The sequence below is a fragment of the Vibrio sp. V12_P9A6T4 genome (genome assembly GCF_963874835.1).
Lineage (GTDB): Bacteria > Pseudomonadota > Gammaproteobacteria > Enterobacterales > Vibrionaceae > Vibrio > Vibrio anguillarum.
The window spans coordinates 1-45,174 of record NZ_CAWNJO010000048.1; the positions used below are offsets into that span (position 1 = coordinate 1).

Genomic DNA, 45,174 nt, shown 5'->3' on the forward strand with positions numbered 1-45,174 from the left:
GTGCTGCGAAGATAGCTTCATTTGCTGAACAAGATTTATCTGAAGCAAGCGCATTACTGAGAATTCCTTCAGTGTGAGATTTCACGCTGAATCATGTTTATTTCTTTTTGAGGATTATTGTTGTGACACGAATTATCGTAGTCGGTGGTGGCGCGGGTGGTTTAGAGCTCGCGACTAAACTTGGTCGCACTCTTGGCCGTAAAAATCGCGCAGAAATCACATTAGTGGATCGTAAAGCAAGCCACTTATGGAAACCGTTATTGCATGAAGTGGCAACGGGTTCATTAGATGAAGGAGTGGATGCGCTAAGCTATCGCGCTCACGCAAAAAATCATCGTTTTGATTTCCAAATGGGTAGTCTTGCTGATATCGATCGTGAACGCAAAGTGATTGTTCTTAGTGAATTGCAAGATGAGCATGGTGAATTGTTAATGCCAAGTCGTGAGCTTGAATATGACATTTTGGTGTTGGCAATCGGTTCAACGTCTAACGACTTCAATACTCCAGGAGTTCGTGAGCATTGTATCTTCCTTGATAGCCCTGAACAGGCAAATCGTTTTCGTACTGAAATGAATAATGAGTTTCTAAAACTTCATGCGAAAAATGGTAACGGTACAGTTGATATTGCGATTGTTGGCGCAGGTGCAACGGGTGTTGAATTATCTGCAGAGCTACATAATGCAGTAAAAGAGCTGCGGACTTATGGTTTTGGCGATCTTGATTCAAGCAAACTGAATGTCAACCTTGTGGAAGCGGGTGAGCGTATTCTACCCGCTCTTCCACCTCGCATTTCTAGTGCTGCGCATAGCGAATTAACGAAATTAGGTGTCAACGTTCGTACTGCGACTATGGTCACGCGAGCGGATAAGGATGGCCTAACAACTAAAGATGGCGAAAAGATTCCCGCTCAGATCATGGTGTGGGCTGCTGGCATCAAAGCTCCGGATTTTATGAAAGAGATTGCTGGTTTGGAAACAAACCGCATTAATCAGTTAGTGGTAAAAAACACCTTACAAACCACAAGAGATGACGATATTTTTGTGATCGGTGATTTAGCACAATGTACACAAGCCGATGGTTCATTTGTGCCACCTCGTGCACAAGCAGCGCACCAAATGGCAAGCCAAGCGTTCAAGAATATTGTTGCTAAGCTTAACGGGCGTGAGCTCAAACCGTATGTTTATAAAGATCACGGTTCGTTGGTTTCATTAAGTCGTTTTTCTACCGTTGGTAGCTTAATGGGTAATTTAACCAAAGGCTCGATGATGGTTGAAGGTCGTATTGCGCGAGTCGTGTACATTTCTTTGTATCGCATGCACCAAATGGCGCTGCACGGTATGTTCAAAACAGGGTTGATGATGTTAGTTGGCCGTATTAATCGTGTGTTGCGTCCAAACTTAAAGCTTCACTAATATTCCCAGCGTACTGGCCATAAAAAAGCCTCGCCTTTGTTAAAAGGCGAGGCTTTTTTTGTCATCCCACCACCACCGCCTTGGGCGATAGTGGTGGTTATATCAAATTCAAGTTATTTAATGGTACTTGAGCGATAAGTGTTATGTGTTAGCCAACTAGGCTGAGCATTGGTTGGTATTGAGCCATCTTGGTTAATGTTTGAGAAATGGAACGAATGTTGGTTCCAAATTCTCGTTGCATTTTCCCATGGTTTATCAGCATCGGCTGATTCATAAACGTAGACGCCGTGGTTGATTGCGCTTTCTTTTGCATAATCATTTGCGACCACAATAAGCGATGCATTGTTGTTGCCTTCGAGATCCGCCACAACAGGATATTCCCACAAGGTGTTCGACGAGTTAGCAATCGTTGCTAATACTGCTCCTGTGCGCCCATCAAGAATACGGACTCTCAGAAGATCTTGTACGATAACTTCATCAATGCCATCACCAGTGAAATCGTAAGCCGAGACACCAATTTTACCGCTGTTATAGTCATCATTTGCTACAGACCAAACTTTGCTACCTTGTGCATTATACATATCAACAGCATGATAACCTGCATAGACAATACCAGTGTTTAGGTAATTATCATTAATGCTTTCCCCAACAACAAACTGAACTGCATTAACGTGTTTTTTGAAGGTAAAGATAGGTTTTGGTTTGCTCCAAACATTTAAGCCTACCAGTTGGGTATTGCTTGGGACTGTGTATCGTTCAGTGGTTGCTTTGCTCTTCATGACAGGAACAGCATAAGGAATCGTTTTAGTTTTCCAAACAGGAGCTAGGTAAGAAACTGTTTTGGTATGCCAGCCAAAGAACCAGTAAGAAACTTGTTTTGTTCTCCACTCCAATCCAAGATATGGAACTTCTTTGGTTCGCCACTCTAATGCTGGGTATTTAAAGGCTGAGTCTTTTGAACCTAACGTTATTTTCGAACCATCATTGAGAGTGAATTCCATCTCGAGTACGCCATATGTCCACCACGTTTTATATTTGCCGTAGGTTACATCGACAGAGCGGACTTTGCTTGCATCAATAGTATGCAGTGAACCGCCTTGACCACCCACCATATTACTTGCTGTTGATCCAATAGCGTCAATCAGATCTCCTGAGCGGATTTTAAGTTGGTTGTCATCTGCTATTTTAACTGGATGGCTGTGATGTAAATGGGTATATCCATAAACAGGGGACTTAGCTATTTCATTGGTAGAGTTAGTTGCTGCATTACCAAGGAAATTAGAGATAGCTTGTACACCACCGCCTGGGTTTTCAAGGTTATTAACCTCCCATTTTACTGAGCCGTCATGCTCTAATACGGCAAAGCTACTATTTTGTGCAGAGCCTTTCGAGGCCGGAACTGATACCACAATTTCTGGTTTATTGTCGCTATCTAAGTTGGCAACGGAAGAAAACCAAACCGTATCATTCGCTTGATATTGCCAAGTAAATGAGCCATCGCTTTTATAAAGAGCGCCGTTTGAAAATACTTCTTGGATACCATCGCCATCCGCATCAAAGCTGATCGGTGATGGAGCCCACTCTAAACTAAATAGCAAACCAGTATCGTAATTATAAACACCATCGGCAGAGAGAATATCAATTGAACCATCATTGTTTAAATCAGATAGTGAAATTGCGCCAACCGAGCGCCATCCTGAAGCACTCTTCAGGATTTGTTTTTTTATCTGACCTTCATTATCTAATATATTGATGTAAGGGCTGATTGTGCTCGTTGTCACAATTTCAACTACACCATTACCATCAAGATCTGCAACAGCAGGAGAGTAGCGAGCATCGGCTATAATGCCACCATTATCGTACGACCAAAGCTCAGAACCATCGATACCACTTAGTGCCCTAACTAATCCACCTTGCGTATATTTATTACCTTCAAAAGTAATAACGATAATATCAGCGATATCATTCTCGTCGATTTTTCCATCACCATTATCATCATTTAACTGAGCAACGATAGGTGCCGCCATAACTTGGTTAGACTCAGGTTTAAATGAACTGCCTTGCCAAGACCATTTTAATTGGGTGTTTATCTCACTAGGGCTTGATGCGATTGCAATGTTACTTGCTGTGATACTGCCTATTGACAGTAGCCCGACCGCACATAACGAAAATTTAGAAGTCATTAGGTAACATCTCTCTCAGTATGTTTGTGTAAATTCCGATTTAAATTGATGTTGTTAACCTGTGCTCTACTTCAACGATAGGTATTACGGTAAATGAGTCGAACATGGCACAACACGAGATGGGGAGATTATCAAGACTTAATAAGAGGGATTCAATCTTACATGGCTCTCATAAATGAGAGGTCTTAAAAATGAAACACTCACTAATGAAATACATTGTCAGTTTAACTTTTAGAAGATCACGTACCCAAACCATTGGAACGGTCTGTAGGAGGGTTGTGTTATTGGTTTTAATAAGAATAGTTAACAACAGAATAGCTCTAACCGGTAAGGATATTAAATCAGTGAGCTAAGCTATATGAGAGATGAATAAAAGAAAAAACGCCCAGGCAGGGCGCTTTGTTAGGCTTTATTCTGCAACGCGGCGAACTTGAATGATCATTCCCATTAATGGATGGTCTAGATAGTGGGTTTCGTTGCTGCGCATACGGCGTTTTTGGTCCATCCGATAGCTCTTTAAAAACTCTTCCTTTTCCACTGTTGGGGAGATAGCTTCTAGGTTCCCCAGTTGAACCTCGGCATTTTGCTCTTCAGGTGTAATATCTAACTCCAATGGTTTACTTTGGAGCATGATTTCTCGCACACTCGGGGCTTTAAGGTCGAGCGTAGTTTCAGCATAAAGATAGTGCTGCACATAGATTTGTAATTTACCGTCGAGTTCGTAAAGGGGACTCGCGATGTTTTGTTCTAGCACACCGTTTACTGGCGATTCTTCTAGTACGGCTACTTTTTCACTGCCGTCAGTATTGAATTTAGCGGAGTAATCTTTACCCGCCTGAATATGGAAAATCGGCGCGGAAGCTCTGCCTTGATCGCCTTGACGCCAAGCCGTATGCAATAGCACTTCAAAGCCGGCGTGGTTTTTCAGTTTTTGTGCTTGGTCGTTAAGTTGGTAGTCGGAAAAAGGCAGCATTTTCACGCCTTTTTCTTGGCGATAGTTTAAGTCACTAAAACTGCCCGCGCGTTGAATATTGATTTCAGGCAATGAGTTAGGCCACGACTCACTGACCTTCTCTGCATCAATTGCACGCTTAAAAATGATCACTTCTATGTCAAATTGCCGTTGTGCCAGACTTGGCATCGAAATAAGCAAAAGTAGGAGTGGGATCAGTTTTTTCATTATGGCTCCATCATTTTTTGTGCGTAATTTATGCTCTAGGCATCAGGTTTTGTTGGAATTCGCTGAGCATACTCGACACAAATTGAATTCGTTCACGTCTATCAGCTAATGGTACAGCAAACTTAAACTTAGTTGGCCCTTCCATTGCAAATTTTTTCGGTTGTGATTGCAGAAGTCTAACCAAAAAGACGGGATTAATGTCAGCATCTGGATAGAACTCAATGTAGCCGCCTTTTTCATGCGCTTCGATTTTCTTCACTTTTATACGTGCAGCATCAATTTTGACTTCAGCAACGCCGAGTAAGTTATTTGCAGCATCAGGTAATTTACCAAAGCGATCAATCAACTCGACTTTGAGCTCGGCGAGCTCATCTCGGCTAGCGACACTCGCTATCTGTTTATACATGGAGAGGCGAGTATTTACATCAGGAATGTAATCATCGGGTAATAGCGCAGGCAAACGCATTTCTACTTCGGTTTGTTCACGAAGCAAATCGTCAAGAGAAGGTTCTCTGCCATTTTTTAATGCTTCAACCGCTTGCTCTAGCATCTCCATATAGAGAGTAAAACCAATCGATTGGATCTGACCGCTCTGTTCATCGCCCAATAATTCACCTGCTCCACGGATTTCTAAATCGTGCGTTGCTAGAGTAAAACCGGCTCCAAGATCTTCAAGAGATGCAATCGCTTCTAAACGTTTCACGGCATCTTTAGTGATGGCTTTAGGATGTGGAGTGAGTAAGTAAGCATAAGCTTGATGGTGAGAACGTCCTACTCGGCCACGAAGTTGGTGTAGCTGCGCTAAGCCAAGGTTATCTGCTCGGTCCATAATGATGGTGTTCGCGGTTGGGACATCAATCCCGGTTTCAATGATGGTTGTGCAAACCAATACATTGAATCGTTGGTGATAAAAGTCGTTCATCACTTTTTCCAGCTCACGTTCACGCATTTGTCCATGGGCGACGGTAATTCGAGCTTCAGGGACCAGCTTTTCTAAATCGGCGGCCACTTTGTCGATAGTTTCTACTTGGTTATGTAGAAAATAAACCTGTCCACCGCGCATGATTTCACGTAATACGGCCTCTCGAATCGTATTGTCATCATGTTGGCGTACAAAGGTTTTGATGGCTAATCGTCGTGCGGGTGGTGTGGCGATAATCGATAGATCGCGCATTCCGCTCATCGCCATGTTTAACGTGCGCGGAATCGGCGTTGCCGTTAGCGTGAGGATATCCACATCAGCACGCATCGCTTTCACTTTTTCTTTTTGGCGAACGCCAAAACGGTGTTCTTCATCAACGATCAAAAGACCAAGATCGCTAAATTTTAGCTCGCTGGAAAGCAGTTTATGCGTGCCAACCAAAATGTCGACTTTGCCGTCGGCGACATCTTGTAGAATCTGCTTTTGCTCTTTCGCTGATTTGAAGCGTGATAAAACTTCGACACGGATCGGCAGGTTAGCAAATCGGTCTCGAAAGTTTTCAAAATGCTGCTGCGCGAGTAAGGTTGTCGGCACTAATACGGCCACTTGTTTATTGTTGTCGGTACACACAAAGGCGGCGCGCATGGCGACTTCTGTTTTGCCAAATCCAACGTCACCACACACTAATCGGTCCATCGCTTTTTTCTGACACATGTCCGATAGCACGGCGTTGATAGCTGTATTTTGATCATCGGTTTCTTCAAATGGGAAACCTGCTTTAAAAGTCGCATATTGGCCACGATCCAGAGCGAACTTATAGCCTGGTTTGAGCTCTCGTTTGGCGTAGACATCCAGCAGTTCCGCAGCAACATCACGGACTTTTTCGGCCGCTTTTCGTCGTGCCTTGGTCCATGCTTCACCCCCGAGTTTATGCAATGGTGCGCTTTCTTCTGCGCCGCCAGAGTAACGACTAATGAGATTCAATGAAGCGACAGGGACATAAAGTTTGGCTTCGTTTTGATACTCAAGGGTGACGTATTCGGTCATCATGCCACCCGCTTCAAGCGTCTGTAACCCGAGATAACGGCCGATACCATGATCAATATGAACAACGGGTTGCCCTGGTTTGAGTTCAGCTAAGTTACGAATGACAGCGTCACTATTGGTGACTTTACGGTCTTTCTTACGGCGAAGAATGACACGGTCACCGAGTAAATCACTTTCGCAGATGAACGCTAAGTTAGCATTGTTATCAATAAAGCCGTGCTCAGATGCCCCTAATACGAGACATTGTTTTTCTTTTGCTTGGCACGCTTGCTGGAAGGTTTCTTTTTCGATAGGGCGCAGTTTTACGCGTTGCAATAGCTCTAGTAATGCTTCGCGACGGCCTTCTGATTCGACGGAAAAAATGATTTTCCCAGTGAAACTTTCACTAAATTGCCGAATGGCGGCTAAAGGCTCTTTATTTTGATGCATGACCGCCAAGTCGGGTAATGCACTGACCGCTAAATTGATCCGCCCTTGCTTTTCTGAAATCGGTTCTACACTGAGTTGTATCTGAGCCACGTTTTTGAAAAGACTGAAAAGCTCATCTTTTTTAAGCCACAATTCATGAGGTGGCAGCAACGGGCGAAGAGGGTCAACTTTACGCTGCTGGTAACGATATTCGACGTCGGTTAAAAACTGGTCAATCGCTGTTTCGATATTTCCTACGACAATTAGTTGGCTTTCTGGCGCGATATAATCGAACAAGGTTTCGGTGTGTTCAAAAAATAGTGGTTGCCAGTATTCAATACCGGCGGGCCAAATCCCCTTTGAGACTTGCATATAGACAGATTCTGGTTCGCGACGCGCTTCAAATCGTTGACGCCAGCGGGTGCGAAAATCTTCAATGGCACTTTCTGTGGTGGGAAATTCATGAGCAGGCAGTAAGCGTATCTCGCTGATCTCTTCAATTGAGCGTTGATTCTCAGGATCGAAGGTGCGTATGGTGTCGATTTCATCATCAAAAAAATCAATGCGATAAGGATCGCTGCTGCCCATTGGAAATAAATCAAGAATCGAACCTCGGCTGGCGTACTCGCCTGGGCCAAACACTTGATCAACATGACGATAGCCCGATTTTTCCAGCTGAAGACGCAGTTTATCTAAGGAAAACTGGTCGCCAGTTTTAACCATCAGGGTATGCTGTAGCAGAAATTCTCGCGGCGTCTGACGCTGCAATATGGTGCTCACAGGCACAATGGTAATGCCTGCTTTCAAGCTCGGTAATTGATACAGGCGCGCGATGCGATCAGAAATGATCTCTTGATGAGGCGAAAAACTATCATAAGGCAAAGTTTCCCAATCAGGAAACAGCGCCACTTCGGCGTCACTAAACTGCTCAATTTCGTGCTGCAGCTTTAAGGCGGTTTGAGGATCAGGTACAGCCAGTAAAGTGTGGCTATTATGCTGGTTGGCCAGCTCTGCAATTGCCAACGCAAGGCTTGCACCACGTAGGTTACCAATGTGTTTTTTGTCGCCCGCGCCAGCAGGTTTAATCAGAGTCAGTAAAGAGTGTGTAGTCATGAGAACGCTTATGGTTTATTTCGGTCTAAAGAGCGTTGACGCAGCAATTTTTGCTGCTGGTACAGTGCGGCTTTAATCAAGAGATCTTGGTCAGTATCTCGCAGTAAATCGTATTTCATCGTGATGAGATAGTGTTGCTCGTCCGCTTGGCAATCAATCACCGAACTATAGCAATAAATAGCGGCTGCAGGGTGGTCCAAAAACAGTTTACAGCGGGCTTGGGTACCAATCTCTAGTGCATTTGGATAACGAAGAGAGAAGCGACTGGCACCAAATGTGCTGGTGATGAAGCGTGAATGTGGCTCATCTTGCTGTGACAGCATAAAGGTTAGCAACAAATTCAATTTCGAATTTTGAGTATCAAGTAACTGAACGACGTGCTTGAAATCACTATTTTTCAGTTCTAGTCGTGCACTTTCGGTGAGTGCATCCAACTGGCTAAACTCACTGGCCACAATAAATGGGGCAGGAATCTCCGCTTCAAATATTGATTGGGAAGGTAGCATAAATGTGTTGTCTAAAAGTTCAATATTGGTTGTCAGTCCATAGTGAACCGTAAAAAATTCTTGCTCGGTCATAAAGGCATCCTTCTCATCGCTTTGTTGATTATCGTCATACCGGCGAACTAATCAAGGTATGTCCTTGTTATCGAGTCTATTTAACCGATTTTTGGCAAATTAAAGCTACAACCTTCCACCGTTTCTCGTTACAGTACTGAGCATCACTTTTAGGCGGTTTTTCTTATGTTTCATCCTATTTCGGCGTTCATTGGCTTGCGTTATTTACGTGGGCGATCCGGTGATAGATTCAGTCGATTTGTCTCTTATATGTCTACGGCGGGGATAACCATTGGCGTGATGTCACTGGTGACGGTGCTTTCGGTCATGAATGGTTTTGAATCCCAGCTCAAAAATAGAATCTTAGGTGTGTTGCCTCAGGCTGTAGTTTCGCAAAACGGCGATCGCACTTTGCTCACGCAAGATGTGCCTCAATTCATTAGCCAGCTCTCTAGCGCCAGAGCGGCTGAACCGATTGTACGCAGTGAAGCGGTTGTTCAAAGCTCATCGCAACTGGCCGCAGGCTTGTTGGTGGGAATTGAACCTAATCAAAATGATCCGATTGCGGCGCACTTGATTGCGGGTCAAGTGAGTGCGCTCAAGCCGGGCGAATATCAACTCTTCCTTGGCCATTCACTGGCGCGGGCGCTCAACGTGACCATTGGCGATAAAGTGCGTTTGATGGTCACTTCAGCTAGCCAATTTACCCCCTTAGGTCGTATTCCTGCGCAGCGTAATTTTACAGTCGCAGGCATCTTCAATACGGGGTCTGATGTGGATGGACAGCTGATGCTGACGCACATCAAAGATGCAGCGCGATTGCTTCGTTTACCATCAAATACTGTGTCGGGATGGCGGCTCTTTTTTGATGATCCTTTTGTGGTCGCAGACCTAGCTAGCGCACCTTTGCCTGGGGGGTGGCAATGGAGTGACTGGCGAGATCAGCGTGGCGAGTTGTTCCAAGCTGTTCGCATGGAAAAAAATATGATGGGTTTGATGCTTGGGTTGATTGTGGGCGTGGCGGCTTTCAATATCATTTCCGCGTTGATCATGGTGGTGATGGAAAAACAAGCTGAGGTCGCGATTTTGAAAACGCAAGGCATGACAGATCAACAAGTACTGTCCATTTTTATGGTTCAAGGCGCGAGTAGTGGAGTGATTGGTTCGCTTGTCGGTGGTGTGTTAGGCGTATTGCTGGCGGATAACCTCAATGGATTATTAGAAAGCATGGGTGTAGCGCTGTTCTCTGTGGGGGGAACGCTGCCTGTAGTGATTAACCCTATGCAAATTATGTTGGTGGTGATAGCAGCCATCACGCTCAGCTTATTCGCGACACTGTTTCCTTCCTACCGCGCGTCATCCGTAAAACCTGCCGAGGCTTTAAGATATGAATAACCTTTTACAATGCCATAACGTATGCAAAACCTACCAAGAAGGGGAGCTACGGACTCAAGTGCTAAAAGGCGTCAGTTTTGGCATTCAAGCGGGGGAGTTAGTCTCAATTATTGGGACTTCTGGATCTGGGAAAAGTACGTTATTACACATTCTGGGTGCACTAGATGAGGCAACCGAAGGTTCAGTGTCGTTTTTAGGTCAGGATTTATCGAGCTTAAGCTCCAATAAACAAGCGAACATTCGCAATCAACATTTGGGTTTTGTGTACCAGTTCCACCATTTATTAGCCGATTTCACCGCTCTTGAGAATGTTGCCATGCCGTTGCTTATTGGTGGCCAAAAAGCATCGCGTGCTAAACAGGCCGCGCAAGCATTGTTAGAAAAAGTGGGGTTGGGACATCGTTTATCTCATCGACCCTCTGAGCTCTCTGGTGGAGAGCGGCAGCGGGTAGCGATTGCGCGAGCGCTTGTCAATCAACCCGATTTGGTGTTAGCCGATGAGCCTACGGGCAACCTTGATCACAAAACGGCGCTGGCGATTTATGATTTGATGCGTCAAATGAATCAAGAGTTTGGCACGGCATTTTTAGTGGTAACGCATGATAGCGAACTTGCTGCAAAAATGGACAGACAGATGCACATGCAAGATGGTTTGCTGACTAATGTGGAGGCACCGTAGATGTTCACCTCGCTCTCTTTAGTGATTGGTCGGCGTTTTAGCCTGGCAAAGCAGCGTAATAAAATGGTGTCGTTTATCTCGCTCTCTTCCATTATCGGTATCGCCGTGGGCGTTGCGGTGATCATCGTGGGCCTGTCGGCGATGAATGGTTTTGAGAGAGAGCTGCAGAATCGAGTGTTATCTGTCATTGCACACGGAGAGTTTGAAGGGGTTCAACAACCCATCGCAAACTGGTCGTCATTAGTCAAGCAAGCCGTGCAGCATCCAAAAGTGGAAGCGGCCGCTCCTTATGTAAAATTGACGGCATTAGCGGAGAAAGGCGCGCAACTGAAAGCGATTGAGGTGCGTGGAATTGATCCGCAAATGGAGCGCGCCGTGTCGCGTTTATCTCAATTTGTCTCTTCCGATGCATGGCAAGGTTTTGTCGCAGGTCAGCAACAGGTCATTTTAGGCAAAGGAGTGGCGGATAAATTGGGCGCGGCAGTCGGTGACTATGTCACTTTGATGATCCCCTCTGCGAATGAGAGCGCTAAAGTTCAAGCGCCAAAGCGCGTGCGCGTCAAGGTCTCAGGGCTTTTGGAACTCAATGGCCAAATTGACCACAGCCTTGCATTAGTGCCATTGGCAGATGCACAAGCTTACGCCAAATTAGGAGAGCGAGTGACGGGCGTTGCTATCAAGGTCTCAGAGGTATTAAATGCAACTCAAATTGTAAGAGAGGTCGGCAATACGCTTGATCAATACGTCTATCTACGCAGTTGGCAGCAAAAATTTGGCTTTTTGTACCGTGATATTCAACTGGTCAGAACCATTATGTATTTGGTGATGGTGCTGGTGATTGGTGTGGCGAGCTTCAACATCGTTTCAACACTTATGATGGCGGTAAAAGATCGTGCGTCTGAAATCGCCATTTTGCGCACTATGGGCGCGACCGATGGATTAGTGAAACGAATTTTTGTCTGGCAGGGTGTTTTCTCTGGTGTATTAGGCAGTGTGATAGGTGGCGTGTTAGGTGTGTTGATTGCGTGGAATTTAACAGCGTTAATCAAAGGATTAGAACGATTAGTCGGCCATCAGTTTTTGTCTGGTGATATCTATTTTGTCGACTTTTTGCCATCACAAGTGAACCTATCGGATGTGGTGCTTGTCTCTTCGACGGCGATTGTGTTGAGCTTATTAGCTACTTGGTATCCGGCCTCTAGGGCCAGTCAACTGAATCCGGCGTCTGTGCTTAGCGCTAAATAATCTCAACTCGGATTCTTTTCGTTCATCAGCATTGAGCTATTTTTAGCAAACAAAAAGGACCATTTGGTCCTTTTTCAACATCATGCGACATCGTTTTACATGCTCAGTTGTATAGCCAGTCTCAATCTCTTGAAGCTTTTATCTCGCTTGGCGCTTTTGCCAGCTTCTTACGACAGAATAGCGCCATAAACCGTGAATGCCGAAGTAGCCGATTATGGCGGAGATCACTCCGCACATCATGCAACCCAAAAGGAATGGCGGACCAATGGTACTCATTTGTTGCATGATAAAATGCCAAGAGAGTTCAAAGTGAAATGGTTGTGGTGGTGTTTGCATTACCCATGCGCCAAGCTTGTAGGCGAAGTAGAACAGCACTGGCATGGTGATGGGGTTGCTAATCCAGACCAAGGCTACAGAAAGCGGTAAATTGACGCCGCACATAATGGCAAGGCCAGCGGACATGATCATTTGACTCGGAAGTGGAACAAAAGCCATGAACAAACCTACGGCGAAGGCGCCCGCTGCTGAGCGGCGGTTCAAACACCATAAATTGGGGTTGTACAGCACATTGCCAAAAATTTTTAATGCCTTCTGACGCTTAATCACTTCATGGTTAGGCATAAAACGTTTGATGAACTTTCTTGGCATCGTGACATGACTCTCTTATCTAATTACTGGACCCTAGCTTCGTTTTCGCTAACCGCCATTTCTGCTTCTTATTGGCCTTGGATGCCAGATTGGAAATGGAGTATGCCTCTATTCGCCATTCTTATACTCTCTGTCGGTTATAGAAAACTGCGCTTTCTCTCAGGAGTAACAATGGCTTTAATGGTCATTGTGATCAGCGGGAACTTATTACGTGAGCAGTCCAACACTATTTTTCAGACAGGTTCGGATATTACCATAAACGGGCAGGTTAACAGCTTTTTTAGACAAATTACTCATGGTTATGAAGGAACAATTTCGATTCGATCAATCAATGGTCAAACCTTAGGCATTTTTTTGCGGCCCAAGGTGCGATTAATTGCTCCTTTACCGTTGAAGTATGGTGACGTGGCTGAATTCTCCATCACAGTAAAACCTATCTTTGGTCGGTTAAATGAGACCGGGTTTGATGCAGAGGCGTACTCTTTGAGCCAAGGTATTGTGGCTCGTGCAACGGTTAATAATGGACAGTCTTATCGCATTGAATCATTACCAGAATGGCGAGCACAATGCTACCAGAAGATCAAAACCTGGCTCGCTGATGATCCCAATCTTGGTATTTTAATGGCGCTTACGTTTGGTGAGCGCAGTGATATTTCAACGGCACAGTGGAAAGCATTACGAGACAGTGGGCTGATTCATTTGGTTGCCATTTCTGGTCTGCACATTGGCATCGCGTTTGGTTTTGGTTATAGCCTTGGGCTCGTATTGATGCGTTTGCATCATCGCATGGGGTGGTCGCCATTCGTCGTAGGAAGCTTGTGCGCACTAGGCTATGCTTGGTTGGCTGGCTTTACCTTGCCCACTCAACGCGCGCTCATCATGTGTTTGCTCAATGTGGCGATGATTGTCCTCAATGTCCGTATCAATACTTTGCAGCGACTGCTTATGACGTTATCGGCGGTGCTGCTTATCGATCCTTTTGCTGCGTTATCCAGTAGCTTTTGGATGTCCTTTATTGCTGTCTCGGTTGTGTTCTACCAACTTTCTCTACCTCAAACTCAGCGATTTTTTTTATGGCGTTTATTGACGATGCAGATTGGGTTAGTGCTGTGTATGCTTCCGGTAACCGCTTATTTTTTCGGTGGGGTCAGTACCAGTGCGGCGCTCTATAACTTAGTGTTTATTCCTTGGTTCAGTTTTGTGGTGGTTCCGGCGATCTTTGTTGCTTTAGTGTGTACGGTTTTGACTTTTGATGGCGCACCTATGGTGTGGCATTGGGTGGCCAAATTACTCATTCCAGTTGATTGGTCAATACATTATTCAAGCCTCAGTTGGTTTCCTATTTCTGGGGCTGTTTTGGCTCTGTTGAGCAGTGCTCTGTTGCTGTTTGTGTTTTCACCGTTGATCTCGCGTTTTGCACTGGCGGTTTACAGCATCATTGTGATGGTTTCTTGGCTCACCATTCCGATAAAAACAGGTTGGCGGATTGATGTGTTAGATGTTGGGCATGGGTTGGCAGTGTTGATCGAAAAAGAAGGACGCTACGTGCTTTATGATACTGGTGCAAGTTGGCAAGGTGGTGATCACATCCAAGCAACAGTTGCCCCCGTGTTAAACAAACGGGGAGCTACGCAATTAGACGGGTTGATTTTGAGTCACTTGGATAACGACCATGCAGGTGGAAGAGCGGAAGTTGAGCGTGTTTGGCAGCCCAAATGGAAACGTGCTAGTCAAACGATAGCGGGTTACCAACCTTGTATTGCTGGCGAACAATGGCAGTGGCAACAACTCTCTTTTGATGTTATCTGGCCACCAAAAACTGTAGCGCGGGCTTACAATCCTCACTCTTGTGTGATTCGAATCTTTGACCCAAATACCGGTTTTTCAGTGCTTTTACCCGGGGATGTGGATGCTATGAGTGAGTGGTTACTTGCGCGAACAGAGCAATCCTTACAAAGTCATATCCTGCTTGTACCACACCACGGTAGTAGGACATCTTCTACTGTTGCTTTGATTCGTAAGGTGAATCCTGAGGTCGCTATTGCCTCGCTCGCCAAAGGCGGACGCTGGCAATTACCTTCCGCACAGGTTGTTCAACGCTACCAACAACATGGAGCAAACTGGTTGGATACGGGTGAAGCAGGGCAAATTAGCGTTATTTTTGGCATGCAGAATTATCAAGTTAGCAGCTTGCGTATCTCTCGCTCTCAGGCTTGGTATAGGCAGATGCTCCGTAACGAGGTAGAATGAGCGCAATATTTTCTTAAAAACAAAGCATTTCTATGTCACTCAATACTGACGAAACCACTTGGCAAACCTTCAAACGCCTGTGGACCTATATCCGCCTATATAAATCTGGCCTAGCAGTTGCGGTTGTCGCATTGATTATCAATGCGGTCTCTGACACCTATATGGTGTCGTTACTTAAGCCTCTTCTAGATGAAGGATTTGGTAATGCGGAATCCGATTTTTTGCGAGTGCTGCCTTTTATTATTTTGGGGATGATGGCGCTACGTGGTTTAAGTGGCTTTGTCTCCTCGTACTGCTTGAGCTGGGTTTCTGGCAATGTTGTGATGTTGATGCGTCGAAAAATCTTCAATCAATTCATGCACATGCCTGTCAGTTTTTTTGATAGAGAATCAACGGGTGGTCTGTTATCACGTATCACCTATGATTCAGAGCAAGTGGCTGGGGCGACCAGTCGTGCATTGGTCAGCATTGTTCGCGAAGGTGCGAGTATCATCGGCCTATTGACCTTGATGTTTTGGAATAGCTGGCAGTTATCTTTGGTATTAATCGTGGTTGCGCCAGTGGTTGCGATGGGGATTGGTATTGTCTCTAAACGTTTTCGCAAGATCTCAAAAGGGATGCAGACCACCATGGGTGATGTGACCTCTTCAGCAGAGCAGATGCTAAAAGGGCACAAAGTCGTACTGAGCTATGGTGGACAAGACGTAGAGCGTAAACGTTTTGACCATGTCAGCAATCAAATGCGTCAACAAACAATGAAGCTGGTTGCGGCGCAGTCCACTGCTGACCCTATTATTCAAATGATTGCTTCTTTAGCACTTGTCACTGTGCTGTTTTTAGCCAGCGTTGATTCTATTCGTGCCGAATTAACACCAGGTACTTTTACGGTGGTGTTCTCGGCAATGTTTGGCTTGATGCGACCACTGAAAGCGTTAACGAGTGTTACCTCCGATTTCCAACGTGGTATGGCGGCCAGCCAAACATTATTTGAGCTGATTGATTTAGAAACCGAGCGCGACACTGGCCAGTTTGAAGCCGAAAAAGTACGTGGTGACGTTAGAGTTCAGGATGTGACCTTTACTTATCAAGGTAAAGAAAAACCAGCGCTGTCTCATGTGAGCTTTGAGATTCCTCAAGGTAAAACGGTCGCGCTTGTTGGGCGTTCCGGCTCAGGGAAAAGTACTATCGCGAGCCTCTTGACTCGTTTTTATGATGTCGATTCAGGTGCTATCTATCTAGATGATCATGATATTCGCGATTATAAACTGAAGAACTTGCGCACCCACTTTGCGCTGGTTTCGCAAAATGTTCACCTCTTCAACGATACCATTGCCAATAATATTGCTTACGCGGCAGAAAATGAGTATACGCGTGAGCAAATTGAGCACGCGGCTAGGCTTGCTCATGCCATGGAGTTTATCAATAACATGCCTGATGGCTTGGATACCATGATTGGTGAGAATGGAGCCAGTTTATCGGGTGGTCAACGTCAACGAGTAGCGATTGCTCGAGCGTTATTACGTGATGCACCCGTACTTATCCTAGATGAGGCGACTTCTGCGTTGGATACAGAATCTGAGAGAGCGATTCAATCAGCACTTGAAGAGCTACAAAAGAATAAAACGGTATTGGTCATTGCGCACCGCTTGTCGACGATTGAAGAAGCCGATGAAATTCTAGTGGTCGATGAGGGTGAAATTATCGAACGTGGTCATCATGCTCAGTTAATTGCACAGGATGGGGCGTATGCCCAACTACATCGAATTCAATTTGGTGACTAATCAGTGATTGAAAAAATCTGGTTCGGACATCACCCAGCGTGTTTTTTGTTGTGGCCACTGTTGTGGCCACTGAGTGTCTTGTTTCGGTTGGTCAGTCAAGCACGTAAGCGAGCATTCCAAGCGAACAAAAAAGAGCGCTATAAGGCTCCCGTTCCTGTGGTGGTGGTGGGTAATATTACTGCGGGTGGTAATGGTAAAACACCGTTGGTTGTATGGTTAGTGGAAGCTTTACAAGAACAAGGCTTCAAACCAGGAGTTGTTTCGCGTGGGTATGGTGGTAAGGCTCCGGTTTATCCATTAGTGCTGCAAAGTGATACGCCAACCGCTCACTGCGGTGACGAACCTAAATTGATTCACCAGCGCACGGGGGCTCCGGTTGCTGTTGCACCAAAGCGCTCACAAGCAGTGCAAGCCCTGCTTCCGTTGGGTGTTGATGTGATCATCACTGACGATGGCCTTCAGCACTATGCATTGGAGCGTGATCTCGAATTTGCAGTCGTGGACGGCGTTCGTCGCTTCGGTAATGAGCAGTTCATGCCTTTAGGTCCGTTAAGAGAGCCACTCTCTCGGTTATCGGAAGTTGATTTTATTGTGACTAATGGCGGTCAAGCTCAATATGGCGAATTGGCTATGCACCTTTCACCTAGCTTAGCCGTTAACTTAGTGACAGGTCAGCAAGCGCCAGTGAGCCAGTTAGCTGCATTAGTGGCTTTTGCTGGCATTGGTTATCCCACGCGCTTTTTCAATACATTAGAAGCTTTAGGTGCAAAGACGGTATTGACCCAAGGTTTTGCGGATCACCGAGAGTATCAATATTCAGAATTAGAGGCGCTTGCGCAACATGGAGCAAACGTCATCATGACAGAAAAAGACGCAGTGAAATGTGCGGCCTTTGCACAAGAAAACTGGTGGTATCTTCCCGTTTCTGCGCAATTTAGTTCGCCAGATGAAAGGCGTATTTTGGACAAAATAAAAGAGGTAATGGAGTCATATGGATCACCGTCTGCTTGAAATTGTAGCTTGCCCTGTATGTAAAAGTAAGTTGACTTATGATAAAGAAAATCAAGAGCTTATTTGTAAGTTAGATCGTTTGGCCTACCCAATAAAAGAAGGGATTCCTGTGTTGCTTGAGCCAGAAGCGCGCAGCATGACGATGGATGAGGGGCGATAATGGCTTTCACCGTTGTTATCCCTGCTCGTTATCAGTCAACTCGCTTACCTGGCAAACCTTTGGCTGATATCGGCGGTAAACCCATGATTCAGTGGGTTTATGAGCAAGCGTTACAATCGGGAGCTGAGCAGGTCGTTATTGCTACTGATGATGCTCGTGTTGAAGCGGCTGTCCATGCGTTTGGTGGCAATGTTTGTATGACATCATCACATCACGAGTCCGGTACTGAGCGTTTAGCCGAAGTGGTGAAATTAATGGGCATTGCCGATCACCACATTATTGTTAACGTACAAGGTGATGAGCCACTCATTCCACCGAGCATCATCAAGCAGGTCGCTAACAATTTAGCCAACAGTAGCGCGCCGATGGCGACTTTAGCGGTTGAAATTACTGATCAAGCTGAAGTGTTTAACCCTAACGCGGTTAAAGTGGTAACAGATCAAGAGGGTTACGCGCTGTATTTCAGCCGTGCGACAATTCCTTGGGATAGAGACAATTTTGCAGCTGGTGGTCAAACGGTGATTCAGCCATTGCTACGTCATATTGGTATTTACGCTTATCGGGCTGGTTTCATCAATACTTATATCAACTGGCAACCCAGTGTACTTGAGAAAATTGAGTGTTTAGAGCAGCTTCGAGTACTGTGGTATGGTGAAAAAATTCACGTTGCCGTTGCTAAAGAAGCACCACCTGCAGGGGTAGATACACCAGAAGATTTAGAGTTAGTGAGAGCGATAGTAAGCCAACGTTAGCTAAAAAAGGAGCAATTATGCTCCTTTTTATCACCGAGTTAATTACGGTTTTATGCGTGCCATGACCTGATCTTTTACGATGAAGTGATGATAAAGAGCCGCTGCGATATGACCACCGATAACAGTCAATACAATCACCTGCATTACTTCACCGTGTAAAGCTTTCCCTATGTTATAAAGCCAATCACTCTTACCTATCAATGAGGGAATAGCATCGCCTGCCAGAGTTAATGTCCGACCTTTTCCTGCAAAACGAAGATAACCACTGATTGGAACAAGCAATGTAAGGAGGTAAAGGGCAGCATGCGCTCCATATAGCAGTTTCTGCATGAGGTCACTTTCATACACTGGCGCTGGTGCTGTTGTGCTTAGTTTTACGGCTAAACGAATCATCGATAATCCAAAAACAGCGACTCCAAACCATGCATGTAAGTTCAGCCATAACACTCGCATTTCGCTACCTTTATCGGAGAATGAACGAAATGAATCGCTTAAAAACAGCAATACGAACAGTAATGCTATAACCCAGTGTATAGCGATGATGATTTTGTTGTGCTTCATTAGTTAAATACCCTTATAAATATTGGTGATTTTATTTAAGCAAATATTTAATGAATGAAATGTGAACAAAGCTGTAAGGATGTATTACAAATATTTTTTTAATAAAAAATGCGCAACGAATGAGGTCGCGCATTATGACGTCGATATTTAAGGTAACGACTTGTTCTTATGTGTCACGTTCGCCGTGTGGTGGGCAAGTCGCTAAAATTTCACGTCGGCCACTCTCTTTGACTTCCTCTAAAATGACATCAAACCCCCATAAGCGGTAAAGGTGTTTTAGTACCTCATGGCTGCTTTGATCTAAAGGAATTCTGTCGTGTGGAACGTGTTGAAGCGTCAGTGAACGATCACCACGAACATCCACGTTATAAACTTGAATATTCGGTTCTAAATTACTGAGATTGTACTGTGCCGCAAGCTTTTCACGGATGGCGTGATAGCCAATATCATCGTGAATGGCACTAACTTCAATGAAATTTTTGCGATCGTCATCCACAATGGCAAACAGCTTGAAATCGCGCATTACTTTAGGTGAAAGATACTGGCTAATGAAGCTCTCGTCCTTAAAGTTGTGCATAGCAAAATGAAGCGCATCTAACCATTCTGTGCCAGCAAGCTCAGGAAACCATTCCCTGTCTTCATCGGTTGGCTCTTCACAAATACGTTTAATATCTCGGAACATAGCAAAGCCAAGTGCATATGGATTGATGCCACTAAAATAGGGGCTGTTGTAAGAAGGTTGTGCGACGACACTGGTGTGGCTGTGTAGAAACTCAAGAATGAATTTCTCAGAAACAAAACCTTCATCATAAAGGTGATTCAAGATAGTGTAGTGCCAGAATGTGGCCCAGCCTTCATTCATCACTTGTGTCTGTTTTTGTGGGTAAAAATATTGGCTTATTTTCCTCACAATACGAACGATCTCCCGTTGCCATGGCTCAAGCAGTGGCGCATGTTTCTCAATGAAATAAAGAATGTTTTCTTGTGGCTCACTTGGAAAACGAACTTTAAGATCTTCTTCTTTGGTTTTTGCTTTGGGCACGGTGCGCCACAGTTCATTAACTTGTGATTGTAGATAGGCTTCGCGCTCTTCTTGACGTGCTTTTTCTTCTGCTATCGATATTTTTTCAGGTCGTTTATAGCGGTCAACACCATAATTCATTAACGCGTGGCATGAGTCGAGCAGCGATTCGACTTCGGGTACGCCATATTTTTCTTCGCATTCTGAAATGTAGTTTTTGGCAAACAAGAGATAGTCAATGATAGAACTCGCATCCGTCCAAGTTTGGAAAAGGTAGTTGCCTTTGAAAAACGAGTTGTGACCATAGCAAGCGTGCGCCATCACTAAGGCTTGCATAGTGACGGTGTTTTCTTCCATTAAATAGGCAATGCATGGGTCTGAGTTAATAACGATCTCATACGCGAGCCCCATTTGGCCATGTTTGTAACCTTGTTCCGTTTGAATAAATTTTTTGCCAAATGACCAGTGGCTGTAATTAATCGGCATGCCAATGCTGGAGTAGGCATCCATCATCTGCTCGGAGGTAATAACTTCAATTTGATTAGGGTAAGTATCGAGACGATAAAACTCAGCTACCCGGCGTATTTCAGTATGGTATTTCTCCAAAAGCTCAAACGTCCAGTCAGGTCCGTCTGGTAACAATTTGCTCTTGCGTTTTGAAGTACCTTTCGCTTTTGTTGTCATTAGTATGCCTCCCTAAGCTGTTTCCTTTTGGAATAGCTCCCTAAATACAGGGAATATGTCATCCACGGTGCGAATGTTTTTAATCGCAAAATTGCCAAATGAGGGTTGTAATTTTTCGTACTCGTGCCACAAGGTTTGGTGTGAGCGACGAGTGATTTCAATATAAGCGTAATACTGGCAATATGGCAGAAGCTTATTGGTGAGGAGTTCTTTACAACGAGGCGAATCATCAGCCCAGTTATCACCATCGGATGCTTGAGCTGCGTAGATATTCCATTCGCCGAGAGGGTAGCGTTGTTCAATGATTTCATGCATTAATTTCAGTGCGCTAGAAACAATCGTGCCGCCGGTCTCTTGAGAGTAGAAGAACTCGTGCTCATCCACCTCTTTGGCTTGCGTATGGTGACGAATAAACACCACTTCGACATTTTCATAAGTGCGAGTTAAAAATAGATACAGCAACACGTAAAAACGTTTGGCAATATCTTTAGTCGCTTGATCCATTGAACCCGACACATCCATTAAGCAGAACATAACAGCTTGGCTCGATGGAATGGGGCGTTTTTCAAAGTTTTTGAAACGTAGGTCAAACGTATCAATAAACGGCACACTTTCAATTTTTTTACGCAACGCTTCGATTTCTTGCTTAAGTCGCTTCTCTTCTAATACTTGAGCGGGCTCTCTATTTTGAATGCGCAGTAACTCTTCTTCTAATTCCCCCATTAAACGACGTTTTCCCGCTGTCATTGCGGTGCGGCGAGCTAGTGATTGTTGCAAAGAGCGAACTACAGCGATGTTCGACGGTACACCTGCCGTTTTGAAACCCGCGCGATGAGTTTTCCATTCTGTAATCTTATTGATTTGATTTTTTTCTAGATTAGGCAATTCCAGATCTTCAAACAGTAGATCAAGATATTCATCTTTAGAGATTTGGAAAATAAATTCATCTTGGCCTTCGCCATCAGCACTCGCATCACCTTGTCCTGAACCATTGCCTTGTCCGCCACCTTTAGGTCTCTCAATTTTATCACCAGTAATAAACTGGTCATTACCTGGGTGAACCCGTTCTTTCAGGCCGCCTTTTCCTTGATGAAACACGGGTTCTTTGATGTCGTGATTTGGGATCGACACATCTTCGCCAGACTCGGTGTTGGTGATGGAGCGACGATTCACTGCGTCTGCAACAGATTCTTTGATCTGCTCTTTATGACGGCGTAAAAAGCGTTGTCTATTGACCGCGCTTTTGTTTTTACCGTTCAATCTTCTATCGATAAATTGCGCCATGAGTATCCCCTTGAAAACGTCACCTTTACGTTAGCCATTGTTGGTATGGCTAACGCATGTACAGGTTTTGGTTTGCTTGAAGTTAAGAAGATTTACGGACGCGTAAATACCACTCAGACAACAGCCTTACTTGTTTTTCTGTATAACCTTTCTCCATCATACGAGCGACAAAATCGTCGTGTTTTTTCTGATCATCAGATGAGGTTTTGGCATTAAAAGAGATAACAGGAAGTAGCTCTTCGGTATTTGAGAACATTTTTTTCTCAATGACGGTACGCAGTTTTTCGTAACTGGTCCAAACCGGATTTTGTCCATTGTTGTGCGCTTTCGCACGCAGTACAAAATTGACGATTTCATTTCGGAAATCTTTCGGGTTACTAATGCCTGCTGTTTTCTCGATTTTTTCTAACTCGTTATTGAGCGATGAACGATCGAAAAGTTGGCCAGTTTCAGGATCACGATACTCTTGGTCTTGGATCCAGAAATCAGCATAAGTAACGTAGCGGTCAAAAATATTTTGACCGTATTCAGAATAAGATTCCAAATAAGCAGTTTGAATCTCTTTACCAATGAACTCGACATAACGAGGCACTAAGTAGCCTTTTAAAAACTCCATATATCGTTCAGCGATTTCTTGAGGGAACTGCTCGCGTTCAACTTGCTGTTCGATGACATAGAACAGATGAACGGGGTTAGCCGCAACTTCCGTTTGGTCAAAGTTGAATACGCGCGACAGTATTTTAAAGGCAAAGCGAGTCGATAAACCGGACATACCTTCGTCAACACCTGCGTAGTCACGATACTCTTGATAGCTTTTTGCTTTTGGATCGGTATCTTTTAGCGTTTCACCATCGTAGACGCGCATTTTGGAGAATAGTGACGAGTTTTCCGGCACTTTTAGGCGCGAGAGGATACTAAATTGACCAAGTAATTCTAGTGTGCTTGGTGAGCATGGCGCTTTGGATAGTTCACTGTGTTCAAGCAGTTTTTGGTAAATTTTCACTTCTTCCGAGACGCGTAAACAGTAAGGGACTTTAACGATATAAACCCGGTCCAAAAACGCTTCGTTGTTTTTGTTGTTACGGAATGTCTGCCACTCTGATTCGTTTGAGTGCGCTAAAATCATGCCATCAAAGGGTAGGGCGGATAACCCTTCTGTTCCGTTGAAGTTTCCTTCTTGCGTGGCGGTTAAGAGTGGGTGAAGCACCTTAATTGGCGCTTTGAACATCTCAACAAACTCCATTAACCCTTGGTTGGCTTTACAGAGTGCACCGGAATAGCTATATGCATCGGGGTCATCTTGCGAGAAATGCTCGAGTTTTCGAATATCCACTTTCCCAACCAGTGACGAAATGTCTTGGTTGTTTTCATCACCGGGCTCTGTTTTTGCGACGGCAATTTGATCGAGAATTGAAGGTCGTACTTTGACCACTTTGAATTTGGAAATATCGCCACCAAACTCGTGTAAGCGTTTGGCCGCCCAAGGTGATGTAATTGAGCGTAAATAGCGTTTTTCTATCCCATATTCCTGCTTGAGGATTTCGCCATCTTCAACCACATCAAACAGACAAAATGGGTGGTCATTGACTGGGCTACGAACGCCATTTGCAGACAAAACATAAATAGGCATTTGTTGCATTAAAGCTTTGAGTTTCTCCGCCAGTGAAGATTTACCGCCACCAACTGGACCGAGTAGATAGAGAATTTGTTTTCTTTCTTCTAAACCTTGGGCAGCGTGTTTGAGGTAGGAAACAATCTGTTCTATGGCTTCTTCCATGCCATAGAAATCCTCAAAAGTTTTATAACGAGAAATCACCCGGTTAGAGAAAATGCGACTCAATCGGGGGTGTTTTGCTGTGTCTATCAGCTCAGGCTCACCAATCGCCATTAACAGCCGCTCTGCTGCATTGGCATAAGCACTTTTATCTTCTTTACACAGAGCTAAAAACTCTTGCAGTGATAGCTCTTCATCCTTGGCGGCTTCATAGCGTGCCTGAAAGTGGTCAAAAATACTCATAGTGAATTCCCCTCTGAAAACTGTCTAACTGACAACACCGCTTAAAAACACAAATTAATAACAATTTAAGACTAGTCCGAGTTTGACAATTTTGCTTAACAATTATGTGTTTATTTAAATTTCGTGACAGTAATAACGTCGAGCAGGTTGAACTATTTAGTGTGTGAATATCAAGAGTTCGAGGGATAAGTTGGTGTTGGAGTTAATAACTGCGAGGGGGAATGTAAAAAAGACGCAGTGTCTGCGTCTTTTCATCTTTCGTCAGCCTACCTTGCTAGGTATTAAAATTTAGGCATTAAAAATTTGTGTAAATTCTGCGGTTGACAAATGGTATTGGCGAGGACAATTACGCCAAGCCGTTAACATGCGACGATATTTATCTGACATTGGCATTTGGCTGTTGAAGTGGTGATCAGCTTTATCAAATTGTGGGTAAAGCCCTTCAGACTCAACCAAGAAACGCACGTAATGAACGCGTTGTGACTCTTTAGCGATATCAAACCCTAAAAAGTGCAGGCGGCGCTGATCCACATTTTTGCTTTCTGCATCGGAGAGCATTTTGTGTGATTCTTGCATAGCGTGATACATCTCCATGATGTCGATCACTTCGCGGCACTCCGCTTCGGTCAAGCAGCCAAATTCTTTGTTGAGTTCTCGCATTTGCAGTTCATAACCACGTTCTACAATGGTTTGTAACCGCTTGTATTTTTTGGCGTTGTTGGGATCCATCTGTGACATCAAAAAATACTGATTAGATAGAATCAGTCGTTGAGCGTTGGTCATTTCCATGAAGGTAGCCTCACTAAATTTTATGTTCTATTTGATGGCATAAGGTTAACAGCAATTATCGACAATGAAACATGATCTCAACACGGATTTAATATGGAAAGCATAAAATGTGTGCAATTCTTGTTACTTTTTGTGTAAGTGGTTATAGATATAATCTTTGTCGGAAAAGACACGCAACCATTCTGGCTTAAATACGGATAGTATCGCTAACGCCATACCATTGAGCAGCCCTTCTGGGAAAGCGAGTAAAGGAACAAAAATTAGGTAATTATCGCGGATGACTTGCCAGCCATGTTGCCCAAGAAGTAATTGATAAGCGGTGTTAATGGCCAAATGCAGGCTACCCGTCAGGCCGCCATTTAAAAAACCAGCCACAAAAATAAACACAAAAATATTGCGCGGTAGATAATGATAACTCAAAGCAAACAAAGCATAACTAACTAGGATTGGCAGTAGCGATGATAGTAGTAAGTATTCGGGGATGTTAAAGAAGGCCAGTTTACCGACCACCGCCAGTGCGAATGTAACAGGAATAGTTATAACAAATGCGCAGCGCCAGCCAAACATCATCGTGAGGGTTGTTAAACCGAGAAAATGGATAGGCAATCCTTCTGTTACTCCGGCTTGAGCTAACCACAAAAGAAAAAGTGCAAAAGAGGCAAAATAGGTGAGATGCTGAAAGGATTTCTCGGCCTTAAACTTTGTCCAAAATGAGTATTTAAAATCGCGAAGGGTCGTTAACCCAACAAGTAGCAGGAGCAATAGCACCGCAAGTTGTTCCAGCTGCATGGCTAGCCTCTCTATAAAAATACCAGCATTATGCTGGCATTTTTATGGTTATTAAATCAAGCAATCAATATTTTATGTTTGAGTGATACTGAGCTAAGATCCCAACGATTTTGTCCATGGTCTCTTTTGACGGCGGATTCACACCTTCTAATGGGTATTCTAGCCCCATTGCTTCCCATTTATGAGCGCCCAATTTGTGATAAGGCAGCAGCTCTACTTTCTCGATGTTATCCATATCTTTAATAAAATCACCAAGCATATGAGCCGCTTCTTCGTCATCAGTGTAGCCAGGAACAATCACATAACGGATCCACGTTTTTTTACCTATGGTGTGTAAGTAGCGCGCGAAATCTAAGGTTCGCTTATTCGACACACCAATAAAATCATGGTGGATCTCATCTTTCATGTGTTTGATGTCTAACATCACTAAATCAGTGGCATCGAGTACTTCATCAATCACGTCTGTGTGTTTGCGAATATAACCGTTGGTATCTAAGCAGGTGTGAATGCCCTCAGCTTGCGCTGCGCGGAATAAATCACGAACAAATTCAGGTTGAAGCATAGCTTCACCGCCTGAGCAGGTAATTCCGCCGCCAGAGGCTTTCATAAAATGGCGATAAGATTTTGCTTCGGTAATGATTTCTTCAACAGTCACTTCCTTGCCTTCATGGGTGTCCCATGTGTCACGATTATGACAATACATACAACGCATTAGGCAGCCTTGCATAAAAACAATGAAGCGAATTCCAGGGCCATCTACCGTGCCACAAGACTCAAAAGAATGAATACGACCAGTTGTTGACATCAGTTCATCTCGAATAGGTTATTTGCCCGTTATTTTATTACAAATGGTAGGGATTAAGTAGGGTTAATGTGCAATTGCCGCCGCATATCCTAAACCATATGTTGTGGCTCAAAATGAATGTCATGAAATTCTGCACATTGACTACACTGTATAGAAATAAGAACTCGTTGAATGCGATAGGGTTTAAATAAGGAATAGTTCATGGATGTACAGTTTTCTCAAAAGCAAAAAATCAGTCTATTTTTAGTTATCCTTTGTGTTGGTTTTTTAGGTTTAGGGATTTATACCGCAAAGAGCTTGATGGGAATGGATGAACAGTATCGCTCCAGTGGCGAAGTGGCATCCGGTTCTGTGGCGATATTTACTACTCAAGCAAATTTGTTGTCGCTTGCATCAGAGCTAAACAACATGCAAGGCAATCAGGTCAACTCGATTTTGAATAAATTGGATCAGTTGATGGGAGAGGTGAATGCTAATGTTGCTTTCCTGCAAAAGACCAATTTTGCTCAAGAAGGGGAAGTATTGCTCAAGGCGGCCAAACAATTTGACCAATTTTTGCGTCCTTGGTTGCAAGTGAAATCAGAAGTGGGTTTCAACGTTAACGAAGGTAAGCTGGGTGAGCTGAAAACGTTGGCCACCACGATAGAGAAAAAGATAGATGAGACGGGGATGGTTACAATCAACTCGGATTTTCAAGCCATGGTTAAGGCGCAGCAAAATTATTTATTAGAACCCACTGAGCAAAACTTAAAACTGTTTAATCGTGCTATGGCCAGTTTCGTCAATATGTCTGATTCTTATTCGATGTTGGATCTGTATGAAAAAGAGATACAACAATTTAAACAGGCTTTTTTACGTGTCAGTGAACTGTCTCAGCAATTGCAAGTGATGGAGAAACAAAGAGGCGATACAGAGGCGCAAGTTAAGTTGGTGATTCAAGATATTTCAACCAAGCTTTCCGCGTTGAGTGAGCAATATCAGTTGGCCGCAAAAACGACCGCATCGCAAACACAGTGGTCTGTATTGGCGGCCTGTGCGTTACTTGCCATATTGACCATTGCTATTTTCCTTACCTTTAGTTTTTCTCTTTCTCGTTCTTTGTCGCAAACAATTCACGTGTTGAACAATATCTCGCGTGGCGATTTGTCACGCCGTATGCCGATGACGAATAACGAAAAGGACGAATTCAATCAACTGGCATTGGCCATTAACCAAAGCTGTGAAAATTTAGGGAAATTGGTGAGTGGTGTGCAGAAAAGCAGTGAAGCCTTGTCTGGTGATGCCGCGTCACTGAATGTTGGATTAGACACTTTGGTGACAAATCAATCTGACGTTTTGGGACAAACGCAATTATTGGCATCGGCCACAGAAGAGGTCAGCGTGACGACCCAAGAAGTCTCCAACTCATTGGAGTTTGTTGCGGAACTCAGTAAATCTTCTATGCAAAGCGCAGAAGAGGGAGGAAAAGTGATTTCCGTTGCTATTACGTCACTGGTTGAGGTTGGTAAAATCCTAAGCTCGGCCGCAGGCCACATTCATCAACTTGAACAAGCTTCTGCAAAAGTAGACTCGGTGATGGACATCATTAATGGTATTGCCGAGCAGACTAACTTATTGGCACTCAATGCCGCAATTGAAGCGGCGAGAGCGGGAGAGCAAGGTCGTGGTTTTGCTGTTGTCGCTGATGAAGTTCGAAGTTTAGCAGTAAGAACGGTCAATGCCGTGGCCGAAATTTCCGGCACTATTGATACTATGCAAAAGGAAAGTGCGGAAGTAATCACTTATATTGCGCAATCTGAGCAGTCTATGCAGAGTGGGCAAGAGAAAGGTAATGAGGCAATACAGGCCATCGCGCAAATTATCAAAAAAGCAGATGAAGCGGCGAATAAAACAGAAGCCATTTTTGCATCGATCCGAGATTTGGCGACGACTAGCCATTCAATGGCAGATAATATGATACAAATATCTCGAGCCATGAAAGCCTTGGAAGAGAACAATGAACAGTTAAGAGCAACCAGCCAGATTGTGGATAAACGCTCTAGCAGCCTAAGTGTAGACTGCCAAAGTTTCACCATATAATTTCAGTTTGCTAAACGTTAGAAAAAAGCAAAAAGAGAAATATTACCGACACCGTGAATGGAGCTTTTGTCTTCCTTATACTCAGGTGTGTTTGCGGTGAACGTTAAACTCGCACCGACTTGTTGAATATACCAAGCCGCACCAACTACGGCGGTCGCCTGAAGATTTTCCAAGTTAACTTGGTAATATTCAGATGGGTGATCCAATCCGTTTAAAGGCCTATCTCCTTCGATGGTAATGTCATTGAAGCGATAGCGTCCTTCTACACCTCCGAATAGAAACCATCCAGTATCCGAGGCACCAATCATCCCTGCCGAGAAAGGGTTTTCTGCACTGATTTGAGCACTGCCAAAGTTACCCGCAAGATCGGTCCCCCAACGCATCATAAAACCTGTGGAGAGATCACTGCGAAAGTTACCTACATTGACCTCTGAAACGTTGGAAAGCTCAACGTCAGTTCCTGCATAGCTGCGGTATCGTGTCAGATTAAAGTGAGATAGATAACCTACGCTGCCGACGATTTTTTCCTCTACTTGGTAGGCCCAACCATTGGGTTCGTCAGATTTAGTTATGCTGTGCACTAACTTTTGCGCTTTCTCAGAAAGCGCAGCATCTCCGGTGGTTCCAATGGTTAAATTTGCCCGCGTGGCTTGTTGGGGATGCAAACTAATATAGTTAAGCTCGGTGTGTAAATACCCAGCGTAAGGTCGTTCATTCGGCTCTGGTTTGGTAAGAGAAATCTCCGAAGGAGTCCACATTTTGTGGCCAATGCTGATTTCCCATTTGTCCAATGGGGCCGCTCCCCAAACCGAAAGGCTAAGTGGTTTAGCCCACCAATATGGAGCAATCGCCCCTGAGGTGTAGCTTAAAAATAAACCATTGGTGTAGTCGCGATCTACGCCAAATACGCCATCGTTATCGAGGTTAAAAGCAACCGTTGCGTGTTGAGAGGCCAGCGCAGAAGCACTGAGTAACGTCAATGGAAGAATGTGAAATAGCTTCATACGAACACTGCAGAGTATAGACAAACCCTAATCATATAGGAAAGATGCGCTATTCAGTTGATAAATAGGCAATTGAATCAAAATAAATGTGGTAAGCGTAACATTTGTGGTCGATGCATTACGCATTTTTGATTTCTGAGTATAAAAAAGCCCCACTCATCGAGCAGGGCTTAACTATTTTGCTAGTAATTTAACTGAAATTATAGAGATTCAGTGAAAGTACGTGCAATAACGTCAGCTTGTTGTTCAGCAGTCAGTGAGTTAAAACGCACAGCATAGCCAGATACACGAATGGTCAGCTGAGGGTATTTCTCAGGGTGTTTAACCGCATCTTCTAAAGTTTCGCGATTAAGCACGTTCACGTTTAGGTGTTGGCCACCCTCAATGCCTGCTTCATGGTGGAAGTAACCATCCATCAGGCCAGCAAGGTTGGCACGTTGACTTGCTTCTTCTTTGCCTAACGCATTTGGAACGATAGAGAAAGTATAAGAAATACCATCTTGTGCATCAGCAAACGGTAGTTTCGCTACTGAAGTCAATGATGCTACTGCACCTTTTTCGTCACGGCCATGCATTGGGTTTGCACCCGGTGCGAAAGGCATACCAGCACGACGACCATCAGGTGTGTTACCTGTTTTCTTACCATATACCACGTTTGAAGTGATAGTCAGGATAGACTGAGTTGGAATTGCATCACGGTACATCTTAAGTTTACGGATTTTGCCCATAAACGTAGAAACAAGTTGGCATGCGATGTCATCAACGCGGGCGTCATTGTTACCAAATTTAGGATAATCACCTTCGATTTCGAAATCGATCGCTAGGCCATCTTCGTCACGAATTGGCTTAACTTTTGCGTATTTGATTGCTGATAGAGAGTCAGCAGCAACAGACAGGCCAGCAATACCACATGCCATCGTACGTTTAACGTCACGATCATGCAGTGCCATTAGCGCGGCTTCATAGCTGTATTTGTCGTGCATGTAGTGAATGCTGTTTAGTGCGGTCACATATTGCTTCGCCAACCAATCCATGAAGTGGTCCATTTTTGCCCATAGTTCGTCATAGTCAAGATACTCACCTGCGATCTTGTCCATTTTAGGACCAACTTGGATTTTCAACTTCTCATCAATACCACCATTGATGGTGTAAAGCATGGTTTTAGCAAGGTTTGCACGCGCTCCGAAGAACTGCATTTGTTTGCCTACAACCATTGGCGATACACAACATGCGATAGCATAGTCGTCAGAGTTCATGTCTGGACGCATTAAATCATCGTTTTCGTACTGGATAGATGAAGTATCGATAGATACTTTTGCACAGAAACGTTTAAAGCCGTCAGGTAGCTGCTCAGACCAAAGTACAGTGATGTTTGGCTCTGGAGAAGGACCCATAGTGTATAGGCTGTTTAGGAAACGGAAGTTAGAACGCGTAACGAGTGTACGACCATCAAGACCCATACCACCCATTGATTCTGTTGCCCAAATTGGGTCGCCAGAGAATAGTTCATCGTATTCAGGAGTACGTAAGAAACGAACCATACGCAGCTTCATTACGAAGTGGTCGATCATTTCTTGAGCTTGTACTTCAGTGATTTTACCCGCTTCTAGATCACGTTGGATGAAGATATCTAGGAAAGTCGAAGTACGACCTAGCGACATTGCCGCACCGTTTTGTGATTTAACAGCAGCTAGATAGCCGAAGTAAGTCCACTGGATAGCTTCTTGTGCAGTTTCTGCTGGGCGAGAGATGTCAAAACCGTATTTTTCAGCCATTTTTTTCATTTGGCCAAGTGCGCGGTGTTGTTCTGCAATTTCTTCACGAAGTTGCATCGTTGCCGTTAAATCTTCGCCGTTCTCAAAACGCTCTTGTAGAGAAGTGAATTGAGCAAGCTTATCCTTCATTAGGAAATCAATACCGTAAAGTGCTACGCGACGGTAGTCACCAATGATACGGCCACGACCATAAGCATCAGGAAGGCCCGTCAGAACACCAGACTTACGACACGCTAGGATATCAGGAGTGTAGATATCGAAAACGCCAGCGTTGTGAGTTTTACGGTATTCTGAGTAGATTTTTGAAATCATAGGGTCAAGAGTTCTACCGTATGCTTTGCAAGAACCTTCAACCATACGCACACCACCGTTAGGGATGATAGCGCGCTTAAGTGGTTTCTCAGTTTGTAGACCCACGATAGTTTCAAGATCTTTTTCGATGTAGCCTGCATCGTGAGCAGTGATGGTAGAAATAACGTCAGTATCGAAATCGACAGGGGCTTTAGTCGCGTTTTCCTGTTTGATACCTTCCATTACTTTAGCCCAAAGCTTGTTTGTCGCTTCAGTACCTTCAGAAACTAGGAAAGATTCGTCACCTTCATACGGCGTATAGTTCTTTTGAATAAAATCACGAACGTTAACTTCGTTTTGCCACTCACCTGCAACAAAACTTTCCCAAGCTTTAGCAAATTGCTCTGCCATGACATACCTACCTTTTTAGTAGAAAAAACACGTACCGTCTTCACCGTTGAGCCAGTTATCCTCGAAAGGAGCAGTACACTCTATTAATACAATATCTATATTCACACTATTCAATTATCTGAATATAGATATTGTGCTTTTAAGCCTTGAATGCAAGATTAGACTAAAATTTTTTTGTAAACCTTAAACTAAATCAATAAAAGTTAAATTTTTCAAATAAAGTTTGGGTAGTGCGAGCACTACCCAAATTCGTATTAGTCCAAGCTCATTATAGCCAAGCTTTTAAACCGTATTGGTTTTCAAGCATACCAACCGCAAGCATAGCAATTAAACAGATGATCAGCACACCACCTGGAATGATGATTTTGTCGATAAAAGACAGCTTTGATGCACGTTCTTTGTCGCCAATTAGGCCATTGTTATCGAGTAGCATGGTCAATGCCCACGCTAGAACAGGGTTCACCACAGCGCTACCAAAGATACAGATGCCCGCTGCTTGTGAATCTTTTGTGTTTCTTACCATTTGCATACCCGCTTCTAGTAAAGGAAGAAATACCCCTACTAATAGAGCAATACGCATCACTGGAGGCCAAACCGCTACGTCCATAGGGAAGCCAAGGATAGCAATAGTCATGACCAATAAACCTAAGATGATGGCACCACCAGGAATTGGGCGTTTAGCAATCGCCGCTGGGATCATATACGTTCCCCATGACGATGTGATATTACCACCACCAAGTGCTGTACCTACCATTTGACGAATTGAACACATGGTCATTGTGTCATCAACATCCATCAGTACTTTTTCAGTTCTCTTCGGATAGTTCAATTCTTGGAAAATTCGGTGACCAAGGAAATCTGGTGACCACATCGCAACGGCCAAAATAGCAAAGGGCAATGAGGCGATAAAGTGTTCTACTGTTGGCAAACCAAGCATCCAACCTTCAGTGGTTGAGCCCCACCAGTAAACAGGATTAAGGTTAGGTAAGCCCATTTGAGTTTCAAATTGAAGATCAAAGCCAGTACCGAATAAAAGCGCAATCGCAAGCCCTGTCATTGCACAGACAGGAATTGCTAACCAACGCATGTTGATTTTTGCAAGAAATGCATACAGCACAATATTGACACCTAAAACCACTAGGCCAACGTAACCTAAGCTGCCTGCGGCGACATCGGCCGATTGCAAACTGGTAGCCCAAGTTTGGATAGAACCAATTTGGCTCATTGTTCCGGTAAAGCCGAGGAAGATAAGCAACCCGCCTGCGGTTCCCTCGGAGGTTAGATTGACCAGTTTCGAGCCTCCTTTAAAGTAACTTAAGAGAAGACCAAAAACGCCAAGCAAAATTGCCAATGCCAAAGGGTGTGCACCGGCTAATGCGATTGAGCCGATAAGAGGGATCATTGGGCCATGGTTGCCAGCTAAGTTGGCTTTTGGGTTTAAGAAACCAGAGGCAATAACACAGAAGAAGAGGGCAGGAAATAACATCTCTACACGTGCAACTTCAATCGCGAAGTCTTTACCTAGATGAATGTGATCCCATGCTTGGGTTAGGCCATCAGCCCAAGACATCATTACCGCTGAGTACATGGCGATGATGCCGATTGTGCCCGCGATGGCTGGTACAAAATCTTCAAGTTCAAAACGGAAGTCACGACCAGGTAAGTTCAAACCAAAGCGACGGGGCTTCATGATTTGCAGTTCGTGGTCTAGGTAATCTGAACGGCTTGCAAACTCAGATGCTGGACGATGCAGCTCTTTATAGCTTTTCGTCTCGATTTCTGAGCGCTCATTGTTGACTACGTCTGGCATAGATTCCTCATATTTTTAAAAGTTAGTAATTCGTACTGAATCCTAGTAATCCGCGAAGAAGCGGTAATGTTTTTAATTGAATATGTAGCACATCTCATATGTGCTTGCATAACAACAACTAAAAAAGAGAGTGTGGTTATTTATACAACCTTATCTTTGCTCGCGAGTTTAGCTTGCTTATCCTTTAGGGTGATTGATCTTGATCACTTTAAGAATAAATGTGAAAGAAAACTACAGCAGCCTAATGAAAACGGGGGGTTGAGGCGTTACTTGCTTGAAATAAGTTTTCACATTGTGATGTTTGTAAAAGAGTTTCAATGATATTAATGACCTTAAATATCCTATGAATCTAGGTGTACGTTATACATGAATAGGTTGTCTATTTTTAAGTAAATGTTAATGAAATGAGTTAACTGTTAATTGCTTGATGTGCCATTTATATGCGCCATATGGAGAAGTATTGGCTAAAATGTGAATTTTTAATCAGATAAAATAACTAAATATCCTTATTTTCCAGGTTAATAATTTGTTGCATGTTTTCGGTGTGAATGCTAGTTTGTATCAAAAATGGGAGTTGGAATACTCTGCAGTAGCAAATACAGGGAGTTAAGCGCATGACTGATGTACCGGCGCTGAATATTAAAGAGCTGCACAAAACCTTTGGTCAAAACCAAGTACTAAAAGGAATCTCACTAGAAGCTCGTAAGGGTGATGTGATCTCCATTATTGGTTCTTCTGGCTCGGGAAAAAGTACCTTTCTTAGATGCATCAATTTACTTGAAACACCAACTTCTGGTGATATTTGGGTCAATGGTGAACTCATTCAAATGAAAAAAAATCGGCAAGGTGAAGCTTCACCTGTGAGTGAAAAGCAGGTGCAACGAATTCGCTCACGCCTTGCTATGGTATTTCAGGGATTTAACCTTTGGTCGCACATGACGGTGTTAGAAAACGTTATTGAAGCACCAATTCATGTGTTAGGAGTACCGAAAGCACGAGCCATCGAGAGTGCTGAGGTGCTGCTAAAAAAAGTCGGTTTGTATGAACGCAAAGATTATTACCCTGGTCACCTCTCTGGTGGGCAACAACAACGTGCGGCGATTGCTAGAGCGTTAGCCGTAGAGCCAGAAGTCATGCTGTTTGATGAGCCCACTTCTGCACTTGATCCTGAATTGGTCGGTGAAGTGTTGGGTGTTATGAGAGACTTGGCAGAAGAAGGCCGTACTATGCTGGTAGTGACTCATGAAATGGCCTTTGCTCGCGATGTTTCAAACCATGTGATGTTCTTGCACCAAGGTTTAGTGGAAGAGCAAGGAGATCCAGCCATCCTGTTCACCCAGCCTAAATCTGAACGGTTAAAACAATTTATATCCTCTATTTATTAATGTGTTCATTATGTTGTGGTATTCGTCACGACATAAATATTAAGCAAAACCAACATAAACATAGCATGATAAATAAGTAAGACCTCAATCACAGGAGTATGGAAATGAAAAAGTGGTTATTAGTTGCAGCCGTTGCTGCTAGTGCAATGACTGGTATGGCCCAAGCGAAAGAATGGAAGACGGTTCGTTTTGGTATAGAAGGGGCTTATCCTCCTTTTAGCTGGACAGAGGCTGATGGATCTCTCAAAGGCTTTGATGTTGATATGGCCAATGCGTTGTGCAAGGAGATGAAAGTGGAATGTAAAATCGTTCCACAAGACTGGGATGGCATTATCCCATCACTGCTTGCACGTAAATATGACGCGATTATTGCAGCCATGTCGATTACCGACGAGCGCAAGAAAAAAGTCGATTTCACTGGTAAGTACGCATTAATTCCCAATAAATTTATCGCCAAGAAGGGAGCCGCGTTGGATTTTTCTAAAGAAGGTCTAAAAGGGGTGAAAATTGGTGTACAACGTGCAACAACGCACGATAAGTATCTTACTGATAATTATGGCGATGCAGTTGAAATTGTCCGTTATGGTTCATTTGATGAAGCCTATCTTGACCTAGCCAATGGTCGTATTGCGGCAGTATTGGGTGATGCCTCTGCATTGGAAGAGGGTGTGCTTAACAAAGCGGGCGGCGAAGCGTATGAGTTCGTCGGCCCATCATTAACCGATCCGAAATGGTTTGGCGATGGTTTTGGTATTGCGGTTCGTAAACAAGACAAAGATCTCACTCAAAAACTTGATATGGCGATTAAATCTCTTCGTCAACAAGGGATTTACCAAGAAATTGCGACCAAATACTTTAATTACGATGTATACGGTGAATAAGCTGTAACATCATATCTTACCCATATAATTAGAAGGTGAGAGTGGGCCGAGCATATGAATATGTTTATCGATCACTCTGTCATTAGGACTGGTTAGCTCAGTTGACTCCACCTTCTCAATTATGATGGGAATCCATTGATTCTTAACGGCTGGATCCTAGTTCCAGAAGTACCCAGCCGTTAAATTCTCCAGGGACTAGGGATGAATTATGTTGGACCTACACGGATATGAAGCCTCAATTTTGAAGGGAGCGGTGCTGACCATTGAAGTTGCCGTGCTCTCTTTATTACTTGCCATGTTACTTGGCATGCTAGGAGCGCTAGCCAAGCTTGCACCTTACCGTTGGGCAAGAGCCATTGCCACTCTTTATACGACCATCATTCGCGGTATTCCAGACCTTGTGTTGATGATGCTTATTTTCTTTGGCGGTCAAATATTGTTGAATAATAGCCTTTATTCAATCAACGAATGGCTAAACAATTGGTTTATGGCAAGTGACCCGAGCCATGAATGGACCGCTTATCTCCCCGATTATATTGATGTTAGCCCTTTCATTGCTGGAATACTAACCATAGGTTTCATTTTCGGTGCCTATATGGCTGAAACCTTTCGTGGCGCTATTATGGCGGTTGATAAAGGAGAGATGGAAGCGGCGAAAGCGTATGGTATGAGTTCTACCTTAGCATTTAGACGCATTTTGCTTCCTCAAATGGTTCGTCATGCATTGCCAGGGTTTGGTAACAACTGGTTGGTATTGCTCAAAACGACGGCACTTGTTTCCATTATTGGATTAGAAGATATGGTCAGAGTCAGCTCACTCGCGGCGGGTTCGACAAAAATGCCATTCACCTTTTATATGGCTGTCTCAGTGATCTTCCTTTTCTTTACCAGTGTATCAACCGGTTTTCTCAAATTGGTTGAGCGCAAGTTCAGCATTCACACGAGGTAAATATGGATTTTTCCCTTATTGCTCAAAGCCTACCAATTTATTTTAGTGGGCTATGGACAACGGTTTGGCTGGTGGGGTTGTCGTTAATCATCGGTTTGAGCTTTGCCATCCCCTTAGCGATTGCTAGAAATAGCCACAACTATTTGATTCGTACTCCAGCATGGGCTTATACCTACTTTTTTCGTGGTACACCGTTATTGGTCCAGCTTTATCTCATCTACTATGGAATGGATCAATTTTTCCCGGTGAAAGATACCTTGTGGGAAAACGCTTGGTTTTGCGCGTTGGTTGCTTTTGTTCTCAATACGTCCGCCTACACGGCTGAAATTATTCGCGGTGCGATCAATGGGTTGCCTAAAGGCGAAGTTGAAGCGGCGAAGGCATACGGAATGAGTACTTGGAAAACGTATCGACGAATTATTCTACCGAGTGCGTTAAGGCGCGCACTGCCCGCTTATAGTAATGAAGTTATCTTCATGCTCCACGGTTCTGCGGTTGCTGGTATTGTTACCATTATGGATTTAACGGGGGCTGCGCGTTTAGTGAACTCTCGTTATTATGCCCCATTCGAGTCATTTTTAACCGCAGGTTTGTTCTATATGGGCTTGACCTTCATTATTTTGTTCTGCTTCAAACAGGCTGAAAAACGCTTCTTGGCTTATTTGCGTCCATTGAGCTGAAGGGCTGCGAGTAGCAATTTGTTGTACCGAGTTTGTTTCTATAATCAAGGCATAGATTAAAATAAGAAGCGCGCTGAATGCGCGCTTCTTATTGGCACGTTACTTTCTGTTCCTACAAGGAAAAACTGGACCAAATTGGCGCGTGATCAGAAGGTTTTTCTATTCCTCGAAGTTCATAGTCGATGCCGACCTCTTGGCATTTTTTTGCTAGGTTCGGGGTCGCTAAAATGACGTCGATTCGTAGCCCACGGTTATCATCAAAGCCGCGTGAGCGATAATCAAACCACGAAAATTGATCATTTACATCCGGATTTAACTGACGGAATGTGTCAACCAAACCCCAGTCCATTAAAGTTTGTAACCATTCGCGCTCTTCAGGTTGGAAAGAGCATTTTCCCGTTTGCAACCAGCGTTTTCTATTGGCTTCACCAATCCCAATATCCAAGTCGATAGGGCTAATGTTAATGTCTCCCATTACAATTATTTGTTCGTCAGGGGAATGATGTGTCGTTAAGTAACCCATTAGATCTTTATAAAACTGACGCTTATAGGGGTATTTTGTTTCATGGGAAATATTCTCCCCTTGAGGAAAATAGCCGTTGAGTATGGTTGTTTTTTGGCCGTTGTCATCTTCAAAAGTGGCCATAATCATGCGTTTTTGATGATCTTCATTATCGCTAGGAAAGCCTTTCTGTACTGAAATGGGTTCCTTTTTGCACAACATGGCGACGCCATAATGTGCTTTTTGACCATGAAAATAGACGTGGTAGCCCATGGCTTCAACATCCTCAAGAGGAAAAGCGTCATCGTGTACTTTAATTTCTTGAAGTCCAATGACATCAGGTTGATGCTTATCAATAATCGCTTGCAGTTGATGAAGGCGAGCTCTCAAACCGTTGATGTTAAAACTGATGACTTTCATAAGGGATCCTTAAGATGAGTTGTGCGCAAGATGTTACCATTTCAAGGCGCAAGGACAAGATGAAAAGCGAATCAATTGTAATACGTAAATTTTTTGAATAGTCAGAAAGGATATTTTTATTAACATTTATGTAAACTTACGATTGATCTCTCAAGTCAATATGCTCTAATTAAAGTTGTCACCATTTCGTCTGAAAACCCTATTAGCGCAGCATAAGGATGTAGTATGCGAACACTTTCGGTTCAATGGAAAATAACCCTTTTAGCCGGCCTTTGCCTGCTAATTACGTCATTGTCTCTCATTGGTTTCTCTGTTTATAACGCAGTGAATAACCAACAAGCAATAAAACAACAAAGTTCATATTCTGTGATCAATAAATCGCAGCAGTTATTAGAAACTCGGGCGCTGCTCAATGCCGCCGAAGTATCTGAATATCTCAGTGAAGCCATGTATCGGGCTCAAATGCTTGCTGATACGGCCTTGTTTTTCAAATCAAATACCGAAGAAAATTTTGGTGAAAGCGAAGCGTTAAGGACATCTTTAGATGAAATGGTTCGCAAGACGGTAGTCAATTATCCCAATGTTCAGGGGGCTTATCTCGTCTTTAAGCCAAATTTGCTCGATAGCGAGGATGACAACTACCAGAATGCTGACTATGTAGGTTCAAATGAAATAGGTCGATTCGCTGCATACTGGATAACGTCCTCCAATGGTGAAAATGTGGTGGCAAATGTATTAAGCGAAGTGGCATTGAAGGATGAAGGAAACAGTGAGCGTTTCGCCTGCCCGTTGACAACCGCTAGTGCATGTATCTCATCGCCTAAAATCGTGATTCAAGATAATGAAACGTTTCTTACTTCTTCTCTCTCTGTGCCCATTTTGATTGATGGCGTTGCGATTGGTTTTTTTGGCATCGATTTAAAACTTAGCCCACTGGTAGCGATTGCACTGAGTTCAGATCAAAGTCTATTTGGCGGTAGTGGTAAGGTCTTTATTGTCAGCTTAAATAACACGCTTATTGCGACTGATGAGCGTGAATTAACCTTAGGCGCGCCACTGGCTGATTCAGTCTTGACTACAAAGGAGATTGCCAATCTTCTAGCCGAGGGTAAAGTCCATTCTCAATGGAATTCAGATCGGCAGTGGTTGTCTGTCTTTGCTCCCATTCAGGTGGCGAACCAGACTTGGGGCGTGGTTTTTGAAATGCCGACATCGAGTGTGCTAGCTGATGCCAATCAACTGGATCAAATCATTACTCAACAGGTAGAGAATGGCGTTAGAGCGGAGCTATTAGTCGGCGCATTGCTAGTCTTTTTAGGGCTCGCAATCATTGCGTTAGCTGCAACCCAAATTGTGAAACCTATTCGAGCGGTCGTGGAGCGGTTACAAGATATTGCTTCTGGCGAAGGGGATTTAACTCAGCGGCTTGTTATCAGTAGTCATGATGAAATCGGTGATTTGGCACGCGGCTTTAACCAGTTTTTAGACAAATTACAGGCTATCATTCAGCAGATCGTAGAAAGTGCGAACCAAGTAGCTCAAACGACTGAACAGGCACGGCAGTCTGCCGTACAAACACGTAGCCGTAGTGAGTCTCAATTTAAAGAGATGGATATGGTGGCGACTGCCTCTGAAGAAATGACACAAACAGCAAGTCTCGTTGTGCAAAATGCCGAGGCTGCGGTGCAAGCCGCTTCGCAAGCTAATCACTCCGCACTGACTGGGCAGGATGTCATCCGTGCCTCTGAAGCTGAGATGCATAAGCTGGTGGTGCGAATGAGTGATGCGGTGCCGGTTGTTGAAGAGTTGGCTCAAAACAATATCAATATTACCGAAATTTTAACGGTCATTGAGGGAATTTCACAGCAAACCAATTTGCTCGCATTAAATGCGGCTATAGAAGCGGCTCGGGCCGGAGATCAAGGGCGAGGGTTTGCTGTTGTCGCCGATGAGGTACGTAATTTGGCCCAGCGGACTCAGAACTCTGTGGGTGAAATACGCAAAGTGATAGAAAAAGTCCAACAAGGTACTGAGGGCGTAGTTGAGGTGATCCAGCAAGGAAACGCGTTAGCAAATGGAACTGCGATGCAAGTCCAAAAGGCCGTTGCTGAATTAGAAATAGTGTTTGAATCCATCTCAGCAATTAACGATATGAATAGTCAGATTGTGAAAGCGGCCCAAGAACAGCAAGCCGTCTCTGGTGAAGTCAACCTCAACCTATCCAATATTCGTGATCTTAGCGCGCAGATATTGACACTGGTCGGTGAATCAGAATCGGTTGGTGCTCAGATAAGTCAACTCTCGGCTAAGCAGCAACAGTTGGTTGGACAATTTAAAGTCTAACGGCTGGAAAGAGTAAGAAGTAGATGTTTGCTTCTTACTCTCTCGCTGTATCATCCAGTTTACGCAATAAATCCTGCTGTACGATTTTCAGCGCTTCAAGTGCGGTGTGTGGTTCAATCTGATTGGTTTCTAATAAGTAGATGAGATCGACAGCGAGCTTTATCTCTTCAGACGCACCGTCTAGCGGTACAGTAGGATCATTCATTTTATTGGTTTTTCTCCCTGAACGTAATTTGTTTTTCGATCTTAGCCTTAGCTTCTTGGCAACGCTTGAGCCGCTGCTCTACCGTTAATAACGCTTTTTGTGCTTGCTGCTGACTAACAGCAGAAGTTTGCTTAAGTCCGAGTTCTTTTTCTCTCACCATATCCATCAGCCTCCGCTCCCATTCTTGGTGCTGGGCCAGCTCTTGATATAACGCATTGATCGGTTTGCGATAATAGCTGCGATGCTTGGGCTCACTTTTTCTGATCGATACTGTCGATATTTCGCGTTGGATTGCCGCAATTTGTGCAAGCAGTCGATCGGTTAGATATTGAGCTCGTTGACTGGTTAGCCGTTGGCTCTCTTGTTCGCGCACGATGGAATCAAAGGTCGCTTTTGCTTCCATAACACAAGGGATTAATAAGTGCGCTTTACAGTGGAACAGGCGCTCATCAAACAGAGCCTGATGGTGTTCACCACGAGTTCGGTCAACACTGGCGGCTTGTTGCTTCAACTCTTCAATTAAGGACTTCAATTGAGAAAAATGGTTCATAAGCCTGCAAACCACGCATCATAAGTCAGCTTAATTGCAAGCACACTGACCACACTCACAAACACCGGACGAATAAATTTAGCGCCGAAACGAATCGCTGAATGTGCGCCAACAAAAGCTCCAGCCATCAAACAAACTCCCATAGTCAGTCCCAGCACCCAGTCAATATGCCCCAAAATGGCAAAGGTAACCAATGACGTTACATTACTGGTAAAATTCATCGCTTTAGCAAGGCCAGAGGCCAATAAAATGTTGAGTCGGTATAACGCCATCGAACTGACTGTCCAAAATGCGCCAGTCCCCGGCCCTGCCAGCCCGTCATAAAATCCAAGTATCAAGCCTTGCGCATACTGCTTTTTGTGAAGTACAGGGCAGGGAGGCGGGCTGACATTCTGGTGTGCATGTGGTGTTTTATGCCATATCGTATAGATAGCGGCCGCTAGAATAATAAGCGGCAGCACTTTTTGTAGCCAATCGGTGCTGATCGCATCGACAGCAAAAGTACCTATGGTTGCGCCAATCAAGGTGGCAATGAAAGCTCTGACCCAGCAACTTGGTTGAAACAACTTCTTCTGATAGTAGGTTAATGCGGCAGTTGATGAGGCAAATGTTGCCGCTAGCTTATTCGTTCCTAGTGCGATGTGCGGCGGAAGACCGATTGATAATAACGCGGGTACAGTAAGCATGCCACCGCCGCCAGCGACTGCATCGATAAAGCCAGCAATAAAAGCAACAAGCGCCAACACAATCAAAGTGGTTGGCTCAACAAATTCCATGAATAAAATCGGCCCTGAGTAATGAGATGAAAGGGCGTAGTGTTAAGCCCTAGCTAATATTCTATCGTTCTTTTAAATGGAGGAAGCGAGTCCAATAATGATTTTCCGTAGCGTTTTGAAACGATTCTGCGATCGAGTATCACGACTCTACCAGAATCACGCTCTTTGCGCAGCAATCTCCCGACGGCTTGGATCAGCTTTTTGCTGGCTTCAGGAACGGTTATCTGAATAAAAGAGTTTCCACCTCGTTTCTCTATGTATTCGGCGTGAGCTTGCTCAACTGGAGAGGTTGGTACGGCAAACGGAATTTTTGTGATCACCAGATTCTCCAAAAGTTCTCCTGGTAAGTCTAGCCCTTCCGAAAAGCTACTGGTACCAAACATCACGCTCGTTTTGCCGCACTGTACTAGCATTTTATGTTTATTTAGGATTTCTGTGCGTGATATTTCACCTTGGACTTGCAGTGCCCAGCCTCTTTTAACAAAATCTGTCGATATTTTTTCAGCCACTTCACGCATTTGCCAGTAAGAAGCAAATAGCACTAAATTGGCTTTGTTTGGCTGAATAAACTCAGCGAGCCGCTCCACCAGATAATCTGTGTACTCTTTTGCTTGTGGTTCAAAACGCATTGTTGGAATGAGTAACTCGGCCTGATTTTGATAATCAAACGGTGAAGCGAGCGCTAGAAAGCGTGTGCCATCTTCTACTTTTTCACTGATCCCCGCTTGCGAGCAAAAGTAGCTGAACGAATTAAGAGCCCGCATCGTCGCGGAGACTAAGATTGCGCCGATGCAGCGGCTCCAGATCTGTTGATCAAGTTGCCAACCAATCTCTAGCGGTGAAACGTTAACAATGAAATCACCTTCACGCTCAGGGTGAATTTCAAGCCAACGTGCTAAAGGGGCCCCTTTTTCTCGCTTGGGTTCCGCCATCAGTAGCCATACTTGGGCAAGGTTCTCTAAGCGCTGAATATAAAAGCCTAATTCAGTCAGTGCCGGTTCTGCCAACCGAGCGGCGAGTTCGCCTTCTTTAACTCGTTCAGCAATCAAGTCCGCAATTTTAGCAACGGATTGATTGGCTTTTTGAGAGAGCCGCTTCAGGGTTTTAGACTCTTCTTCAAGCCATTGTGGCAGTTCTCCATGCTCAAAACGGTATCGCTTTTCTTCAAATTGTTCGGGTACAAACTGCTTTGTCAGTTGGCTCAAGCTTGGGATAAGTTGTTGCAGTGTCTCTTGCAGTTCGTTACGAAAACGTGCCACTCGTTTTTCTTCGGCTAAGCTTGAAAACTTGGTTACGGATTGATTGAGTTTTTCTAACCAACTTGCTGCGCCTTTCAAGCTTGCGGACGCTGAAGCGTGATCTCGTGCTACATGAGGTAAGTGGTGTGCTTCATCAAAAATGTAAATGGTGTTTTCGGGCTCAGGCAGAATGACACCACCGCCAAGGTCAGCATCCGCCATGACCAAGCTATGGTTGGCAATAATGACATCGGCTTTATCCAGTTCTGAACGCGCCTTTTGAAAAGGACAATCTCTGTGGCCAGCAAAGCTACCATTACAACTATGCTTATCACTAACAATCAGTTGCCATAACTCATCTTTAATCGCTTTTGGCCACGAGTCGCGATCACCGTTCCATTTTCCTTGAGCCAGTTTTTCATACATGGTGGTGAATAATTCGACGTCTTTTTTTTGTGGCTTTGATTCGAACAGAGCAATTTGTGATCCATCTACCCCACACGCAGCCGCGAGTTTTTCGGTGCAACAGTATCGTTGACGTCCTTTGGCAAGGATAAAAGAGAATTGACGATCAGTGATGCGTCTAAATAAAGGCAAATCTTTGCTGATCAGCTGTTCTTGAAGTGCCACTGTGGCTGTCGAAACAACAACCTTTCTATTATGCAACACTGCAACAGGAACCGCTGCCATTAAATAGGAGAGTGATTTCCCTATTCCTGTACCCGCTTCAGCAATCAAGATTCGGTTGGACTTGTGATATGAACCACACAATGTTTTTGCAATCTCAGCAACAAGATAATTTTGTCCTCGACGAGGAATGAAGTTTTCGAGCTGAAATTGCAGGTTTTGATAACTATCCCGAATGGATTTTTGGATTTTTGTTGTAAGCATACACAGACCTAAATAGCAGAGTGCCGAGTCTAGCACAGTTCACTAAAGGATACGCAGTTCACGAAATCGTATGCTTTTAGATCAAATCTAGATCTTGTTCACAAAAAAAAACTGAACCTTCAGGAACTTATGTTTAATTCTCATTGTGAAAAATATAAAACTATCCATTCGGTTAAATGATGACATCAACATCCATTTAATCTTGCCAAAATAAATTTTATTGGTGTTTAATTCTGATGTTTCATGATTGTTAGTTTTTAGATTGTGTGATGTTTTTGCTTGGAAGTCGCC

35 protein-coding genes are annotated in these 45,174 nt (G+C 44.0%); 15 read left to right on the top strand and 20 right to left on the bottom strand.

What is annotated here, in order from left to right:
- The first annotated feature begins 122 nt into the window (after window positions 1-122).
- A complete protein-coding gene (locus AACQ42_RS07060) occupies window positions 123-1,412 on the top strand; it encodes an NAD(P)/FAD-dependent oxidoreductase (RefSeq protein WP_026028144.1) in 1,290 nt (429 codons plus the stop codon).
- Window positions 1,413-1,525: 113 nt separating this feature from the next.
- On the opposite strand, the gene AACQ42_RS07065 is transcribed toward AACQ42_RS07060, so the two are convergent.
- The 4 genes from AACQ42_RS07065 to AACQ42_RS07080 all read right to left on the bottom strand — a co-directional run bounded on the left by AACQ42_RS07065 (window position 1,526) and on the right by AACQ42_RS07080 (window position 8,843).
- Window positions 1,526-3,595 carry a beta-prism lectin domain-containing protein gene (locus tag AACQ42_RS07065; RefSeq protein WP_094164817.1) on the bottom strand — a complete coding sequence of 690 codons (2,070 nt, stop codon included), beginning with the start codon at window positions 3,593-3,595 and terminating at the stop codon, window positions 1,526-1,528.
- Window positions 3,596-4,004: 409 nt separating this feature from the next.
- A complete protein-coding gene (locus tag AACQ42_RS07070) occupies window positions 4,005-4,775 on the bottom strand; it encodes a peptidoglycan binding protein CsiV (protein ID WP_094123642.1) in 771 nt (256 codons plus the stop codon).
- A gap of 28 nt (window positions 4,776-4,803) precedes the next feature.
- Window positions 4,804-8,265 (bottom strand): transcription-repair coupling factor, encoded by a 3,462-nt coding sequence (gene mfd / locus AACQ42_RS07075; protein WP_094164818.1) that lies wholly within the window; start codon window positions 8,263-8,265, stop codon window positions 4,804-4,806.
- An 8-nt stretch (window positions 8,266-8,273) separates the two neighbouring features.
- Complete coding sequence (locus tag AACQ42_RS07080; RefSeq protein ID WP_094164819.1) at window positions 8,274-8,843, bottom strand: PilZ domain-containing protein; 570 nt, start codon at window positions 8,841-8,843, stop codon at window positions 8,274-8,276.
- A gap of 165 nt (window positions 8,844-9,008) precedes the next feature.
- Between AACQ42_RS07080 and lolC the strand changes: the two genes are divergently transcribed.
- The 3 genes from lolC to lolE are packed head-to-tail and all read left to right on the top strand — an operon-like array spanning window position 9,009 to window position 12,141.
- A complete protein-coding gene (gene lolC, locus AACQ42_RS07085; RefSeq protein ID WP_094164820.1) occupies window positions 9,009-10,217 on the top strand; it encodes a lipoprotein-releasing ABC transporter permease subunit LolC in 1,209 nt (402 codons plus the stop codon).
- A complete protein-coding gene (gene lolD / locus AACQ42_RS07090) occupies window positions 10,210-10,896 on the top strand; it encodes a lipoprotein-releasing ABC transporter ATP-binding protein LolD (protein ID WP_094164821.1) in 687 nt (228 codons plus the stop codon). The genes lolC and lolD overlap by 8 nt, the downstream gene beginning before the upstream one ends.
- Entirely contained in the window at window positions 10,897-12,141 is a 1,245-nt protein-coding gene (lolE, locus tag AACQ42_RS07095) for a lipoprotein-releasing ABC transporter permease subunit LolE (RefSeq protein WP_094164822.1), read from the top strand.
- A gap of 138 nt (window positions 12,142-12,279) precedes the next feature.
- Here lolE and AACQ42_RS07100 read toward each other — a convergent pair whose 3' ends face one another.
- The gene (locus tag AACQ42_RS07100; protein WP_010319231.1) at window positions 12,280-12,789 is read right to left on the bottom strand and encodes a DUF2062 domain-containing protein; all 510 of its coding nucleotides are present in this window, start codon (window positions 12,787-12,789) and stop codon (window positions 12,280-12,282) included.
- A gap of 6 nt (window positions 12,790-12,795) precedes the next feature.
- Between AACQ42_RS07100 and AACQ42_RS07105 the strand changes: the two genes are divergently transcribed.
- The 5 genes from AACQ42_RS07105 to kdsB are packed head-to-tail and all read left to right on the top strand — an operon-like array spanning window position 12,796 to window position 18,743.
- Window positions 12,796-15,039: a DNA internalization-related competence protein ComEC/Rec2 gene (locus AACQ42_RS07105; RefSeq protein WP_094164823.1), complete on the top strand. Its 2,244-nt coding sequence runs from the start codon at window positions 12,796-12,798 to the stop codon at window positions 15,037-15,039.
- Between the two features lie 32 nt (window positions 15,040-15,071).
- Entirely contained in the window at window positions 15,072-16,820 is a 1,749-nt protein-coding gene (gene msbA, locus AACQ42_RS07110) for a lipid A ABC transporter ATP-binding protein/permease MsbA (protein WP_013856533.1), read from the top strand.
- Window positions 16,821-16,823: 3 nt separating this feature from the next.
- Window positions 16,824-17,831 (top strand): tetraacyldisaccharide 4'-kinase, encoded by a 1,008-nt coding sequence (gene lpxK / locus AACQ42_RS07115; RefSeq protein WP_088728956.1) that lies wholly within the window; start codon window positions 16,824-16,826, stop codon window positions 17,829-17,831.
- Window positions 17,812-17,991, top strand: a complete 180-nt coding sequence (locus AACQ42_RS07120) for a Trm112 family protein (RefSeq protein ID WP_013856535.1) — start codon at window positions 17,812-17,814, stop codon at window positions 17,989-17,991. Before lpxK ends, AACQ42_RS07120 begins: the two co-directional genes overlap by 20 nt.
- Complete coding sequence (gene kdsB, locus AACQ42_RS07125; RefSeq protein ID WP_017045182.1) at window positions 17,991-18,743, top strand: 3-deoxy-manno-octulosonate cytidylyltransferase; 753 nt, start codon at window positions 17,991-17,993, stop codon at window positions 18,741-18,743. Before AACQ42_RS07120 ends, kdsB begins: the two co-directional genes overlap by 1 nt.
- Before the next feature lie 42 nt (window positions 18,744-18,785).
- Here the strand turns inward: kdsB and AACQ42_RS07130 are convergent, their stop codons facing one another.
- The 7 genes from AACQ42_RS07130 to pflA all read right to left on the bottom strand — a co-directional run bounded on the left by AACQ42_RS07130 (window position 18,786) and on the right by pflA (window position 26,693).
- Window positions 18,786-19,304, bottom strand: a complete 519-nt coding sequence (locus AACQ42_RS07130; RefSeq protein ID WP_094164824.1) for a cytochrome b — start codon at window positions 19,302-19,304, stop codon at window positions 18,786-18,788.
- 166 nt (window positions 19,305-19,470) lie between these two features.
- Complete coding sequence (locus tag AACQ42_RS07135) at window positions 19,471-21,009, bottom strand: SpoVR family protein (RefSeq protein ID WP_094164825.1); 1,539 nt, start codon at window positions 21,007-21,009, stop codon at window positions 19,471-19,473.
- A 12-nt stretch (window positions 21,010-21,021) separates the two neighbouring features.
- On the bottom strand, window positions 21,022-22,293 hold the full coding sequence (locus tag AACQ42_RS07140) for a YeaH/YhbH family protein (protein WP_017042294.1): 1,272 nt from the start codon (window positions 22,291-22,293) through the stop codon (window positions 21,022-21,024).
- A gap of 82 nt (window positions 22,294-22,375) precedes the next feature.
- Window positions 22,376-24,310 carry a PrkA family serine protein kinase gene (locus AACQ42_RS07145; RefSeq protein ID WP_013856540.1) on the bottom strand — a complete coding sequence of 645 codons (1,935 nt, stop codon included), beginning with the start codon at window positions 24,308-24,310 and terminating at the stop codon, window positions 22,376-22,378.
- Between the two features lie 288 nt (window positions 24,311-24,598).
- Window positions 24,599-25,099 (bottom strand): YfbU family protein, encoded by a 501-nt coding sequence (locus AACQ42_RS07150; RefSeq protein WP_013856541.1) that lies wholly within the window; start codon window positions 25,097-25,099, stop codon window positions 24,599-24,601.
- Window positions 25,100-25,222: 123 nt separating this feature from the next.
- Entirely contained in the window at window positions 25,223-25,888 is a 666-nt protein-coding gene (locus AACQ42_RS07155) for an energy-coupling factor ABC transporter permease (protein ID WP_013856542.1), read from the bottom strand.
- Window positions 25,889-25,952: 64 nt separating this feature from the next.
- Window positions 25,953-26,693 (bottom strand): pyruvate formate lyase 1-activating protein, encoded by a 741-nt coding sequence (gene pflA, locus AACQ42_RS07160; protein ID WP_013856543.1) that lies wholly within the window; start codon window positions 26,691-26,693, stop codon window positions 25,953-25,955.
- Between the two features lie 201 nt (window positions 26,694-26,894).
- Here pflA and AACQ42_RS07165 point away from each other — a divergent pair, with 201 nt between their 5' ends.
- A complete protein-coding gene (locus AACQ42_RS07165) occupies window positions 26,895-28,772 on the top strand; it encodes a methyl-accepting chemotaxis protein (protein WP_094164826.1) in 1,878 nt (625 codons plus the stop codon).
- A 17-nt stretch (window positions 28,773-28,789) separates the two neighbouring features.
- On the opposite strand, the gene AACQ42_RS07170 is transcribed toward AACQ42_RS07165, so the two are convergent.
- The 3 genes from AACQ42_RS07170 to AACQ42_RS07180 form a co-directional block, all read right to left on the bottom strand.
- Window positions 28,790-29,776, bottom strand: a complete 987-nt coding sequence (locus AACQ42_RS07170) for a lipid A deacylase LpxR family protein (protein ID WP_029388195.1) — start codon at window positions 29,774-29,776, stop codon at window positions 28,790-28,792.
- A 200-nt stretch (window positions 29,777-29,976) separates the two neighbouring features.
- Window positions 29,977-32,253 (bottom strand): formate C-acetyltransferase, encoded by a 2,277-nt coding sequence (gene pflB / locus AACQ42_RS07175; RefSeq protein WP_013856546.1) that lies wholly within the window; start codon window positions 32,251-32,253, stop codon window positions 29,977-29,979.
- Window positions 32,254-32,521: 268 nt separating this feature from the next.
- On the bottom strand, window positions 32,522-34,063 hold the full coding sequence (locus AACQ42_RS07180; RefSeq protein WP_017042289.1) for a DUF3360 family protein: 1,542 nt from the start codon (window positions 34,061-34,063) through the stop codon (window positions 32,522-32,524).
- A gap of 614 nt (window positions 34,064-34,677) precedes the next feature.
- On the opposite strand from AACQ42_RS07180, the gene AACQ42_RS07185 reads away from it, so the two are divergent.
- The 4 genes from AACQ42_RS07185 to AACQ42_RS07200 all read left to right on the top strand — a co-directional run bounded on the left by AACQ42_RS07185 (window position 34,678) and on the right by AACQ42_RS07200 (window position 37,958).
- On the top strand, window positions 34,678-35,448 hold the full coding sequence (locus AACQ42_RS07185; protein ID WP_094164827.1) for an ABC transporter ATP-binding protein: 771 nt from the start codon (window positions 34,678-34,680) through the stop codon (window positions 35,446-35,448).
- 104 nt (window positions 35,449-35,552) lie between these two features.
- Complete coding sequence (locus tag AACQ42_RS07190) at window positions 35,553-36,329, top strand: ABC transporter substrate-binding protein (protein WP_026028918.1); 777 nt, start codon at window positions 35,553-35,555, stop codon at window positions 36,327-36,329.
- Between the two features lie 208 nt (window positions 36,330-36,537).
- Entirely contained in the window at window positions 36,538-37,278 is a 741-nt protein-coding gene (locus tag AACQ42_RS07195) for an ABC transporter permease (protein WP_017050383.1), read from the top strand.
- A 2-nt stretch (window positions 37,279-37,280) separates the two neighbouring features.
- Window positions 37,281-37,958: an ABC transporter permease gene (locus AACQ42_RS07200; protein WP_094123469.1), complete on the top strand. Its 678-nt coding sequence runs from the start codon at window positions 37,281-37,283 to the stop codon at window positions 37,956-37,958.
- A 112-nt stretch (window positions 37,959-38,070) separates the two neighbouring features.
- Here AACQ42_RS07200 and xthA read toward each other — a convergent pair whose 3' ends face one another.
- A complete protein-coding gene (xthA, locus tag AACQ42_RS07205; RefSeq protein WP_017042286.1) occupies window positions 38,071-38,880 on the bottom strand; it encodes an exodeoxyribonuclease III in 810 nt (269 codons plus the stop codon).
- Window positions 38,881-39,105: 225 nt separating this feature from the next.
- Here xthA and AACQ42_RS07210 point away from each other — a divergent pair, with 225 nt between their 5' ends.
- Window positions 39,106-41,223: a methyl-accepting chemotaxis protein gene (locus tag AACQ42_RS07210; RefSeq protein ID WP_094164828.1), complete on the top strand. Its 2,118-nt coding sequence runs from the start codon at window positions 39,106-39,108 to the stop codon at window positions 41,221-41,223.
- Between the two features lie 34 nt (window positions 41,224-41,257).
- Here the strand turns inward: AACQ42_RS07210 and rsmS are convergent, their stop codons facing one another.
- The 4 genes from rsmS to dinG are packed head-to-tail and all read right to left on the bottom strand — an operon-like array spanning window position 41,258 to window position 44,883.
- Window positions 41,258-41,428 carry a pleiotropic regulatory protein RsmS gene (gene rsmS, locus AACQ42_RS07215; RefSeq protein ID WP_013856554.1) on the bottom strand — a complete coding sequence of 57 codons (171 nt, stop codon included), beginning with the start codon at window positions 41,426-41,428 and terminating at the stop codon, window positions 41,258-41,260.
- Window position 41,429: 1 nt separating this feature from the next.
- Window positions 41,430-41,978, bottom strand: a complete 549-nt coding sequence (gene priC / locus AACQ42_RS07220) for a primosomal replication protein PriC (protein WP_010319211.1) — start codon at window positions 41,976-41,978, stop codon at window positions 41,430-41,432.
- The gene (locus tag AACQ42_RS07225; RefSeq protein ID WP_010319210.1) at window positions 41,975-42,754 is read right to left on the bottom strand and encodes a sulfite exporter TauE/SafE family protein; all 780 of its coding nucleotides are present in this window, start codon (window positions 42,752-42,754) and stop codon (window positions 41,975-41,977) included. The genes priC and AACQ42_RS07225 overlap by 4 nt, the downstream gene beginning before the upstream one ends.
- 53 nt (window positions 42,755-42,807) lie before the next feature.
- Window positions 42,808-44,883, bottom strand: a complete 2,076-nt coding sequence (gene dinG / locus AACQ42_RS07230; protein ID WP_094164829.1) for an ATP-dependent DNA helicase DinG — start codon at window positions 44,881-44,883, stop codon at window positions 42,808-42,810.
- Between the last annotated feature and the right edge of the window lie 291 nt (window positions 44,884-45,174).

What these genes read in the sequence shown, in the direction of transcription:
- AACQ42_RS07065 (WP_094164817.1), bottom strand. Translation starts at nt 3,595, where the DNA reads ATGACTTCTAAATTTTCGTTATGTGCGGTCGGGCTACTGTCAATAGGC.
- AACQ42_RS07070 (WP_094123642.1), bottom strand. Translation starts at nt 4,775, where the DNA reads ATGAAAAAACTGATCCCACTCCTACTTTTGCTTATTTCGATGCCAAGT.
- mfd (WP_094164818.1), bottom strand. Translation starts at nt 8,265, where the DNA reads ATGACTACACACTCTTTACTGACTCTGATTAAACCTGCTGGCGCGGGC.
- AACQ42_RS07080 (WP_094164819.1), bottom strand. Translation starts at nt 8,843, where the DNA reads ATGACCGAGCAAGAATTTTTTACGGTTCACTATGGACTGACAACCAAT.
- lolC (WP_094164820.1), top strand. Translation starts at nt 9,009, where the DNA reads ATGTTTCATCCTATTTCGGCGTTCATTGGCTTGCGTTATTTACGTGGG.
- lolD (WP_094164821.1), top strand. Translation starts at nt 10,210, where the DNA reads ATGAATAACCTTTTACAATGCCATAACGTATGCAAAACCTACCAAGAA.
- lolE (WP_094164822.1), top strand. Translation starts at nt 10,897, where the DNA reads ATGTTCACCTCGCTCTCTTTAGTGATTGGTCGGCGTTTTAGCCTGGCA.
- AACQ42_RS07100 (WP_010319231.1), bottom strand. Translation starts at nt 12,789, where the DNA reads ATGCCAAGAAAGTTCATCAAACGTTTTATGCCTAACCATGAAGTGATT.
- AACQ42_RS07105 (WP_094164823.1), top strand. Translation starts at nt 12,796, where the DNA reads ATGACTCTCTTATCTAATTACTGGACCCTAGCTTCGTTTTCGCTAACC.
- msbA (WP_013856533.1), top strand. Translation starts at nt 15,072, where the DNA reads ATGTCACTCAATACTGACGAAACCACTTGGCAAACCTTCAAACGCCTG.
- AACQ42_RS07120 (WP_013856535.1), top strand. Translation starts at nt 17,812, where the DNA reads ATGGATCACCGTCTGCTTGAAATTGTAGCTTGCCCTGTATGTAAAAGT.
- kdsB (WP_017045182.1), top strand. Translation starts at nt 17,991, where the DNA reads ATGGCTTTCACCGTTGTTATCCCTGCTCGTTATCAGTCAACTCGCTTA.
- AACQ42_RS07130 (WP_094164824.1), bottom strand. Translation starts at nt 19,304, where the DNA reads ATGAAGCACAACAAAATCATCATCGCTATACACTGGGTTATAGCATTA.
- AACQ42_RS07135 (WP_094164825.1), bottom strand. Translation starts at nt 21,009, where the DNA reads ATGACAACAAAAGCGAAAGGTACTTCAAAACGCAAGAGCAAATTGTTA.
- AACQ42_RS07140 (WP_017042294.1), bottom strand. Translation starts at nt 22,293, where the DNA reads ATGGCGCAATTTATCGATAGAAGATTGAACGGTAAAAACAAAAGCGCG.
- AACQ42_RS07145 (WP_013856540.1), bottom strand. Translation starts at nt 24,310, where the DNA reads ATGAGTATTTTTGACCACTTTCAGGCACGCTATGAAGCCGCCAAGGAT.
- AACQ42_RS07150 (WP_013856541.1), bottom strand. Translation starts at nt 25,099, where the DNA reads ATGGAAATGACCAACGCTCAACGACTGATTCTATCTAATCAGTATTTT.
- AACQ42_RS07155 (WP_013856542.1), bottom strand. Translation starts at nt 25,888, where the DNA reads ATGCAGCTGGAACAACTTGCGGTGCTATTGCTCCTGCTACTTGTTGGG.
- pflA (WP_013856543.1), bottom strand. Translation starts at nt 26,693, where the DNA reads ATGTCAACAACTGGTCGTATTCATTCTTTTGAGTCTTGTGGCACGGTA.
- AACQ42_RS07165 (WP_094164826.1), top strand. Translation starts at nt 26,895, where the DNA reads ATGGATGTACAGTTTTCTCAAAAGCAAAAAATCAGTCTATTTTTAGTT.
- AACQ42_RS07170 (WP_029388195.1), bottom strand. Translation starts at nt 29,776, where the DNA reads ATGAAGCTATTTCACATTCTTCCATTGACGTTACTCAGTGCTTCTGCG.
- pflB (WP_013856546.1), bottom strand. Translation starts at nt 32,253, where the DNA reads ATGGCAGAGCAATTTGCTAAAGCTTGGGAAAGTTTTGTTGCAGGTGAG.
- AACQ42_RS07180 (WP_017042289.1), bottom strand. Translation starts at nt 34,063, where the DNA reads ATGCCAGACGTAGTCAACAATGAGCGCTCAGAAATCGAGACGAAAAGC.
- AACQ42_RS07185 (WP_094164827.1), top strand. Translation starts at nt 34,678, where the DNA reads ATGACTGATGTACCGGCGCTGAATATTAAAGAGCTGCACAAAACCTTT.
- AACQ42_RS07190 (WP_026028918.1), top strand. Translation starts at nt 35,553, where the DNA reads ATGAAAAAGTGGTTATTAGTTGCAGCCGTTGCTGCTAGTGCAATGACT.
- AACQ42_RS07195 (WP_017050383.1), top strand. Translation starts at nt 36,538, where the DNA reads ATGTTGGACCTACACGGATATGAAGCCTCAATTTTGAAGGGAGCGGTG.
- AACQ42_RS07200 (WP_094123469.1), top strand. Translation starts at nt 37,281, where the DNA reads ATGGATTTTTCCCTTATTGCTCAAAGCCTACCAATTTATTTTAGTGGG.
- xthA (WP_017042286.1), bottom strand. Translation starts at nt 38,880, where the DNA reads ATGAAAGTCATCAGTTTTAACATCAACGGTTTGAGAGCTCGCCTTCAT.
- AACQ42_RS07210 (WP_094164828.1), top strand. Translation starts at nt 39,106, where the DNA reads ATGCGAACACTTTCGGTTCAATGGAAAATAACCCTTTTAGCCGGCCTT.
- rsmS (WP_013856554.1), bottom strand. Translation starts at nt 41,428, where the DNA reads ATGAATGATCCTACTGTACCGCTAGACGGTGCGTCTGAAGAGATAAAG.
- priC (WP_010319211.1), bottom strand. Translation starts at nt 41,978, where the DNA reads ATGAACCATTTTTCTCAATTGAAGTCCTTAATTGAAGAGTTGAAGCAA.
- AACQ42_RS07225 (WP_010319210.1), bottom strand. Translation starts at nt 42,754, where the DNA reads ATGGAATTTGTTGAGCCAACCACTTTGATTGTGTTGGCGCTTGTTGCT.
- dinG (WP_094164829.1), bottom strand. Translation starts at nt 44,883, where the DNA reads ATGCTTACAACAAAAATCCAAAAATCCATTCGGGATAGTTATCAAAAC.